Annotated in this window: 37 protein-coding genes and 1 pseudogene; 16 read left to right on the forward strand and 22 right to left on the reverse strand. The window is 71.5% G+C overall.

Annotated elements, in window-relative coordinates; all coding sequences use genetic code 11:
* Positions 1–164: 164 nt before the first annotated feature.
* Positions 165–458 (reverse strand): hypothetical protein, encoded by a 294-nt coding sequence (locus ACFWEE_RS28520; RefSeq protein ID WP_386893383.1) that lies wholly within the window; start codon positions 456–458, stop codon positions 165–167.
* Positions 459–651: 193 nt separating this feature from the next.
* Between ACFWEE_RS28520 and ACFWEE_RS28525 the strand changes: the two are divergent.
* The 5 genes and pseudogenes from ACFWEE_RS28525 to ACFWEE_RS28545 all read left to right on the forward strand — a co-directional run.
* A pseudogene (locus tag ACFWEE_RS28525) lies at positions 652–1,017 on the forward strand (DUF6891 domain-containing protein); the annotation flags it as partial.
* 329 nt (positions 1,018–1,346) lie between these two features.
* Positions 1,347–2,006: a winged helix-turn-helix domain-containing protein gene (locus ACFWEE_RS28530; protein ID WP_386893385.1), complete on the forward strand. Its 660-nt coding sequence runs from the start codon at positions 1,347–1,349 to the stop codon at positions 2,004–2,006.
* Between the two features lie 198 nt (positions 2,007–2,204).
* Positions 2,205–3,146 (forward strand): metal-dependent hydrolase, encoded by a 942-nt coding sequence (locus tag ACFWEE_RS28535; protein WP_386893386.1) that lies wholly within the window; start codon positions 2,205–2,207, stop codon positions 3,144–3,146.
* Between the two features lie 15 nt (positions 3,147–3,161).
* On the forward strand, positions 3,162–4,253 hold the full coding sequence (locus ACFWEE_RS28540; protein ID WP_386893432.1) for a PDR/VanB family oxidoreductase: 1,092 nt from the start codon (positions 3,162–3,164) through the stop codon (positions 4,251–4,253).
* Between the two features lie 50 nt (positions 4,254–4,303).
* The gene (locus ACFWEE_RS28545; protein ID WP_386893387.1) at positions 4,304–5,026 is read left to right on the forward strand and encodes a TetR/AcrR family transcriptional regulator; all 723 of its coding nucleotides are present in this window, start codon (positions 4,304–4,306) and stop codon (positions 5,024–5,026) included.
* 33 nt (positions 5,027–5,059) lie between these two features.
* Here ACFWEE_RS28545 and ACFWEE_RS28550 read toward each other — a convergent pair whose 3' ends face one another.
* The 9 genes from ACFWEE_RS28550 to ACFWEE_RS28590 form a co-directional block, all read right to left on the reverse strand.
* Entirely contained in the window at positions 5,060–5,410 is a 351-nt protein-coding gene (locus tag ACFWEE_RS28550; RefSeq protein ID WP_386893388.1) for a 5-carboxymethyl-2-hydroxymuconate Delta-isomerase, read from the reverse strand.
* 172 nt (positions 5,411–5,582) lie between these two features.
* Positions 5,583–7,658 (reverse strand): ATP-binding protein, encoded by a 2,076-nt coding sequence (locus ACFWEE_RS28555; RefSeq protein ID WP_386893390.1) that lies wholly within the window; start codon positions 7,656–7,658, stop codon positions 5,583–5,585.
* 200 nt (positions 7,659–7,858) lie between these two features.
* A complete protein-coding gene (gene pulA / locus ACFWEE_RS28560) occupies positions 7,859–13,168 on the reverse strand; it encodes a pullulanase-type alpha-1,6-glucosidase (protein WP_386893391.1) in 5,310 nt (1,769 codons plus the stop codon).
* Positions 13,169–13,280: 112 nt separating this feature from the next.
* On the reverse strand, positions 13,281–15,014 hold the full coding sequence (locus ACFWEE_RS28565) for a carbohydrate-binding module family 20 domain-containing protein (protein WP_386893393.1): 1,734 nt from the start codon (positions 15,012–15,014) through the stop codon (positions 13,281–13,283).
* Positions 15,015–15,508: 494 nt separating this feature from the next.
* Positions 15,509–16,585 (reverse strand): LacI family DNA-binding transcriptional regulator, encoded by a 1,077-nt coding sequence (locus ACFWEE_RS28570; RefSeq protein ID WP_386893394.1) that lies wholly within the window; start codon positions 16,583–16,585, stop codon positions 15,509–15,511.
* A complete protein-coding gene (locus ACFWEE_RS28575; RefSeq protein WP_386893395.1) occupies positions 16,570–18,246 on the reverse strand; it encodes a glycoside hydrolase family 13 protein in 1,677 nt (558 codons plus the stop codon). The genes ACFWEE_RS28570 and ACFWEE_RS28575 overlap by 16 nt, the downstream gene beginning before the upstream one ends.
* A gap of 141 nt (positions 18,247–18,387) precedes the next feature.
* The gene (locus ACFWEE_RS28580; RefSeq protein WP_386893434.1) at positions 18,388–19,266 is read right to left on the reverse strand and encodes a sugar ABC transporter permease; all 879 of its coding nucleotides are present in this window, start codon (positions 19,264–19,266) and stop codon (positions 18,388–18,390) included.
* Positions 19,260–20,273 carry a carbohydrate ABC transporter permease gene (locus tag ACFWEE_RS28585; RefSeq protein WP_386893397.1) on the reverse strand — a complete coding sequence of 338 codons (1,014 nt, stop codon included), beginning with the start codon at positions 20,271–20,273 and terminating at the stop codon, positions 19,260–19,262. Before ACFWEE_RS28585 ends, ACFWEE_RS28580 begins: the two co-directional genes overlap by 7 nt.
* A gap of 19 nt (positions 20,274–20,292) precedes the next feature.
* Positions 20,293–21,567, reverse strand: a complete 1,275-nt coding sequence (locus ACFWEE_RS28590; protein WP_386893398.1) for an extracellular solute-binding protein — start codon at positions 21,565–21,567, stop codon at positions 20,293–20,295.
* A gap of 372 nt (positions 21,568–21,939) precedes the next feature.
* On the opposite strand from ACFWEE_RS28590, the gene ACFWEE_RS28595 reads away from it, so the two are divergent.
* Both ACFWEE_RS28595 and ACFWEE_RS28600 read left to right on the forward strand, forming a co-directional pair.
* Complete coding sequence (locus tag ACFWEE_RS28595) at positions 21,940–22,962, forward strand: LacI family DNA-binding transcriptional regulator (RefSeq protein WP_386893400.1); 1,023 nt, start codon at positions 21,940–21,942, stop codon at positions 22,960–22,962.
* 121 nt (positions 22,963–23,083) lie between these two features.
* Complete coding sequence (locus ACFWEE_RS28600; RefSeq protein ID WP_386893401.1) at positions 23,084–24,118, forward strand: phosphatase PAP2 family protein; 1,035 nt, start codon at positions 23,084–23,086, stop codon at positions 24,116–24,118.
* 76 nt (positions 24,119–24,194) lie between these two features.
* Here the strand turns inward: ACFWEE_RS28600 and ACFWEE_RS28605 are convergent, their stop codons facing one another.
* From ACFWEE_RS28605 to ACFWEE_RS28615, 3 genes are all read right to left on the reverse strand, one after another.
* Positions 24,195–27,209 carry a bifunctional [glutamine synthetase] adenylyltransferase/[glutamine synthetase]-adenylyl-L-tyrosine phosphorylase gene (locus ACFWEE_RS28605; RefSeq protein ID WP_386893402.1) on the reverse strand — a complete coding sequence of 1,005 codons (3,015 nt, stop codon included), beginning with the start codon at positions 27,207–27,209 and terminating at the stop codon, positions 24,195–24,197.
* A gap of 103 nt (positions 27,210–27,312) precedes the next feature.
* Entirely contained in the window at positions 27,313–28,143 is an 831-nt protein-coding gene (locus ACFWEE_RS28610) for a putative protein N(5)-glutamine methyltransferase (protein ID WP_386893403.1), read from the reverse strand.
* 284 nt (positions 28,144–28,427) lie between these two features.
* Positions 28,428–29,927, reverse strand: a complete 1,500-nt coding sequence (locus tag ACFWEE_RS28615; protein ID WP_386893436.1) for an MDR family MFS transporter — start codon at positions 29,925–29,927, stop codon at positions 28,428–28,430.
* Between the two features lie 319 nt (positions 29,928–30,246).
* Between ACFWEE_RS28615 and ACFWEE_RS28620 the strand changes: the two genes are divergently transcribed.
* Positions 30,247–30,837 (forward strand): TetR family transcriptional regulator, encoded by a 591-nt coding sequence (locus tag ACFWEE_RS28620; protein ID WP_386893405.1) that lies wholly within the window; start codon positions 30,247–30,249, stop codon positions 30,835–30,837.
* A 19-nt stretch (positions 30,838–30,856) separates the two neighbouring features.
* Here ACFWEE_RS28620 and ACFWEE_RS28625 read toward each other — a convergent pair whose 3' ends face one another.
* The 4 genes from ACFWEE_RS28625 to ACFWEE_RS28640 all read right to left on the reverse strand — a co-directional run bounded on the left by ACFWEE_RS28625 (position 30,857) and on the right by ACFWEE_RS28640 (position 33,967).
* Positions 30,857–31,231: a YrdB family protein gene (locus ACFWEE_RS28625; RefSeq protein WP_386893406.1), complete on the reverse strand. Its 375-nt coding sequence runs from the start codon at positions 31,229–31,231 to the stop codon at positions 30,857–30,859.
* Between the two features lie 238 nt (positions 31,232–31,469).
* Entirely contained in the window at positions 31,470–32,258 is a 789-nt protein-coding gene (locus ACFWEE_RS28630) for a hypothetical protein (protein WP_386893407.1), read from the reverse strand.
* Positions 32,259–32,562: 304 nt separating this feature from the next.
* Positions 32,563–32,820: a hypothetical protein gene (locus tag ACFWEE_RS28635; protein ID WP_386893408.1), complete on the reverse strand. Its 258-nt coding sequence runs from the start codon at positions 32,818–32,820 to the stop codon at positions 32,563–32,565.
* Positions 32,821–33,142: 322 nt separating this feature from the next.
* Entirely contained in the window at positions 33,143–33,967 is an 825-nt protein-coding gene (locus ACFWEE_RS28640; protein WP_386893410.1) for a GAF domain-containing protein, read from the reverse strand.
* A 315-nt stretch (positions 33,968–34,282) separates the two neighbouring features.
* Between ACFWEE_RS28640 and ACFWEE_RS28645 the strand changes: the two genes are divergently transcribed.
* Positions 34,283–35,062 carry a class I SAM-dependent methyltransferase gene (locus ACFWEE_RS28645; protein ID WP_386893412.1) on the forward strand — a complete coding sequence of 260 codons (780 nt, stop codon included), beginning with the start codon at positions 34,283–34,285 and terminating at the stop codon, positions 35,060–35,062.
* A 152-nt stretch (positions 35,063–35,214) separates the two neighbouring features.
* Here ACFWEE_RS28645 and glnA read toward each other — a convergent pair whose 3' ends face one another.
* The gene (gene glnA, locus ACFWEE_RS28650) at positions 35,215–36,576 is read right to left on the reverse strand and encodes a type I glutamate--ammonia ligase (protein WP_266703648.1); all 1,362 of its coding nucleotides are present in this window, start codon (positions 36,574–36,576) and stop codon (positions 35,215–35,217) included.
* A gap of 243 nt (positions 36,577–36,819) precedes the next feature.
* Between glnA and ACFWEE_RS28655 the strand changes: the two genes are divergently transcribed.
* From ACFWEE_RS28655 to ACFWEE_RS28670, 4 genes are all read left to right on the forward strand, one after another.
* Complete coding sequence (locus ACFWEE_RS28655) at positions 36,820–37,539, forward strand: DUF3105 domain-containing protein (RefSeq protein WP_386893414.1); 720 nt, start codon at positions 36,820–36,822, stop codon at positions 37,537–37,539.
* The gene (locus tag ACFWEE_RS28660) at positions 37,536–38,378 is read left to right on the forward strand and encodes a DUF305 domain-containing protein (RefSeq protein ID WP_386893416.1); all 843 of its coding nucleotides are present in this window, start codon (positions 37,536–37,538) and stop codon (positions 38,376–38,378) included. The genes ACFWEE_RS28655 and ACFWEE_RS28660 overlap by 4 nt, the downstream gene beginning before the upstream one ends.
* Before the next feature lie 206 nt (positions 38,379–38,584).
* Positions 38,585–39,010, forward strand: a complete 426-nt coding sequence (locus ACFWEE_RS28665; protein ID WP_386893417.1) for a CBS domain-containing protein — start codon at positions 38,585–38,587, stop codon at positions 39,008–39,010.
* 189 nt (positions 39,011–39,199) lie between these two features.
* Positions 39,200–40,969, forward strand: a complete 1,770-nt coding sequence (locus ACFWEE_RS28670) for an NAD+ synthase (RefSeq protein ID WP_386893418.1) — start codon at positions 39,200–39,202, stop codon at positions 40,967–40,969.
* Positions 40,970–41,077: 108 nt separating this feature from the next.
* Here the strand turns inward: ACFWEE_RS28670 and ACFWEE_RS28675 are convergent, their stop codons facing one another.
* From ACFWEE_RS28675 to ACFWEE_RS28690, 4 genes are all read right to left on the reverse strand, one after another.
* Positions 41,078–42,316 (reverse strand): MFS transporter, encoded by a 1,239-nt coding sequence (locus tag ACFWEE_RS28675; protein WP_386893420.1) that lies wholly within the window; start codon positions 42,314–42,316, stop codon positions 41,078–41,080.
* 383 nt (positions 42,317–42,699) lie between these two features.
* Entirely contained in the window at positions 42,700–43,725 is a 1,026-nt protein-coding gene (locus ACFWEE_RS28680) for an endonuclease/exonuclease/phosphatase family protein (RefSeq protein ID WP_386893422.1), read from the reverse strand.
* 243 nt (positions 43,726–43,968) lie between these two features.
* On the reverse strand, positions 43,969–44,859 hold the full coding sequence (locus ACFWEE_RS28685; protein WP_386893423.1) for a TetR/AcrR family transcriptional regulator C-terminal ligand-binding domain-containing protein: 891 nt from the start codon (positions 44,857–44,859) through the stop codon (positions 43,969–43,971).
* A gap of 166 nt (positions 44,860–45,025) precedes the next feature.
* Complete coding sequence (locus ACFWEE_RS28690; RefSeq protein WP_386893425.1) at positions 45,026–46,636, reverse strand: MFS transporter; 1,611 nt, start codon at positions 46,634–46,636, stop codon at positions 45,026–45,028.
* Positions 46,637–46,873: 237 nt separating this feature from the next.
* Here ACFWEE_RS28690 and panB point away from each other — a divergent pair, with 237 nt between their 5' ends.
* The 3 genes from panB (at position 46,874) to ACFWEE_RS28705 (ending at position 49,985) form a co-directional block, all read left to right on the forward strand.
* Entirely contained in the window at positions 46,874–47,764 is an 891-nt protein-coding gene (gene panB, locus ACFWEE_RS28695; RefSeq protein ID WP_386893427.1) for a 3-methyl-2-oxobutanoate hydroxymethyltransferase, read from the forward strand.
* Positions 47,765–48,120: 356 nt separating this feature from the next.
* Positions 48,121–49,140, forward strand: a complete 1,020-nt coding sequence (locus ACFWEE_RS28700; protein ID WP_386893429.1) for an ATP-binding cassette domain-containing protein — start codon at positions 48,121–48,123, stop codon at positions 49,138–49,140.
* Entirely contained in the window at positions 49,137–49,985 is an 849-nt protein-coding gene (locus tag ACFWEE_RS28705) for an ABC transporter permease (RefSeq protein WP_386893430.1), read from the forward strand. The genes ACFWEE_RS28700 and ACFWEE_RS28705 overlap by 4 nt, the downstream gene beginning before the upstream one ends.
* The last annotated feature ends 63 nt before the right edge of the window (positions 49,986–50,048 follow it).

Raw genomic sequence — 50,048 nt, forward strand, 5'->3', positions numbered from 1 at the left:
CATACCCGCCGGCCGCGCCTCTTGTTTTAACCACCCCGGGCGCACCCCCCCCCCCCCCCCTCCCGACGTGCGGCCCCCCCGGGTTTCCGGTGGGCGCCTCTCGTCGTACGTACGGGAGCCCGGGGCGCCGGAAGTACGGGACGTACGCGCCGTCCCCCGCGGCCTCACGCGGTCGGCAACGCGCCGTACCCGTCCAGGTGGAGCCTCAGCGCGCACTGGTCCTCGGCCACCACGTGGACCCGCTGCCCCCAGTGCTCGCCGAGCCGGTGGGCGACGTCGACGAGCCGTCGGCGTTCCTCCGGCGAGTACGCGGGGAAGCGGACCCAGCCGCGTTCGGCGATCACGGTGCCGAGTTCGTGGAAGAGCGTGGCGCGGGCGCGCCGCTCCTCGTCCTCGGTCAGGGGTGTGGGGTCGCCCTCCCGGGGCTGCGGGCGGACGTTGTACAGGTCCCGGATCACCGGTCGCGCACCCTTCGTTCGGTGGACGCGCCGTCCTCGGCCCGTTCTACGGGCAGGTTATCGGGCCGCGGGCGGGGCGCTGTCGGTGGTGCGTGCCGGAGTGGCTCCAAGCTGGAGATCAAGGTCAGGACCGAAGGCCGACAGACGTACACACGCCCCACGGCGGACGAGTTGACGGATCTGGTGCTCGGGATGGGCGGGGGTGAGCGACGCCGACCGGCTGGAGCACGCGTTCGCCGTCCTGGGGGCGGCCGGCCTGACCGCCCGGCAGAACTTCACGTGCTGCCGTTCCTGCGGGATGGGGGAGGTGTGGGCGGAGGACGAGTCGGCGCGCGGTTTCGTCTTCATCCACGCCCAGGGCACCGCGAGCGCGGCGGCGGGCCATGGACTCGCCCTGTATTACGGCGGGTTCGACGATTCCGAGGAGACCACCGGCGCGGTCGGCGGCGAGGTGGCGACGGCGCTCCGGGACGCCGGACTGACCGTGGAGTGGGACGGCGATCCGTCGAAGGCCATCGAACTGCCGCTGCCGGACTGGCGGAAGCGGCTGGTGGGCTGAGGAGTCGGACCAGGTCAGGGCGGGTGCGGGCGTGGTCCGGGGGCGGGGTGCGGGAAGCGCGACGCAAAAGGTCCGTATCGACGGGTGAGAGGAGACTGCTGCCGCGCCGCATTCTCTGCTTCAATGGGCCCATGGCCGGTCTCCAGTACACCTCATCGGGTCGCAGCGACCTTGAGCCGTTCTGGCCTTCCCGTCAGCACCACGACTTCGACCGGGTGTGTTGCCGCGCGAGGAACGCGCAGGCCCTCTAAAGCCGCTCACCCCGGTCTTCGGCCCGCGCGCACGACGTACGTCCCTCGACGACTCCTCGCGCGAAAGAGCTGACCCTCATGGCGAACGCCCGTACCCTCTCCGCCTCCGCCGCCACCGCGGCATCGGCGGCCCCCGCTGCGGCCACCACCACCGCCCGCACCCACTCCCCCAACCGCCGTCTCCGTGCCGTCGACCGTGACGACGTCGTCCGGCTCACCGACATGGCCGACTTCCTGCCGCCGGGAGCCACCTGGCTGCCCGCGCCGCAGCACTCCCTGCCCACCCTGCCGGGACGGCCGCCGATGATCGGCTACCTCGTCCTCGTACCGGCCGACCAGCAGGCCGCTCTCGCGGGCGCCTTCCCGGACGCCCGGCCCTTCACCGCGGGAGCGCTCCCGCAGGGCGCGCTCCTCCCGCAGACCGTGGTGCGCGAGGCTCCCGCCGCGCCCGCGCCGGACGGCCCGGTCCTCATCGACTCCACCCGGCGCATCGCCACCGTGGACGGTGTGGCGCTCGACCTCACGTACCTGGAGTTCGAACTCCTCGCCCACCTGGTCGCCCACCCCCACCGGGTGCACACCCGCGACCAGTTGGTGACCACCGTCTGGGGTTACGGTCACGTCGGCGACGGCCGGACCGTCGACGTCCACGTCGCCCGGCTGCGCCGCAAGCTCGGCACCCAGCACCGTCACGCGATCCAGACCGTCCGACGGGTGGGCTACAAGTACGCGCCCTGACAGGTCTGTTGCACGACCGGGCCCCGGTCCGCGCGGTTTCGCACCGCACGGGCCGGGGCCTTCTGCCGTCCACGGGCGGGCCTTTCGCCGCCCACGCCGGACCCGGACGGCAGAAGGCCCCGGCCGCGGAGCGGATCCGGCCGAGGAAGGGCCTGCACGCATCTGTTCCCGCGCCGTACCCGTCAGTACATTGACACCATGTCCAACAAGCAGCCGGCTGCGGTCACTTCGGAGCGGACCCCCCTCAAGCCCCGCAACGTCTCGTTCGACTGGGAGCGCACCCCGCTGCACTGGGTGCCCGGCGACCCCTTCGCCGCCCACACGATCAACGTCCTCCACCTGCTGCTGCCGGCCGGGGAACGCTGGTTCATCCACGTGTACCGGCAGGTGCTGCCGTACATCCGCGACGAACGGCTCCGCGCCGACGTCATCGGGTTCATCGGCCAGGAGGCCGTGCACTCGCAGGCCCACGACGACGTCCTGCCGCACCTGAAGAGGCTGGGGCTCGACCCGACGCCGTACACCGCGCAGGTGGACTGGTTCTTCGAGAAGCTGCTCGGCGACCGGACCCTGCCGCCCGGGCGGGCACGGGAGTGGTGGCTCAAGGAGCGGGTGGCGACGATCGCGGCGATCGAGCACTACACGGCGTTCCTCGGCGACTGGATACTCAACGCGGACGCCCTCGACCGGCGGGGCGCCGACCCCACGATGCTGGACCTGCTGCGCTGGCACGGCGCCGAGGAGGTCGAGCACCGCTCGGTGGCGTTCGAGGTGTTCCTGCACGTGGACGGCGGCTACCGGCGCCGGGTGCGGACCTGGGCCACCGCCTTCTCCGCGCTGGTCTTCCTCTGGCAGCGCGGGGTCCGCTTCTTCGTGGAGAACGACCCCGACCTCCCCGGCGGCCGGGCGTCGTTCCGGGAGTTCCACGCCTGCGGCAAGGAGGGCACCCTGCCCCCGGCCGCGGACATCCTGCGCTCCGTCCCCGACTACCTGAGCCGCCGTTACCACCCGTCGCGGACGGGCAGCACCGCCCAGGCCGTCGACTACCTCGCCCGCTCACCCGCGGCGCGGGGCGCTGACCAGCGGATCACGGCCGGACACCACCGGGCCGCCGAGGCCCGTACGACGGGAGACCACTGACCCATGGCCCTGCCCATCCCCCTGCCCCGTCCCCGCACCGTGCTGCTGATCGCCGGTGCGGGTGCCGCCCTGCTCGCCCGGCGGGCGCTGCGCGAGCGGGTCGCCGCCTCCCCGCTCTGGCCGATGCCCGCGCTGGAGGAACCCACCTCCGGACGGTCGGGGCGCGGCGCCACCACCACCCGGCACCTGCTGATCACCGAGCGGACCTCGCCCGCCGAGGGGGTCGTCCAGCTGCGGCTGGAGGGGCCCGGGCTGCCCCGGTGGGAGCCGGGCGCCCATCTCGACCTGGTGCTGCCCTCCGGTGCGGTCCGGCAGTACAGCCTCTGCGGCGACCCCGCGGACCCGGGGACCTACACGGTGGCGGTCCGGCTGGCCGAGGACGGGCGGGGCGGCTCCCGCGAGGTGCACGCCCAGCTGCACGAGGGCGAGGAGGTCGGCGTCCGCGCGCCCCGCAACCGCTTCCCGCTGGTGGAGGCGGACGGCTACCTCTTCGTCGCGGGCGGCATCGGGATCACCCCGGTCCTGCCCATGCTGCGGGCGGTCGCCGCGTCCGGGGCGCCGTGGCGGCTGCTGTACGGGGGCCGGTCGCGGGCCGCCATGCCCTTCCTCGACGAGATCGAGAAGCTCGGCGCGGACGGGGACCGGGTGACGGTCGTCCCGCAGGACACCGCCGGGCACCCCGACGTGGCCGGTGCGCTCGCCGCGCTCGCGCCGGGGACGGCCGTGTACGTGTGCGGCCCCGGCCCCCTGATGGACGCGGTCACCGCCGCCCTGCCGGACGGGTGCACCCTCCACCTGGAACGGTTCGCGGCCACCGGGCCGGACACGGACACCGGCGCCGGCTCCGGTGCCTTCGAGGTGGAGTTGGCGCGCTCGGGCCGGACGGTGTCCGTGGCGGCCGGGCAGTCGGTGCTGGCGGCCGTGCGCGAGGAGCTGCCCCATGTCTCGTACTCCTGCGAGCAGGGCTTCTGCGGCACCTGCCAACAGCGGGTGCTGGACGGCGAGATCGACCACCGGGACGAGCTGCTGACGGACTCCGAGCGCGCCGACTCGATGCTGATCTGCGTCTCCCGGTGCCGGGGCGGGCGGCTGGTCCTCGACCTGTAGGCCGGCCGGGCCGGTCCCGCCGCCCGCCGCGCCCCGGTTAGGCTGTTCGCATGACCACCGGGGTGCGGCGCCGTATGGGTGTCGACGAGCGCAGACAGCAGTTGATCGGCGTCGCACTGGAGTTGTTCAGCAGCCGCTCCCCCGACGAGGTGTCGATCGACGAGATCGCCGCCGCCGCGGGCATCTCCCGCCCGCTGGTGTACCACTACTTCCCCGGCAAGCAGAACCTGTACGAAGCCGCGCTGCGCCGGGCCGCCGACGAGCTGGCCGACCGGTTCGTGGAGCCGCACGAAGGGCCGCTGGGCACCCGTCTGTTGAGGGTGATGGTCCGGTTCTTCGACTTCGTGGAGGACCACGGGCCCGGCTTCTCCGCACTCATGCGGGGCGGCCCGGCGGCCGGTTCCTCCACCACCAACGCCATGATCGACGGGGTGCGGCAGGCCGCGTACGAGCAGATACTCACCCACCTTGAGGTCGAAGTCCCCTCGGCCCGACTGGAGTTGGTGGTACGCACCTGGGTGTCGCTCGCCGAGGCGACGGCGCTGCTCTGGCTGGACGGCAAGCGCGTCCCCCGCGCCGAGCTGGAACTCCAGCTGGTGCACGACTTCGCGGCTCTGGCCGCCGTGAGCGCCGCGTACGACCAGGAGTTGGCCTCCATCGTGCTGCGGGTCCTCGAACAGGAGCCCCCGGAAGGCCCGTTCGGCGAGCTGCTCACCCGGCTCGGGACACTGACCGCCGGGGCGCCCGCCGTCCCCCCGCAGCGGCAGCCGTGACGGGCGACCGCCACCGGGGGACGGGCCGGGGGATCAGTTCCTGCGGTACGAGGCGTCGAGGTCACGGGTCTCGACCGAGGCGTCGATCCGGAGGCCGTCGGCCGGCTTGAGGTGCTCGTCGAGCAGCGCGAGGACGGATTCGGTGAGCTCCGCCCGCACCTCTGGGGTACGGCCCGCCACGATGGCGATGAGGACGTGGATGACCGCCCCGTCCACCGCCCCCTCCCCGACCAGCGTCTGCTCGACCCGGCGGATCCTGGTCTTGCAGGCCGCCTCCGAGGTGCTGATCGTCCGTGCGATCAGCGGGTGCAGCTCGGCGGCGAAGCCCCGGCTGTCGAAGGCGTCCTCGAGTCCGGCGGAGTAGTCGATGGTGATGTGAGGCATTCGGGCTCTCCCGTTGCGGGTGGGGCGGGCATCTGTCGTTGCCCACCTTGACCGGGTGCGCCCCGGCCGCACAAGCGCGTCTCACCGGGTGCGACCACCCGGGACACGTGTGTCCCACCGGGCGCGAGCGCGCCGCCCGCGTGCGTCCCACCCGCCGGCCCCGCTCCCCCGCTCAGATGCGGGACTCGTCCCACAGCGCCGCGGCGAGCCCCGCCTCGGCGCTCTCGGTACGGCCGCTCTCGAAGGCGCGCTGATAGGCGGCGTCTCCGACGGCCTCCCGGGCCCGGCGCTCGCAGGTCTCGCGCACCGGGGCGACGTCGGGGGTGCCGCGCTGGGGGTGGCCGACCATCCGCCAGTACACCTGCCCGGTGCCGTACACCCGGGCGGCGCGGGCGCCCTGGCCCTGGGCGGCGATGGCGGAGGCGAGGATGTCCAGGCCGAGGGCGATGCCGAAGCTGTCGCGCAGGCGGTGCTTGCCCTGGAGCATGGTGCGGGCGTGCGCGGCCGAGACGTCCGGGCGGCCCTGGAGCAGGGCGATCAGGGCGAGCTGGTAGTCGGCGTAGCTGCGGGTCCAGTGCTCGTCGTGCTCCTCGCAGGCGGCTCTGAGCACGGCGGCGGCCTCGGCCGCCTCGTCGAGCCGGCCGAGGCCGCTGAGGGAGAAGACCGTGATGAGGTGGCAGCGCAGGCGGTAGGCCGATTCGACCGCCCGCGCCTCGGTCAGGCGCAGGGCCCGGTCGGCGGCTTCGAGGGCGGTCCGCGGCTCGCCCCTCATGATGTGGGTGAGCCCGGCCAGGTAGGTGGAGTTGAGGATGCCCTCGTCGTCGCCGTCGGTCTCCGCGTGGGCCGTGCACTGGGCGCCGAGGCGTTCGGCGGCCTCGAAGTCGCCCTGGAGCAGGGCCGCGACGCCCATGACCCAGAGCAGCCGGGTGCGGTCGGGGCCGTCGACGGGGCCGCTCTCCAGGGCGCGCCGGGCATAGCTCCGGGCGGCGGTGAGGTGGCCGCAGCAGCCCCAGAAGAAGCCGACGCGTCCGGCCATCTCCTGGGCGGCGCGGACGTCGTGGACCAGCAGGTGGTCGAGGGCGGCGCAGAGGTCGAGGTGGCTTTCGGAGACCTTGTGGTACCAGGCGACCTGGTCGCGGCCGGTCCATCCGGTGTGGGCGCGGCGGGCCAGGCTCAGGAAGCGGGCGGCGTGCCTGCGGGCGGCTCCGGCCACTTCCTCCTCGCCGAGTTCGCCGAGCCACATGCGGCCGTACTCGCGCAGGGTGTCGAGCATGTGGTGGCGTTCGCCGTCGCGTTTGACGACGGACTTGGTGACGAGGCCGCGCAGCGCTTCGGTGACCCCGTCGGGGGTGAGCGGCCCGCCGGCGCAGACCTCCCGGGCGGCCTCTTCGTCGAAGTCGCCGCGGAGCGGGGTGAGGCGGGCCCACAGGAGGCGTTCGAGCGGGGTGCAGAGCTCGTGGCTCCAGCCGATGGTGGTGATGAGGGCGCGGTGGCGGCGGGGGCGCGGGGAGTCGTCGCTGAGGACGTCCAGGCGGGAGCCGAGGCGGTCGGCGATCTGGCTCAGGGTGTGGCGGCGGGCGGAGGCGGCGGCCAGTTCCAGGGCGAGCGGGAGTCCTTCGAGGCGGCGGCAGATCTCGTCGGCGGCCCTGGTGTCGGCGGGGCGCCGGAAGGTGATGCCGGGGGCCGCGACGCGGACCCGGTCGCGGAAGAGGGTGAGTGCGTCGCTCTCGCCCTCGTAGGGCAGCGGGGGGACGTCGACGACGTTCTCGCCGCGGACGCCGAGGGGCTGTCTGCTGGTGGCGACGACGGTCAGGCCGGGTGCGATGGTGAGGAGTTCGCCGAGGAGGTGGGCGGTGGGGGCGCGCAGGTGTTCGCAGGAGTCGAGGACGAGCAGCATGTTCTTGTCCGCGAGCCATTCGCAGAGCGCGTCGACGGGCATCCGCAGGGCGTGGTCGGCGAGGCCGACGGCGTCGGAGACGGTGGGCAGCAGCAGGTCGTCGTCGTAGAGGGGGGAGAGGTCGGCCCAGCGGACGCCGTCCTGGTAGCGGTGGCCGACGAGGCGGGTGGCGCGGCCGGCGAGGCGGGACTTGCCGACGCCGCCGGGGCCGACGAGCGTGGTCATGCGGTGCGGGGTGAGCCGGTGGCCGACGAGGTAATAGGGCGTCAGGGCCGATTCCAGCCGCAGGAGTTCGACGCCCCGGCCGATGAAACTGCTCGTCTCCTCGGGCAGGTTTCCCACGATCTTCATCATCACCGTCCGGCGTGCTCGGGCCTGGTGCGCCGACGGCTGGACGGTGTCCGCCACCCGGCCGGACCGGCCGGCCCCGGCGCCCTCCCGTGCGGGAGCGGCGCCGTGACCGGCCGGTTTTCCGCGGAGTTACGGTGCTCGCCGCCGGGCCGCTGCGGCTCCGTCGCCGACGCGTGCGGTCACACCGTAGCCCGTCGGTGTCAGCGATGTGAAAAGACGGCGACGGTCCGTCCGGGGACGGTGAAGCTGCCGGATTCCGCTTCGTACCGGGACTGCTTGACGGTAGGGTCGGCGCCCGCCGCCTGCACCGGGTGCAGGGCGTACGTCCGGCCCGCCGCGGTGTCCACCTTCTGGGTGGTGGTGGAGGGGGTGGCGTTGATGACGACGACCAGGTCGCCCAGGGTCATGGTGATGACGCCGGGGGTCTCGTCCTTGCCCGAGAGCGGGAAGGCGAGGGTGGACTGGACCTGGGAGGCGGTGGTGAGGGCGAACGCCTTCTCGGTGGTCCGGATCTTCAGCAGGTCCTGGTAGGCGGCGGACGCGCCGTCGATCTGCGCGCAGCCGGGGGTGAGGGTGGGGTTGGTCAGCAGCGGTGCGGCGTACGGCCACTTGTCCTGGTTGTCCGTGGCGGGCGGCAGGCCCCGGCCGAAGCCGTTGCCGTCCTGGCAGTTCCAGTGGATGGCGTTGTACCAGTCGCCGCTGTCGAAGGAGTTGCGGTCCAGGGACTTGGAGCGCAGCTGGTCGGTGCCCGCCTGGGAGAGCGAGGGCCCCTGGGAGAGGGTGGAGACGCCCATGGCGAGGACCTGCATCCTGGCCCGGTCGGCGGCCGAGGTGTCCGCGGGAAGCTTGAACGCGAGGGCGTCGTAGAGGCTTTCGTTGTCGTGGGCGTCGGAGTAGGCGAGGGCGTCGCCGGGCGCGGCGGCGTATCCGGCGGGCTGGCCGTTGTAGTCGACGCCCGCGCCGGTGACCTTGTTGCCGGAGGTGTCGGTGAAGGTGTAGCCGGCGAGGCTGCCGGAGAGGCCGACCTTGATCAGGTCCTGGTAGTGCAGGAGGCGGGCCTTCTGCTCGGCCTCGGTGCCGTTGGAGGTGGAGTCGTTGGGGTCGGTGTAAAGGCCGGAGGCGAAGCCCTGGACGCCGGGGTCGCTGTCGAAGGGTCCGCCTCCGCGCACGGCGTCGCGGGCGCGGTCGTCGAAGGTGGCGATGCCGGTGCCGGCCATGTTCTTCTGGGTGGCCTGGACGAAGCGGGCGTCGTCGGCGATCTCGCCGAAGTTCCAGCCCTCGCCGTAGAGGATGATCTTCTTTCCGTCGACGCCGTCCTTGGCGGGCGTCAGGCCGTCCAGGGCCTTGCGCACGGCGAGGATGTTCGCCTTGGGGTGGTGGCCCATCAGGTCGAAGCGGAACCCGTCGACCTTGTACTGCTTGGCCCAGGTGACGATCGAGTCCACGACGAGCTTGCCCATCATGGCGTTCTCGGGCGCGGTGTTGGCGCAGCAGCTGGAGTTGGCGACGGAGCCGTCGTCCATGAGCCGCTGGTAGTAGCCGGGCACGATCCGGTCGAGGACGGACTTGTCGTCCTGGCCGGAGGCGACGGTGTGGTTGTAGACGACGTCCATGACGGTACGCAGTCCGGCGTCGTTGAGGCCCTGGACCATCCGGCGGAACTCGACGGTGCGCTTGGTGCCGTTCGGGTCGGAGGCGTAGGAGCCCTCCGGGACGGTGTAGTGCAGCGGGTCGTAGCCCCAGTTGAAGCCGTCCTTGGCGGCGGCGGCCGTGACGCAGGCCTGCTGCTGGTCGGAGTCGGGGGCGTAGACCTTCAGGTCACAGGCGGGCTGCTGCTGGTCGGACTTCTTCTCGGAGATGGTGCCGATGTCGAAGGCGGGCAGCAGGTGCACGTAGGAGGTGCCGGAGTCGGCGAGCTCCTTGAGGTGCTTCATGCCGTCGGAGCCGGTGTCCGTGAAGGCGAGGTATTCGCCCGGGTGCTTCGAGGTGGGGTCCGCGATGGAGAAGTCGCGGATCTGGAGTTCCTGGATCTGCGCGTCGCTGATCGGGACGGCGGCGGGCTTCTTCTGGGTGGACCAGCCGGCGGGCGCGAGCTTCGGGTCGGCGAGGTCGACGACGAGGCTGCGGGCGGAGTCGGTGGTCAGGGCGGTGGAGTAGGGGTCGGTGACCTTGTTGGTGACGAGCTTCTGGACGGTGGGTGCCCAGACCTGGACGACGTAGCGGTAGGGCTTGCCGTTCCATGCCTTGGTGCCCTTGACGGACCAGACACCGGTGGCGTCGTCGCGGCGCATCGGGACGGTCCTGCCGTCCAGTTCGAGCGCGACGGTGCGGGCGGTGGGGGCCCAGACGGAGAGCGTGGGCGTGCCCTTGTCGAAGACGGGGCCGAGGGCGGCGCCGGTGGCCTTCGGGTACAGGCTGTCGAGCACGCCGGGGATCTGTACGCCGGTGGCGGCGAGGAGGGCGCCGTTGGCGGCGCGCTGGGTGGCGATCAGCTGGCCGCGCAGGGACGCACGGACGCGGTCGCGGTCGCGGACGTCGACCTGGAAGGCCGGGTAGTCCTTGAGGTGCGGGTACTTCGCCTTCTGCGCGTCGGTCAGGGCGGTCGGGGCGAGCCGCAGCCACTGGCCCTCGTCGGAGAGCGCCCCGTCGACGACGGAGATCCCGCCGTCCTCGGAGTAGACGAGCTGCTCGCTGGTGGCGGCGGTGGCCTTGACCTTCCAGACGACGGTGTCGGCGTCGATCCACTGCGCCTCGGCCTTGGTCAGGTCGGGGGCGGGGACCCCGGCGGCTGCCGGGAGGAGGTAGTTCGCGGTGGAGCCGAGCATCCAGACCTCGTGGCCCTTGGCGGCGAAGTCGAGGGACTGGTCGCTGGGGAGGTCCTTCTCGTCACCCTTGTGGAGGATGTAGCTGAGCGAGGTGGCGCCCTCGGCGAGCGGGACCTCGAAGGTGACCCCGTAGGCGTCCTTCTTCACCGGCTGGAGCGGCTTGGCCCAGTCGGTCGGGTCCTTGGCGCCGGTCCAGGTGTGCAGGCCCCAGCCGTCGTAGTTCCCGTCCTCGCGGTGGTAGTGCAGGACGGCCTTGGTGGTGTCCGTGGAGGGGCCGGCGCCGTCGGGGACCTCGGTGACCTGGCCGTCGTCGCCCTGGGCGACCCAGACCTGGCCGGTGGTGGCGAGGTCGACGGTGCGCTCGGGGCCGTCGGCGGTGCCGTCCTTCTCGATGGTGTACGGGACGGTGGAGGTGCCTTCGGCGAGCTTCAGCCAGGCGAACGCGCCGTACGCGTCGCGGCCGGTGAAGTCGGCGGTGGTGTCGCCGGACTTCAGCTGCCAGCCGGTGTAGTCGCCGTCCGCGCGCCGGTAGTGGACGACGGCGTAGTCGCGCTCGACGGCGACGGGCTTGGCGGCGGGCGGTGCCTGACCGGCGGTGGTGGAGGCGAGCGCACTGGAGGTGCGGCCGGTGCGGTCCACGACGACGGCTTTGTACCGCAGGGGTGTTCCGGCGGCGACGGTGTCGTCGACGACCTGGGTGACCTTGTACGGGGCGTGGTCGGCGGTGCCGAGGGTGCGCCACTTTCCGTTGCCGGTCTGGGCGGCGAAGACCACGCGGTCGAGCTGGCCGCCGGTGACCTCGGCGGAGATCTCGACGGTGCCGGTCGCGCCCGCCGCCGGGGCCTTCAGGGTGAGCGAGGGCTTGGTGGCGGGGGCGGCGAGGGTCTGGTCGGCGCGGAGCACGATGCTGGACAGGGCGGGCACGGTGACCGTGACGTGTCTGTCCGAGCCGCTGCGCACGGTGGCGGAACCGCCGTAGATGGTGCGGAAGTTCATCCGGGCGGACTCGGTGGTGAGCTCGACGGTCCGGGGTTCGGTGCCGTTGTTGACGGCGACGAGGTACTCGTTGGAGTGCTGGGCGTCGATGCGGGAGTACGCGTAGACGGAGCCTTCGGCGTAGCGCTCGGTCTGGACGCCGTCCCGCAGGGCCGGGTTGTCCTTGGTGAGCTTGGAGAGCGCGGCGATCGACCGGTACAGCGGGTGCGTGGTGTCGTACGCGTCAAAGGCGTGCGTACGGTCGGTGCCGAGCTGGTCGTCGTCGAGGTAGTCGGCGACCTTCGTGGCGAAGAGCGGCTGGCGGGCGTCCTTGTCGCCGCCGGCGCCGGTGTAGCCCTGCTCGTCACCGGAGTAGACGACGGGGTTGCCGCGGCCGAGGAACATCAGCTCGTTGGCGAGCTTGTCGCGCTGGACGAGTTCGGCGTCGGAGGCGTTCGGGTTGTCCTGCTTCAGGAAGGTCCCGATGCGGCCCATGTCGTGGTTGCCGAGGAAGGTGACCTGCTCGTAGGCGTTCGCCTTGTCGGTGGTGTACCGGTAGTCGTCGGCGTAGAGCGCGGCGAGCTTGGCGGCCGGGGCGCCCTGGGAGGCGTACTGGCGGGCTGCTTCCTGGAAGGGGAAGTCCAGCGTCGCGTCGAGCCGCCCCTGGGTCACGTAGGGCGAGGTGATCGCGGTGTCGGCGGAGTAGACCTCGCCGAACATGAAGAAGTCGTCGCGGCCGTGCTTCGCGGCGTACGTGTCGAGGGCGGTCGCCCACTGGGTCCAGAAGTCCAGGTCGACGTGTTTGACGGTGTCGATGCGGAACCCGTCGATGTCGAAGTCGCGGACCCACTTCTCGTAGATCTTCTCCATGCCGGAGACGACCTCGGGACGCTCGGTCCACAGGTCGTCGAGCCCGGAGAAGTCGCCGTAGGTGGTGGACTCGCCGGCGTAGGTGGAGTCGCCCCGGTTGTGGTACATCGTCGGGTCGTTGAGCCAGGACGGGACCTTCTTGCCCGTCACCACCGGGGTGTACGGGAACGAGTCCGCGTCCACCTTCGCCATGCCGTCGCCGTCGTCGAAGGGGCGGCCCTCGGTGTCGAGGTAGGGGTAGGCGCCCTTGGGCTGGTAGCCGTAGGTCTTCTCGGTGTAGTCGACGGTGTCGGCCGTGTGGTTGGTGATGACGTCGAAGAAGACCTTCATGCCCTTGCCGTGGGCCTTGTCGATCAGCTTCTCCAGGTCGGCGTTGGTGCCGAAGTGGGGGTCGACCTGGGTGAAGTCGGTGATCCAGTAGCCGTGGTAGCCGGCCGAGGCGTCGGCTCCGGTGCCCTGCACGGGGCGGTTCTTGAAGATCGGGGCGAGCCAGATCGCGGTGGTGCCGAGGCCCTTGATGTAGTCGAGGCGGTTGGTGAGCCCCTTGAGGTCGCCGCCCTGGTAGAAGCCCTTGTCCGTGGGGTCGTACCCGGTCTCCAGGCGGGAGCCGGTCAGGCCGCCCCGGTCGTTGGAGGTGTCGCCGTTGGCGAACCGGTCGGGCATGACGAAGTAGAACTGCTCGCGGGTGAGGTCCTGGCGGGACGACTCCTTGGCGAGGGACGCGTCCGAGGGCGGGGAGGGCGGTCTGGTCGCGGCGGACGCGGACGCCGCCGGTACGACGGGGAGCAGCGCGGCGCACAGCGCGGCGACGGCTCCCCGGCGGAGGGTGGTTCGGGACACGGAGGGTTCTCCTCGGACGGTGGGTGGGGCGGTACGGCCGGCCCGGCGGGGGCGGCACGGAAAGGGGCGGGCCGGGAGGCGTCGAGCGCTCTCCCGGCCCGCCCCTGGTCGTTCAGCTGCGCCAGACGTCGCTGGTCAGCGAGATCTTTCCGGTGGCGGGCACGGTGGCGGTGCGGTTGGCGCCGCTCTCCCAGGTGACGTTCCCCGCGGCGTCCTTGCGGAGGTACTTGTACTCGAAGGAGGTGCCCGCGGGCAGGGCCACGTCGAGCTTCCAGACGGGGTACGTGGCCGGGTCGAGCTTCAGGGCGCTGTTCGGGTCCCAGTTGCCGAGGGCCGACTGGTTGCCGGTGACGTAGATGTTCTGGCCGACACTGGTGGTGGCGTTGACGCCGAAGGTCGCCCCGGAGGCGGTGGTGCCGGTACCGGTGTCCGTGCCGTTCCCGGTGCCCGTACCGGTGCAGGTGCGGGCGTTGACGTGCAGGGCGAGGGCGGTGTCGGCGCCGAGGGTGGCGGTGAACTGCCCGGAGGAGTTGACCGTCACGGCGTTTCCGGTCTGCACGTCGCAGTAGGAGCCGGCGGGCAGGCCGGTCTGGAAGGTCCGGGTCAGCGAGGAGGACTCGTGGTTGATGGCGACGTACGCCTTGGCACCGCGGCCGAAGGCGATCTGGTCGGCGCCGTTGTCCCACCAGTTGGTGACGGCCTCGCCGCGCGCGGTGTTGCGGAAGGCGACCATGGAGGAGATCTGCGGCCAGGCGTGCTGGCACTTCCAGCCGTCGGTGTAACAGGCGTTGACCTGGCCGCCGTTGGGCGGTCCGGCGTCGACGTCGCTGAACTCGTAGCCGGAGTGCACGTCCGGGGAGCCGTACGGATAGGCGAGCATGAAGACGTTGGCCAGCGTGTAGGAGGCGCCCGCCTTGTAGTTGAGGGTGTCGCCGCCGCGCTCGGTGTCGTGGTTGTCGACGAAGACCGCCGACTGGGCGGAGGGCATGAAGCCCCAGCCCTCGCCGTAGTTCTTCAGGTAGGCGAGGTTCTCGCTGAGGAAGACCTGCTTGAGGCCGCGGGCGTAGCGGAACTCCTGGACGTCGCCGTTGCCGGTGTACTCGGAGGGCTGGACGGCCTCGCCCGCGCCGTAGATGGCCTCCTGCTTCCAGTACGCGTTCGGGTTGGTCAGCCGGGACTTGATGTTGGCGAGGTCGGCGGCCGGCATGTGCTTGGCCGCGTCGATCCGGAACCCGTCGACGCCGAGGGAGAGCAGGTCGTTCATGTACCCGGCTATCTTGCCGCGTACGTACTCCTCACCGGTGTCCAGGTCCGCGAGGCCCACGAGTTCGCAGTTCTGGACGTTGGCACGGTCGCCGTAGTTGCTGATCTGCGACTGGCAGTCGTTCATGTCGTTGACCGAGTAGACGCCCGGGTAGTCGTACTTCGTGTACGAGGACCCGCCGGTGCCGGTGCCCGAGCCCGCGGACATGTGGTTGATGACGGTGTCGGCGACGACCTTCACCCCGGCGTTGTGGCAGGTGGTGACCATGTTCTGGAAGGCGGTGCGGTCGCCGAGCCGGCCGGCGATCTTGTAGCTGACCGGCTGGTAGGAGGTCCACCACTGGCTGCCCTGGATGTGCTCCATGGGCGGGGAGACCTGGACGAAGCCGTAGCCCGCCGGGCCGAGGGTGCTGGTGCACGCCTGCGCCACGGAGGCGAACTTCCACTCGAACAGGACGGCGGTGACGTCCTTGGTGCCCGGGGCCGCGGCCTGGGCCGTACCGGCCCCGACGCCCGCGGGGACGACCAGCGCGGCGACTCCGGCCGCGAGGGCGAGAGCGGCGGACAGCGGTCTGCGTGCCATGTTCTTCCTCCTGCTGTGGGGGAAACGCGGGTGACCGAGCAGCCTCACGTGACAACGCGCCGTGCCGGAAGGCTTTGAATGTTCTTGCAGCAAGACTGGAAACCCAGTCGCAGCGCAGACCGTACGAGCCCGTCAGGCCGGGGTCAACCCTTTGGACATGACCCGCTCACATCCGTGAAACGCTGCATTTTTCTGCCTGCAAGGCCTTACGCAAGATATTGCGAGCCTGTTACGTTCTGGGTGACTCCGGTCCGGCCGGCCGGGGGTCCGCGCTCCGGCGCAGGGCCCCACGCGCCCGGCCGGCCGGGCCGGTCGACGCTGTCGAGGGGCGCCGGGAGTCACACTCCCCGCCGGCCCAATCCTGGGCCGATTCCCGGCGCCTCTCCTCCGCGTTCGCAGGACCCGCACCGGGTCCGCACCGCGTCGCACCTTCCTGCCGGGGGCACAGGGCCCCCGTGCGGCACGCGACCCCCCTCCGGCCGCGCGCCGCCCGTTCACATCCCCCGTACCGCCCGCGCCGCGCGCAGCGCCGCGGTCGAACCGCGGACGACCAGCTCCGGCTGGAACACGTACTCCGTGCGCTGTACGGGACTTCCGGCGATCTCCTCCAGCAGCGCCCCCACCGCGGCGGCGGCCATCGCCTGCACCGGCTGGCGCACGGTGGTCAGCGGCGGGTCGGTGAAGGCGATCAGCTGCGAGTCGTCGAAGCCGACCACGGAGACGTCGCGCGGGACCTCCAGGCCCCTCCCCCGGGCCGCGCGCACCACGCCCAGCGCCATCAGGTCGCTGCCGCAGACGATGCCCGTGCACCCCTGGTCGAGCAGCGCACCGGCCGCCACCTGGCCGCCCTCCACGCCGAACAGCGTGGAGCAGACCAGGAGTTCGGCCTCGTCGCGGGTCATCCCCAGCGTGCGGACCGCCACGTCGAGGAACCCGTCCCGCTTGCGGCGGGAGGGCACGTAACGCTGCGGCCCGACCGCCAGGCCGATCCTGCGGTGCCCCAGGGCGGCGAGGTGGCCGACGGCCATCCGCACCGCGGCGGCGTCGTCCGGCGAGACGAACGGGGCGCTGATGCGCTCGTTGTACCCGTTGATCAGGACGAACGGGACGCCGCGCTCGGAGAGTTCGGCGTACCGCGACGGGTCGGCCGAGAGGTCGGCGTGCAGCCCGGACAGGAACACGATGCCGCCGACGCCCCGCTCGACGAGCTGTTCGACGAGCTCGTCCTCGGTGGCGCCGCCCGGCAGCTGGGTGCAGAGCACCGGGGTGTAGCCGTGTCCCGCCAGGACCTGCTCGACGGACTGCGCGAAGGCCGGGAAGATCGGGTTGACGAGTTCAGGTGTCACCAACCCGATCAGCCCGGCGCTGCGCCGGCGCAGCCGCACGGGACGTTCGTAGCCGAGGATGTCCAGCGCCGCCAGCACCCGCTGCCGGGTGCTGTCGGCGACGCCCGGCTTGCCGTTGAGCACCCGGCTGACGGTGGCCTCGCTGACCGCGGCCTGGCCGGCGATGTCGGAGAGCCGCAGCGCCGAGCCCGTCCGGGGTGCGGGGACGGTCACACCGTCCACCACACCGTGGTGTCGGCGGGAACCTCGGCCGAGCCGCCCTCGACGGTGACCGGGGCGCTGGAGACCAGCACCGTGCCGGGCGCGGGGACCCGCACCGGGGCGCCGGTCGTGTTGACGGTGCAGACGAAGCCGGGGCGGGCGAAGGAGAGCACGCCCTCGGGGCCGTCCAGCCACTCCACGTCGCTGCCGGCGCCGAGGCCCGGCAGGTCGCGGCGGGCCGCGATGGCGGAGCGGTACAGCTCCAGCGTGGAGCCCTCCACGCCGGTCTGCGCCTCGATGGACAGCTCGCCCCAGCCCTCGGGCTGCGGGAGCCAGCTGCCGCCGTCGCCGAAGCCGTAGCTGCTGCCCTCGCGGGTCCACGGGATCGGGACGCGGCAGCCGTCGCGGTAGCCGTCCTGGCCGTCGGCGCGGAAGAACGACGGGTCTTGGCGGGCCTCGTCGGGCAGGTCGGTGACGTCCGGCAGGCCGAGCTCCTCGCCCTGGTAGACATAGGCGGAGCCGGGCAGCGCCAGCATCAGCAGGGTCGCGGCGCGGGCGCGGCGCAGGCCCATCTCCCGGTCGCCGGCGGTACGGATCTGGGTGCCCAGGCCCGGCTCGTTGGCGAAGCGGGTGGCGTGCCGGGTGACGTCGTGGTTGGAGAGCACCCAGGTGGTGGGGGCGCCGACCGGACGCATCGCGGCGAGCGAGGAGTCGATGACGTTACGCAGCGCGTCGGCGTCCCAGTCGGTCGACAGGTACTGGAAGTTGAACGCCTGGTGCATCTCGTCGGGGCGCACGTAGTTGGCGGTGCGCTCGACGGTCGGGGTCCACGCCTCGGCGACGGCGATGCGCTCGCCCGGGTACTCGTCGAGGATGGTGCGCCAGCTGCGGTAGATGGCGTGCACGCCGTCCTGGTCGAAGAACGGCATGACGTCGTTGCCGAGCAGCTTGAGCTGGTCGTGCGAGCCGAGGTCGGGCAGGCCCTCGGCCTTGACCAGGCCGTGCGCGACGTCGACGCGGAAGCCGTCGACGCCCATGTCGAGCCAGAACCGCAGGATCGAGCGGAACTCGTCGGCGACGGCCGGGTGCTCCCAGTTGAAGTCGGGCTGCTCGGGCGCGAAGAGGTGGAGGTACCACTCGCCGGGGGTGCCGTCCGCGTTCGTGGTCCGGGTCCACGCCGGGCCGCCGAAGATGGACTCCCAGTCGTTCGGAGGGAGTTCGCCGTTCTCGCCCTTGCCAGCGCGGAAGTGGTAGCGCTCGCGCAGGGCGGAGCCGGGGCCCTCGGCCAGCGCGCGCTTGAACCACTCGTGCTGGTCGGAGGAGTGGTTGGGGACCAGGTCGACGATGATGCGCAGACCCAGGGCGTGGGCCTCGCGGATGAGGGCGTCGGCGTCCAGGAGGTTGCCGAACATCGGGTCGATGGCCCGGTAGTCGGCGACGTCGTAACCGGCGTCCGCCTGGGGGGAGGCGTAGAAGGGGCTCAGCCAGACGGCGTCGACACCGAGGTCCCGGAGGTACGGGAGCCGTGCGGTGACGCCCGCGAGATCGCCCATGCCGTCGCCGTTGCCGTCGGCGAAGCTCCGTGGATAGACCTGGTAGATCACCGCATCCTGCCACCAGCCGGTGCGGTTGCCCGGGGCGTCGTCGGACGTGCCGGTGGAGGGGGCAGCGAGGTGCTGGGTCATGTCGTCCCTGGGGTGTCTGGGTGGGGAGCGGCGCCGGGTCCCGGTCGGGGGGGCCGGCGCCGCCGTGACGAATGCGGTGACGCGTGGGGGTGGGTGACGGTTCGGCGGTGTCCGCGGGTCAGGGTCGAACGCCGCCTCCGGTCAGCCCTTGACTGCTCCGGCCGACATTCCGGTGACCAGGTGCTTCTGCGCGAACAGGAAGACCAGGGCCGCCGGGATGGCGATGAGGACCGACGCGGCGGTCATGGGGCCCCACTGGGCTCCGTACTGGTTGACGAACTTCTGCAGTCCGCCGGCGAGCGTGAGGTTCTCGTCACCGACCATGAACGCGGAGGCGTACGCGACCTCGCCCCAGGCGGTGATGAAGGAGTAGAACGCGGTGACCGCGAGGCCGGGCTTGGCCAGCGGCAGGACGAGCCGCCAGAACGTGCCGAACGGGGTGAGCCCGTCGACCTGTCCGGACTCGTCGATCTCGCGCGGGATCGTGTCGAAGAAGCCCTTCATCATCCAGGCGCAGAACGGCACCGAGATGGTGAGGTAGGTGATCACGAGGCCGGCGGGCTGGTTGAGCAGTCCGAGGCTCGCCATGATGTTGTAGATCGGCACGATCAGCACGGCGACCGGGAACATCTGCGTGACGAGCAGGGTCCACATCAGACCGCGCTTGCCGGGGAAGCGGAACCGGCTGACGGCGTATCCGGTGGTCGCGGAGACGAAGACGCCGAGGAGCGTGGAGAGCCCCGCGACGAGCACCGAGTTGCCGAACCAGGTCAGGAACTCGGTGTCCTTGATCAGGTTGGTGTAGTTGACGAACGTCGTCTCCTTGAAGAAGTCCGTCGTCGTCGCGTACTTGGCCGGCTTCAGCGAGGTCAGCAGGACCCAGAGCACCGGGAAGACCGCGATCACCGAGGCGATGATCAGCGTGACGTGCAGCGCCACGGAGGCGATCGGCGAGCGCTCGCCACGCAGGCGCGGCTTGCGTGCGGACCGCCCGTGGGTGGGGGTGAGGGTGGTCACCAGGCATCTCCCTGCTTGCGGAGCACTCGCCGGTAGACCGCGGCGAAGATCATGAGGAGGACGAGGATCAGCACGCCCCACGTGGAGGACTGCGCGTAGTCGCGCGGGCTGATCTCGAAGGAGAACTTGTACGCCTGGGTGACGAGGATCTGCGTCGACTCACCGGGACCGCCCCGCGTGAGCAGGAAGATCACCGGGAACATGTTGAAGGTCCAGATGGTGGAGAGCAGGACCACCGTCGTGGAGACCGGGGCGAGCCCGGGCACGGTGATGTGCCGGAAGCGCTGCCAGGCGGTGGCGCCGTCCATCTCGGCGGCCTCGTACTGCTCCGCGGGTATGGACTGCAGACCGCCGAGCAGGGCGACCATCATGAAGGGGACGCCGAGCCAGACGTTGACGGCGATCACGGAGAACTTCGCCCAGGTGGGGTCGTTCAGCCACGGGATGCCGTCGATGCCGACACCGCCGAGCATCGCGTTGAGGATGCCGCGGTCCTCGTTGTAGAGGAAGCGCCAGGCGAAGACGGAGACGAAGCCCGGCACGGCCCAGGGAAGGATCAGGGCCATGCGGTAGGCGGAGCGGCCGACGATGCGCCGGTTCAGGATGTTGGCGAGCGCCATGCCGAGGCAGAACGTGATGCTCACGCAGGCGATCGTCCACACCAGGGTCCAGCCGAGCGTGGAGACGAACTCGCCGCCGGTGAGCGCGTCCTTGTAGTTGTCGAGGCCGACGAACTTGTAGGTCGCGGGGATCTCGTTGACACCGATGGAACGCGCCACGTTGCGCTCATTGGCGTCGGTCAGCGACATCCAGATGCCGCGGACCAGCGGGTAGCCGATGATCACGCCGATGACGAGCACCACCGGGGCCACCATGACCCAGGCGTACCAGTGCGTGGACAGGGAGCGCCGGAGCTTGCTCGGCGAGGGGGTACCAGTAGCGCGGCTCCGGCCGCGGGCGACGTCGTCGCCCGCGGCCTTCGCCACCGACTGGCTGGTGTGGACAGCCATCAGTCGGCCAACCTTCCTGTTACTTCCAGCCCTTGAGGAGCTTGCGGTAGGCGTCGCCGCTCGCCGCGGCGGCCTTCTCCGGCGTGGTCTGGCCGGTGAGGACCTCGGTGTACTGGGTCACCAGCGGGGCGAAGAGGCTGCCGCCCTCGGGGATCCACGGGCGCTCGACCGAGGTCTCGACGACCGGCTTGAAGAAGTTGACGATCTCGCTGTCGACGGCTTCCTTGCGGGCGTACGCCGAGGTGCGGGTCGGGAGCAGGTTCAGCTCACCGGCGACCGTGGCCTGGGACTCCACCGACGTCATGTAGTCGACGAAGGCGTAGGAGGCGTCGAGGTTCTTCGAACCGGCGTACACGGCGAGGTTGTGACCGCCCTGCGGCGCGCCCTGGGCGACGGAGCCCGCCGGGACGTTGGCGATGCCGAGGTTGGAGGAGTCCTTGAACTGGTCGCCGGTCAGCGTGTCGGCCACGGCCCACGGGCCGTTGATCATCATGGCGACATCGCCGCTCTTGAACGACTGCATCATGTTCTCCCAGCCGTCCGTGGCGTCCGTCTTCGCGGCACCGGAGTCGACCAGGTCCTTGACGACCTTGAACGCCTTGACGGCCTCGGGGTCGTCGATCTTCACGGTCTTGCTGCCGGCGTCGACCAGGTCGCCGCCCTCGCCGTACAGGAAGGAGAGGAAGTAGTACGCGTCGTCGCCGCGGAGGTAGAGGCCGGTCTTGCCGGTCTTCTTCTTGATGGCGGCGGAGGCGGTCTTCAGCTCGTCGACCGTGGTCGGGACCTTGACACCGGCCTTCGCGAACATGGCCTTGTTGTAGAAGATGCCCATGGAGTCGATGACCTGCGGCACGGCGTACGTCTTGCCGTCGTACTTGGTCGACGCGACGGCCTGCTTGAGGAAGTCGTCCTGGTCCTTGAGGGCCGGGGTGCCGTCCAGCGGGGCGAGGTAGCCGAGGTTCGCGAAGTCCGGGGTCCAGGCGACCTCGGAGCGGATCACGTCGGGGGCGCCGTCGCCGGCCTGGGCCGCGTTCTTGAACTTGTTCTGCGCGTCACCGAAGGGCACGTTGACGTACTTGACGTCGACCTTGGGGTGCAGCTTCTCGAAGCCTTCGGCCAGCTTCTTGAAGACCTTGTCCTCACTGCCGACGCTGGAGGTGTCCCACCAGGTGACGGTGCCGGAGAGCTCGCCCGAGCTCTTGCTGCTGCTGCCGGACTTGTCGTCGCTGCCGCACGCGGTCGCCGCGAGCGCCAGGGCCGCGACCAGGACGGTGGCCGTTATGCCACGTCGCATGTGAACTCCTTCAACTGCCGTACCGCTCCGTCGCGGCGCCGGGTCGTCCAGGAACGTAACAAGGATGAAAGAAGTCCGAAAGACCTTGCGGAACTTTTCTGCAAGACGCGGCGATCGTTACATGCGCGTGTCCTCAAGGTTGCCGTCGTGATGCTTGACGCGGACTGCATACCCCTGCTGCCGCAGGTCACACACGGGTTCCTATTGGTGTGACGATCCGACTGCAAGGTGCGCAGGGGTGACCGCAAGGCCTTGCAAGATGTTGCCGCGACCGCCCCGCGGCGGCGCCGGAACGCGCGCCGCGAGCGCCGGAAGCGGCTGGAACCCGGGCCCTGTGGGCAATCCGGGGGGCGCCCGGTACAGTCCCCTTTCATGACCGCACGGCTTGCCGATATCGCAACTCAGGCGGGGGTCAGCGAAGCGACGGTCAGCCGGGTCCTGAACGGCAAGCCCGGTGTAGCGGCGGCCACCCGCGAATCCGTCCTGGCGGCACTCGACGTCCTCGGGTACGAACGCCCCGTCCGGCTGCGCCGGCGCAGCGCCGGGCTGGTCGGCCTGATCACGCCGGAGCTGGAGAACCCGATCTTCCCGGCGCTGGCCCAGGTGATCGGCCAGGCCCTGACCCGCCAGGGGTACACGCCGGTGCTGGCGACCCAGACCCCCGGCGGCTCCACCGAGGACGAGCTCACCGAGATGCTCGTCGACCGGGGCGTCTCCGGCATCATCTTCGTCTCCGGCCTGCACGCCGACACCTCGGCCGACATGGGCCGGTACGAGCAGCTGCGGGCGCAGGGCGTCCCGTTCGTGCTCGTCAACGGGTTCTCCTCGAAGGTCCAGGCGCCGTTCATCTCGCCGGACGACCGGGCGGCGATGCGGCTGGCGGTCACGCATCTGGTGTCGCTCGGCCACACCAGGATCGGCCTGGCGGTCGGCCCCAAGCGCTTCGTCCCGGTGCTCCGCAAGATCGAGGGCTTCCACGCGACGATGCGGGAGCAGCTGGGTCTGAGCGAGGAGCGGACCGAGGAGCTGGTGCAGCACTCCCTGTACACCCTGGAGGGCGGCCAGGCGGCGGCCACGGCGCTGATGGAGCGCGGCTGCACCGCGGTCGTCTGCGCGAGCGACATGATGGCGCTGGGCGCGATCCGGGCGGCCCGCCGCCTCTCGCGGCAGGTGCCGCGCGACCTCTCGGTGGTCGGTTACGACGATTCGCCGCTCATAGCCTTCACGGATCCGCCGCTGACCACCATCCGGCAGCCGGTGACCGCCATGGGCCAGGCCGCCGTACGGACGTTGCTGGAGGAGATCGGCGGTACGCCCGCCCCGCACAGCGAGTTCGTCTTCATGCCCGAGCTCGTCGTCCGCGGTTCGACCGCGGCGGGGCCGGGACCCTCCTGACGCCTCCCCCGGTGCCTCTCCCGATGATGGCATCCTCCTCCGCGAGACGCAGGACGTGCGACCGGAACCCGACCGGAGGATGATCGGGCGGTGGGGGGCGTATCTGGCAGACTCTGTGCCCATGGGTGATTCTCAGGTGAGTACACAGGAAGGCCCGTCGGTGGCCTGTCCGTCACCCACCAAGGACAAGACGGACAGCACGGACGAAAACGGCAGGAAAGGCCTGACGGCGCGACTGCGGACGACGCGGTCACCGCGCCGGCCACGCCTGTGGTTCGAAATCCTTCTGATCGGGGTCAGTTACTGGCTCTACTCGCTCGTGCGCAACGCCGTCCCGGAACAGCGGACGGCCGCGCTGCGGAACGCCGACTGGGTCTGGTCCTTCGAGAACTCGATCGGCGCGGGCTTCGAACACAGCGTCAACCACGCGGTCAACTCGGTGACATGGCTCATCGTGTCGATGAACTACTACTACGCGACACTCCACTTCATCGTCACCATCGCGGTCCTGGTGTGGCTGTTCCGCCGTCATCCGGGCCGTTACGCGGCGACCAGACTGGTCCTCTTCGCGACCACGGGCGTCGCGCTGCTCGGCTACTACCTGGTCCCGCTGGCGCCACCGCGCCTCATGAACGGCGGCTCCTTCGTCGACACGGTGCTGGTGCACCACACCTGGGGCTCGATGGCCTCGGGCAACCTCAAGAACATGTCGAACCAGTACGCGGCGATGCCGTCGATGCACATCGGCTGGTCGCTCTGGTGCGGGCTGACGATCTTCGCCCTCGCCTCGGTGCCGTGGGTCCGCGTGCTGGGCCTGCTCTACCCGCTCGTCACCCTCACGGTGATCGTGTCGACCGCCAACCACTTCTGGCTGGACGCGGTGGGCGGCGTGGTCTGCCTGGGCTTCGGTTTCGCCGTCGCGTCCCTCGTGTACGGCACGCTCCCGTACCGCCTGCCGCGCCGCGTCGAGCCGCCCCGTACGCCGTTGCGGACCCGGCTCGTGGGGCTCGGTACGGACCGGGGCGCGGGCGCGGTGGGCCGGGCCGCGCGGTGGTCCTCCCACCGCGCCGGGAACACCACCGCCGTGCCGCCCGTGCCCGGACCGTCCGCGGCTCCTTCCGCCGTGCCCGAGGCCTCCCCGCGCTCGGGCTCGTGACGACGGCCGGGCGCCCGCGCTCCCCTTTCCGGGACGTGCGGACGCCCGCGCTCCCCGGGTGTGGCGACGCCCGCGCTCACGCTCCGTAGAACCGCTCGTCCACCACCGCGCGCGCCCGGCGGGTGATGCGCCGGTAGTCGTCGAGCATGGTTCCCGCGGTCCCCGGTTCGTAGCCGAGGTAGCGGCCGACCGCGGCGAGCTCGCGGGGGCTGGACGGGAAGGTGTCCCCGGGGCGCCCGCGGACCAGCATCACGGCGTTGCGGACCCGGGTGGCCAGCACCCACGCCTCGTCGAGGATGCTCACCTCGTCGGCCGGGATCAGCCCGGCCGCGCCGGCCGCGGCCAGCGCCTCGCGGGTCCTGGTCGTACGGAGGCCGGGCTCCGCCCAGCCGTGCTGCATCTGCATCAGCTGCACGGTCCACTCCACGTCGCTGAGGCCGCCCCGGCCCAGCTTGGTGTGGAGGGTCGGGTCGGCGCCGCGCGGCAGGCGTTCGGACTCCATGCGGGCCTTGAGCCGGCGGATCTCGCGCACCGCGTCGTCACCGAGCCCCTCCGCCGGGTAGCGGAGCGGGTCGATCACGTCGATGAAGGCGCGTCCGAGATCCTCGTCGCCCGCCACCGGTTCGGCGCGCAGCAGGGCCTGGCTCTCCCAGACGAGCGACCAGCGGCGGTAGTACGCCTCGTACGACTTCAGGGAGCGGACCATCGGGCCGCTCTTGCCCTCGGGCCGCAGGTCGGCGTCGATCAGCAGCGGCGGGTCGGCGGTGGGCAGCTGGAGGAGCCTGCGCATCTCGGCGATCACCGTGTTGGCGGCGCGGGTGGCCTCCTCGTCGCTCACCCCCTCGCGGGGGGCGTGCACGAAGAGCACGTCGGCGTCGGAGCCGTAACCGAGCTCGTGCCCGCCGAAGCGGCCCATGCCGATGACGGCGAACCGGGTCGGCAGGGTGTCGCCCCACTGGGCGCGGACGGCGGCGCGCAGGGCGCCGGCCAGGGTGGCGGCGTTGAGGTCGGTGACGGCGGAGCCGATCCGGTCGGCGAGGGCTCCGTGGTCGGGCTCGGCCGGGTTCTCCTCGGTGCCGTAACTGCCGATGAGGTCCGCTGCCGTCGTACGGAAGAGCTCGCGCCGGCGCACGCCGCGTACGACGGCGACCGCCGACTCCGCGTCGGGCGCCCGGCCGACGGCGGCCAGCACCTCCTGGTCCAGGTGCTCACGGCTGCGCGGGGCGAGGCCCCCCGGGTCGCCGAGGATGGCGACGGCCTCCGGCGCCCGCATCAGCAGGTCCGGGGCGAGCCGCCCGGCGGAGAGCACCCGGGCGAGGTTCTCGGCCGCCGCGCCCTCGTCGCGGAGCAGCCGCAGGTACCAGGGGGTGCGGCCCAGCGCGTCGGAGACCTGGCGGAAGCCGAGGAGCCCGGCGTCCGGGTCGGCGGAGTCGGCGAACCAGCCGAGCAGCACCGGCAGCAGCGTCCGCTGGATCGCCGCCTTGCGGGAGACCCCGGACGACAGGGCCTCCAGGTGCCGGAGCGCGGCGGCCGGGTCGGCGTACCCGAGGGCTTCCAGGCGGGTCCCCGCCGCCTTGGCGGAGAGCCGGCTCTCGCCGGGCGCGAGCTGGGCGACGGCGTCCAGCAGCGGCCGGTAGAAAAGCTTCTCGTGCAGCTTGCGGACGACCGAGGCGTGCCGTTTCCACGCCCGGTTCAGCTCGGTCACCGGGTCGGTGCGCAGCCCCAGCGAGCGGCCGAGCCGCCGCAGATCGGCCTCGGCCTCGGGGACGAGGTGGGTGCGGCGCAGCCGGTAGAGCTGGATGCGGTGCTCCATGAGACGCAGGAAGCGGTAGGCGTCGTCGAGCTGGGCGGCGTCCGCGCGGCCCACGTAACCGCCCTCGGCGAGCGCCCGCAGCGCCTCCAGGGTGGTGCCGCTGTGCAGGGAGGCGTCGCTGCGGCCGTGCACCAACTGGAGCAGCTGCACGGCGAACTCGACGTCGCGCAGTCCGCCGGGGCCGAGCTTCAGCTCCCGGTCGACGCGGTCGGCGGGGATGTTGTCGACGACCCGGCGGCGCATCTTCTGCACGTCCGGGACGAAGTTCTCCCGGTCGGCGGCGTGCCACACCAGGGGGGCGACGGCGTCCACGTACGCGGCCCCGAGCTCCGGATCGCCGGCCACCGGGCGGGCCTTGAGCAGCGCCTGGAACTCCCAGGTCTTCGCCCATCGCTGGTAGTAGGCGAGGTGGGAGGAGAGGGTGCGCACCAGGGGGCCGTTGCGGCCTTCGGGGCGGAGGTTGGCGTCGACGGGCCAGATGGTGCCCTCGACGGTGGTGTCGGAGCAGATCCGCATCATGTGGGAGGCGAGCCGGCCGGCCGCCCGCATGGCCGCCGTCTCGCTCTCCGCGGTGGCGTCCGCGCCGACGGGTTCGCCGACGAAGATGACGTCGACGTCGGAGACGTAGTTCAGCTCGTGGCCGCCGCACTTGCCCATCGCGACGACGGCGAGGCGGCAGACCGCCGCGTCCTGCGGGTTCGCGGTACGGGCGATGGCGAGCGCCGCCCGCAGGGTGGCCGTCGCGAGGTCGGCCAGCTCGGCGGCGGTCTGGGCGAGGTCGGTGGTGCCGCAGACGTCCCTGGCCGCTATGGCCAGCAGGCACCGGCGATAGCCGACGCGCAGCGAGTCGGGGTCCGTGGCCTCTTTGAGGCAGCGCTCGAACTCGGGCACCCCGGGGTGCAGGTCGGCCGCCTCGTAGGTGACCAGCTCCTTCCAGTCGTCCGGGTGGCGGGCGAGATGGTCGCCGAGGGCCTCGGAGGCGCCGAGGACACCGAGCAGCCGGTCCCGCAGCGGCTTCGCGGTCACCACGGTGTCGAGCAGCAGCCGCTGCTCGTCCTCCGGCTGCGCCTCGACGATCCGTACGAGGCCCCGCAGCGCCAGGTCCGGGTCGGCGGAGGCACCGAGCGCCTCCACGAGGACCGGGTCCGACCGTACGGCCGTGAGCGCGGGCAGCTGCAGCAGCCGTTCCGCGCCCGAGGGGTCCGTGAAGCCGTGGCGCAGCAGCCTGGTGAAGGTGCTGCTCCTGCGCCCCGGATTCGGTACCGGCACCGTCGTCATACCGTGCTCTCCTGCCCCGCGAACCCCGCGTGTGGTGGGGGTTCGAGCGTAGCCCCGTGCCGGTGGGTTCGTCCCGGGGGCGGGGGGCCGGGAGCCGTCACGGTCACGGTCGCCGGGGCCGGGTGCCGATGACGACGGTGGCCCAGAGCTCGTCGGAGGTCGCCGTACGGGCGTCGAGACCGCCGCCCCGGACGGTGGCGAGCGCGCTCTCCGCCTGGCGTTCGCTCGTCTCCATGAGGAGGCTGCCGCCGGGCGCGAGCCACCCCGGGGCGGCGGCGACCACGCGGCGCATCACGTCCAGCCCGTCGTCGCCGCCGTCGAGGGCGACCAGCGGTTCGTGGTCGCGGGCCTCGGACGGCAGCAGGGCCACGTCGCCGGTCGGTACGTACGGGACGTTGGCGAGGAGTACGTCGATCCGGCCCCGCAACCCGGCGGGCAGCGCGGTGAAGAGGTCTCCCTCGTGGACCTGGCCGACGCCGTCGAGGTTGCGCCGGGCGCACCGTACGGCAGCCGGTTCCACGTCGCAGGCGTGCAGCTCCACCCGCCCGAGGACCCGGGCGAGCGCGGCGCCGAGGGCGCCGGAGCCGCAGCAGAGGTCGACGACGACGGGGGTGCGCGCGGTGCGGCTCCCGGCGCCGTGACCGGTGGTGCCGCCGACGGTGGCGGCGGCCTGGTCGACGAGGAACTCGCTGCGGCGGCGGGGCACGAAGACCCCCGGGTCGACGGCGACCCGCAGCCCGTGGAACCCGGCCCAGCCCAGGACGTGTTCGAGGGGCAGCCCCTCGGCGCGGCGCCGGACCATGGCGGCGGTCTCGGCCGGTGAGCCGGCGGTGGAGAGGATCAGTTCCGCTTCGTCCTCGGCGAAGACACAGCCGGCGGTACGGAGCGCGGTGACGATCGTGGAGCGGGAGAGCGGAGGAGGAAGAACCGACATGACGGAGCCTTTCGGAAGCCGATGGGCGCTCCGCGTTCGCTCACGTCCGGTGGACGTCGCGACCGTACGGGGTGAGCACCCAGCCTGACGCAGCGGTAATGGGAGCTCACCTCCTCGGTCCTGGTCCCCGTGCGGGGACGGTGCCCCTGTGTCGGGGCGGTTCCCCTGTGCGGGGGTGCCGGTCACACTACCGCAGTCCCACGGGGGCCGGACGCGCCCGTGCCCGCACCGGACCGGATCAGATCGGGGTGCGGGCACGGGTCTTGAGGGATCCGGGCTGTCCGTCAGAGGTCCACGCTGTCGCGGAGCTTCGTCGGGGTCAGGAAGGACGCCGCCAGCACACCGACGACGGCGATGCACGCGGCGATGAGGAAGATGTGGCCGGTCGCGTCCCCGTAGGCGGCGCGGACCACCTCCTGGATCTGCGGCGGCATCGCCTTCAGGTTGAGCGTGGACCCGCCGGAGGAGGAGGCGGCCGGGTCGATGCCGAGCTTCTTCAGCCCCTCGGTGATCTTCGTGGTGACCTGGGCGGCGAGCACCGCGCCGAGCACGGAGACGCCCATGGTGCCGCCGAGCGACCGGAAGAAGGTGATCGCCCCGCTGGCCGCGCCGAGTTCCCTGAGCGGCACGGTGTTCTGGAGGACCAGCACGAGGTTCTGCATCGACATGCCGACACCGGCGCCGACCGCGAACATGCCCGCCCCCACGAAGACCAGGTTCGTGGTGTGGTCGATGGTCGACAGGGCGAGGAAGCCGAGGGTGAGGACGATGACACCGGTGAGGATGAACGGCTTGACCTTGCCCGTACGGGAGACGAGCCGGCCCGCGATCGTGGAGGAGAGCAGCACGCCGAACATCAGCGGGATGGTGAGCAGGCCGGACTGGATCGGCGAGTAGCCGCGGCCGGTCTGGAAGTACTGGCCGAGGAAGACGGCGCCGCCGAACATGGCCATGCCGACGGAGAGGCTCGCGACGATGGCGAGCGCGGGGTCCCGGCGGCGGACGACGTGGAGCGGTACGACGGGCTCCTTGACCCGCGCCTCCACGAAGACGGCCGCACCGAGGATCAGCAGGCTGCCGGCGACCATCGCGGCGGACTGCCAGGAGATCCAGTCGAAGTCGTCGCCGACGAAGGTGACCCAGAGCAGCAGGAGGCTGACGCCGGCGGCTATCAGGGAGGCGCCGAGGTAGTCGACCTTGGCGTCCGGGCGGCGCTTCTCCACCAGGTGCAGGGTGCGGGCCAGCATCACGAAGGCGACCACGGTGAACGGCACGGTGATGAAGAAGCACCAACGCCAGCCGAGCCACGAGGTGTCGGTGATGAACCCGCCCAGCAGCGGGCCGCCGACGGTGGCGACGGCCATGACGCCGCCGAGGTAACCGTTGTACCGGCCGCGCTCCTTGGGGCTGATCATCGCCCCGATGATCACCTGGACGAGCACCTGCACCGCGCCCATGCCGAGGCCCTGGATGACCCGGAAGGCGATCAGCTGGCCGGTGGACTGGGCGAATCCGCAGGCGACGGAGGAGACGACGAAGAGGCAGATGGCCGTCTGCAGCAGCAGCTTCTTGCTGAAGAGGTCGGCGAGCTTGCCCCAGATCGGGGTGGAGGCGGTGGACGCCAGCAGGGTGGCGGTGACCACCCAGGTGTACTGGGACTGCGTGCCGTTGAGCGCCCCGATGATCTGCGGGAGCGCCACGGAGACGACGGTGCTGCTGGTCAGGGCGACGAAGAGCACGAGAAGCAGACCGCTCAGCGCCCGCAGCACCTCGCGGTGCGTCATCGGCACGGCTTCGGTCGGCGTGGCCGTTTCTGCGCTCACGCGCAACCTCCGGATTTTCGTAGGGAGATGGACGAACGTCGACGGGCGCACCCCGGTCGGGGGCGCCCCGGACGGGCGCTTCCCGTGAACTCACGGGTCAGGCCCCGGAGTTCATGACTCAGGCCGAGGGGCATTTCCCGCGGGGCGGAGCGAGGCACCCAACACCCCGGCCTGGCGCGCGGAACGACAGGAACAAGATGACAGGAACACTTCACCATACATGCACCATGGGCAATCTTGCCGCGTGCGCAATAATCAACGGCCAAGGGACAATGGCCCGATGGAGAACTCTGTGGGACTGCGGGAGCGCAAGAAGGAAGCCACCCGTCAGGCGGTGCACGAGGCCACACTGAGGCTGACCGTCGAGCACGGCTTCGACCACGTCACGGTGGAAGCGGTCGCGGACGCGGCCGGCATCTCGCGCAGAACCTTCTCCAACTACTTCACCAACAAGGAGGACGCCCTCCTCTACGGGGAGGAACGGCAGATCAGAGCGCTGGTCCGCCTGGTGCACGACCGCCCCGCCACCGAGCCCGCCTGGACCGCCCTGCGCGCCGCGATGCTCCAGTTCACGGACCGGCGACCGCCCCTGAACCGCGAATGGGCCGTCCACACCCGACTCGCCCTGCGCCATCCCTCCCTGCTGGCACGCCAGTTGGCCAACCACGCGGCACTCGAACGCGACCTCGCCGAAGCCGTCGCCGACCGCCCCGGCCCCACGGCCCGCCCGGTACGCCCCCTGATCCTGGCGGCGGGCTTCCTCTCGTCCCTGCGGATCGCGATGCGCACCTGGATCGAAGAGGCCCCGGACCGCGAGCCGTCCGAGCTGATCGCGGAGATCCTGGAGGAGATGGGGCGCAGCTTCGAGTGAGGGCCGGACCGCGGCCCGGTCAGGCGGCCTGTCCGGCACGCGCGCGGGCGCGCCGGTCCATGGTCAGCAGCGTGGTGTTGGCCGCCACCACGGCGGCGTACGACAGGGCCGACACGGTGCCGCCCCGGTCGTACAGGGCGGCCACCGCGCACACGAAGACGAGCACCTTGACCGCTACGACCCCCGCGACCGGCAGGGTGTACCGCGCCTTGGGCGAGGCGAACATCCCCCAGACGACCGCCGCCACCACCGGAAGCCCCACGGCGAGAACGATCCGCAGCACCGCGTTCCCGGAGGCGTGCCACCCCCAGCGGGCGAACGCGACGAGCGCGACGACCTCCACGAAGAACGCCAGCAGCTCGTTGACCGTGCGCACGGGGGTGGGGAGTCTCATCGGGGGCCTTCCGGCGGAGAACGGAGAGGGGCGGGTGTCGGGAGTAGGACTCCTCGGGCGGGTGCGGGGTTGCCCTGGCGGGGGCCTGGCATCCCACAGACGTACGCCGTCTTCGCTCCGAAGGGACGGCCCTCGATGTCGAGCCCCACGCGGAACGGCTCCCACTCGACCCGGCGTTCCGGATGGAGGGGAGGCGCACGGACGCTCCAACAGTCACTCCTGCCCGTTCACGGACGGATCAGTAGTGCCAGCGGTTCCTGCCGGACGAGAAGCCGCACGTGATCGCCCGCCCGGCCTCGTCCGTGGTGGTCGCACCCACGTCGGCGTTCCGGCAGAACTGACCGGCGCGGTAGCAGTTGCCCGCGTTGGAGCGGATGCTGCACACCTGCGTCGTGGTCGCGCTGCCGCCGGTCGCCGTACTGCCGCCCGAACTGCCGCTGCTCCCACCGCTCTTCGACGTACCGCCGCCGGAGCTGCCGCTGCCGCCGGACGAGGAGGACCCGCCACCGGTCGCCGTACTGCCGGACGAACCACTGGACGATCCACTGGACGACGAGGCGGTCGGCGGGTTCGAGCAGGACTCGCTCACGCCCACGATCGTGAAGGCGACCTTCGTGGACGTGCTGTACGTGCCCGGGGACGGACTCTGCGCGCACACCTTCCAGTTGGAGGTGTGCACCACGGAGCGGTGCAGTTCGCTCGCGTCGGAGTACGTCACCGAGGCGACGTGGTGGGCGCGGGCGTCCGCCACGGCCTTGGCGAGGTTCCATCCGCCGTAACTGCCCACCGCCGCCTCGACGACCGGCTTCTCGGAGGGAGTCGCGGACGGCGAAGCCGTGGCCGTCGGTGACTCCGAAGCGGACGTGCTCGGGGACGCCGTGGCCGAAGCCGTGGGCCGCGTGCTCACCGACGTCGCACCGGTGTCCTGGTCCCCGTCCGAGCACCCCGCGAGACCGACGGCGAGGGCCACCAGCCCGGCCACCAGGCCGCCGTAGGTCCGGCGGCCCTTCCTCATGTTGTTCCTCATGCCCCGGGCACCGTTCGATCCTGACGATCTCGGCGCATACCGAAGAGACATGCCACCCCCCTGGGTTCTCGTTCTCGGCAGGTGGCGCGACCGGGCCATCGGCGTGTGCCGCGCCGGATGCGCGTCGGAACCCGACGCGACGCCACTGCGGAGGCCAGACTAGAGGAGATCTAGATGATTTTATGAGGATCTTGTGAAGTTTATTTCGCTGCCGTACGACCGCGCCTCCGAGAAGCCGTCCTCCGCTTGCTCCACGCCCCTCGACCACGCGGCGCGGTCCGGGCCTCTCGCGTCCGGCCGCTCCTCACCGGGACGTGCGGGTCCGACGCCGGTGCAGATACCAGCGAAGGGGCAACCAGCAGGCGCACACGCCCGAAAGCGCGTACACATAGACGCTTTGCGACGTGTATCCGGCGCGATGGACCAGGACGGCGGAGCTTGCGACCCCCAGGACGACCACGAGGATGCAGAGGTTCTCCCATCCGCGCGTTCCGCTCTCCGCCGCCACGCGCGCCTCGAAGTCCTGGCGGCCCAGGTGCTCGTACCGACGAGCGGTTTCCATGGCCGCGGAGGTTTCCCGGGGGTGGCGTTCGGGCGAGGGCTCGGATCGTCGGCGCTCCCGCCGGGGCAGCCGGGGCAGCCGGACTTGAGCGAGCAGTTCCGCGACGACGTAGAGGACTGCGGCTGCCGCGGAAAGCAGGCGCCGCCACCGGGATATCGGTTCCGGCGGGACCTGCTCCTCGGAGAGCGGGTCCGGGGAGGCTTGGTCCGGAGGAACCTGGTCCGGAGGAACCTGGTTTCCCCGGTCCGGAGAACCCCGGTCCGGGGGCACCGGGTCCGGGGGTGTCGAAGCCGGGGGGCTGCCTGCCATGGGTCGGGTCCCTTCACTTCGTGAGGGCGAAGGTCGCGGCGAGCAGCCCGGCCACCGACTGCATCAGCACGACGTGCTCGGCGGTCAGATCGGTTTCCAGGGGGGCGTCGACTATGAGGACGCCGTATTCCTCGCTGCCCGCGGCGACGGCCACGGCGATGACGGACTTGTAGGTCGGACTGAACGGATCGATGCGGCTCACGTATCCGGTGGCCGCCCCCACGTGGAAGGGGGTTCTGCTCTCCAGGATGTCGTGCAGCAGATGAGATCCCGCAGCCCCGTCGATGGTCGTCCGAGGGCCGGGGGACGCACCGGCCCAGTCGTCGAGCGTGAACTCGTGTCTGGTTCTGGGCGTCTCCAGCCGGTAGTAGGAGCAGCGCGCCCTGGGGAGCCCCGAGCTGGGATCGGGATCGGCCGTGAGCACGGCCGCACCGGTGAGTACCGAGGTCCTCACCGTCGTCCACTGCGCGGTCTGAGCGGTGGCCAGCGCGGGGGGCGCGGCGGCGCCGCCGAAGGCAGCGGCGTACTGCTGCGCCAGCTCACCGAGCGCTGTCGACAGCGGCTGGAGCGTGCTGTTGTAGGTGACACCCAGCGTGCGCGCGGCGCGGGCCACCTGCTGGCGGGCCTTCGCCTTCTCCCGCTCGTTGAGCGCCGCGTCGGCGGCGGTCACGAGGACGACGACGAAGGCCGCGACACTGCCGAGTTGCAGCATGAGTTCTCTGTCTTTGAAGTTCTCTTCGCCGGCCTTCACCGACGTGGCGAACACGACGGCACCGAGGAAGCTGGAGAAGAGGAGGAGCAGCGCCTTGGTCGCGTACCTGGCCAGCCATGTCTTCATCGACCCTCCGTACACCATGCGGTCCCACCAGTCGCCCGCTGACCGGTGGAGCGCGGAGAGGGCTGAACCGTGCAGAGCCAGGACATTCAACAGCGCATCCTAGCTTGCCGGTTGGGACCGTGATGGGCAGAAACCCACCCACTTCTGCCGTCCTGGCGCGGTGGCCCACGGGCGGCCCGGAGCGTCGCTGCTTGCACCTCACTTGAGCGCGCACGCGTCCGCAGCGAGAAGGGCATCCGCTGGGGAGGCCGGAGTCTGGCCACCGCAGACCAAAATCGCGCGCCCGCCTGGCAGTCACGCCCTATGGTGGCGCACATGTCCGAATCCTCGACCAGGGACTTCTACGACGAGCTGGCCCGCGACTACCACCTGATCTTCCGGGACTGGGATGCGAGCATGGCGCATCAAGCTCAGGTGCTGGACGAGCTCCTGCACGCGCGTCTGGGGCCGGGACCGCACAGCATCCTGGACTGCTCGTGCGGGATCGGGACCCAAGCGATCGGACTGGCCCTGGGCCGGCACGAAGTCATCGGCAGCGACCTGAGCCCTCTCGCAGCCGCACGAGCCGCAGCCGAAGCGGCAGCCCGTGGCGTCAGCCTTCCGGCAACCGCCGCGGACATGCGTCAACTGCCCTTCACGTCGTCGGCCTTCGACGTCGTCCTGTGCGCCGACAATTCGCTCCCGCACCTGCTGTCCGCGCGGGACCTCCGGGCGGCGCTCATCGGCATGCGCCGCGTGCTCCGGGACGACGGACTGCTGGTGATCACCCTCCGGGACTACGACGACGCCCGCCTGGCCAAACCCACGGCGACACCACCCCAGGTCTCCGAGACCCCCGACGGCCCGGTGATCAACTTCCAGCTCTGGCACTGGCACGAGGACGGCGAGCGCTACGACCTTGAGCACTTCCAACTCACCCAGGCGCAGAACACCTGGAATGTTCGAGTCCGCCGCACCACCTACTGGGCACTGACCCGCCGACAGCTGACGGAGTTCGTCACCGATGCCGGCTTCACCAGCCTGACCTGGCACACCCCGGCCTCCAGCGGGTACTACCAGCCGGTACTCACCGCTCAGCGTGCTTCATCCCCGTAGTGGAGCAGGCGCGCATCCGGTCCGGCTCGCGGCGACCGCCACGGCAACCGGTGAACGTTGTCGGTCACGGCACTGGAACGACTTCGGGCCGACGGCGGGAGACCGTCGGCCCGAAGCCACGCGCAAGCGCCGTACCAGCGCTGACCAGCCCTTTACAGCACCGGCAGCAGCGCCTTCCGCTCGAACGCGGTGACCTCGCTGCGGTACTCCTCCCACTCGCGCTTCTTGTTGCGGAGGAAGAAGTCGAAGACGTGCTCGCCGAGCGTCTCCGCGACGAGTTCGCTCTTCTCCATCAGGGAGATGGCCTCGCCGAGGTTCTGCGGGAGGGGCTCGATGCCCATCGCGCGGCGCTCGGAGTCGGAGAGGGCCCAGACGTCGTCGTCGGCGCCGGCCGGGAGTTCGTAGCCCTCCTCGATGCCCTTGAGGCCCGCCGCGAGGAGGACCGCGTAGGTGAGGTAGGGGTTGGCACCGGAGTCGATGGAGCGGACCTCGACGCGCGCGGAGCCGTTCTTGCCGGGCTTGTACATGGGGACGCGGATGAGCGCGGAGCGGTTGTTGTGGCCCCAGCAGATGTACGAGGGGGCTTCGCCGCCGGCTCCGGCGCTGCGGGCGGAGCCGCCCCAGATGCGCTTGTAGGAGTTGACCCACTGGTTGGTGACGGCGGAGATCTCGGCGGCGTGGCGGAGCAGGCCCGCGATGAAGGAGCGGCCGACCTTGGAGAGCTGGTACTCGGCACCGGACTCGTAGAAGGCGTTGCGGTCGCCCTCGAAGAGGGAGAGGTGGGTGTGCATGCCCGAACCCGGGTACTCCGAGAACGGCTTCGGCATGAAGGTGGCCTGCACGCCCTGCTCCAGCGCGACCTGCTTCATGACGAGGCGGAACGTCATGATGTTGTCGGCGGTGGAGAGCGCGTCGGCGTACCGCAGGTCGATCTCCTGCTGGCCGGGGGCGCCCTCGTGGTGGCTGAACTCGACGGAGATGCCCATCGATTCGAGCATGGTGATCGCCTGGCGGCGGAAGTCCATGCCGACGTTCTGCGGGGTGTGGTCGAAGTAGCCGGAGCTGTCGGCCGGGGTGGGCCGGGTGCCGTCGACCGGCTTGTCCTTCAGCAGGAAGAACTCGATCTCGGGGTGGGTGTAGAAGGTGAACCCGAGGTCGGACGTCTTGGCGAGGATGCGCTTGAGGACGAAACGGGGGTCCGCGAAGGACGGCGATCCGTCCGGCATCAGGATGTCGCAGAACATGCGGGCGGTGCCGGGGGCCTCCGCGCGCCAGGGCAGGATCTGGAAGGTTCCCGGGTCCGGCTTGGCGATCATGTCCGATTCGTACACCCGGGCAAAGCCCTCGATCGCCGAGCCGTCGAAGCCGATGCCCTCGTCGAAGGCCTGTTCCAGCTCGGCCGGAGCGACGGCGACGGACTTGAGGAACCCGAGGACATCGGTGAACCACAGTCGTACGAACCGGATGTCACGTTCCTCAAGCGTCCTGAGGACGAATTCCTGCTGCTTGTCCATAGCCACATCCTTGCAGTTCAGACGGTCCGCGCACCACCGCCCGGGATAGGGGAGTCACTCCAGTATCACGACCCGGGATTTCACCCAGATTACGCACACGGTGTGAGAGAGAGCACGCGGCCACCCACTACGATCGGCGGCCCCCATGTGCTGGGGCACGGGCGTACGCGCAACCGGCTCTCGCACAGGGGTCCATGCGACTCGTTCGCTCCCTCCCGGCTCCTCGCAGAAGGACTCGACACCATGAGCCTTTCCCCGCCGCCTCCCCAGGTTCCGACGCCCCCGGCCCCGCTCCCCCAGCGGCGCCGCACGGTGGGCGGCAGGGTCCTGGCCATAGCGGCGGGCGTGGCCGTCGTCGCAGGTCTGGTGGGGTTCGGCGGCTCCGGGGTGCTGGAAGGACCGGCCTCGCGGGCCGGTCTGACGGCCGGTGCGGCCGGGAAGACCGGGCCGGCCGAGGACGCCAAGCCGGGCGGTGCGGAGCCCTCGCGGGCGGCCGGCGCGTCGGCGGTACCGGCGATCCGGGGCGTGAAGTCCTGGGACGCCACCACGCTCACCCGCAACCACGTGACCCACGAGGTGCACTATCCGATGACGCCTCCGGTGGGCGGTGACCACAACCCGACCTGGATGAACTGCGACGGCGACGTATACAAAACACCGCTCGCGGACGTGAACGCCGTCCACTCCCTGGAGCACGGCGCGGTGTGGATCACGTACAACGGCAGCGCGTCCACCGACGCCGTGCGCAAGCTCGCCGACCGGGTCGGGGAGACCCCGTTCACGCTGCTCAGCCCCTATCCGGGACAGTCCGGCGCCCTCATGCTCAGCGCCTGGGGGAAGCAGCTCACCGTGGACGGCCCGGACGACGCGCGGGTGGACCAGTTCCTCGCGGCGTACGTCCAGGGCCCGCAGACCCCGGAGCCCGGCGCGCCGTGCACGGGCGGTCTGGCGGCTCCCCGATGACCGGCGGTACGGCGCGCACGACGCGCCCGCGCTGGGTGGCGGCCGGAGTTCTGACGCTCGCGGTGCTGGTCGGAGGCGGTACGGCGGCGCTCGTGACCGCCCGCTCCGAGGGTGCGCGCGAGCAGGGCGAGGCGCGGACACCGGGGTACGCGCAGGGGTACGGGCAGGGGTCCGACCCGGGGCAGGGCCTCCCGGCGGTGGACTCGGCGGACGCCGGGTTCGCGCAGGACATGGCCGTCCACCACCAGCAGGCGGTGGAGATGTCGTTCGTGGTGCGGGACGGTACGCGCGACGAGGACGTGCGCCGCCTCGCGTACGACATCGCCCACACCCAGTCCAACCAGCGCGGGATGCTGCTCGGCTGGCTCGACCTGTGGGGACTGCCGAAGATCGCCCCGCCCGGACGGACCATGGCGTGGATGGGCGCCCAGGACGCCGCGTCCTCGTCGGACGGGACGGACCGGACGGCGGGCACGGACCACGACATGGCCGGGACGGACCACCCGGAGGGCATGGCCGCCGTGGACACCATGGACGGCATGGACGGCATGGGGCAGGGCGCGGCCCGCCCCGGGACCGGTCCGCGGATGGCCGGCATGGCCACCCGCGCCGAGCTGAAGCGGCTCGGCGCCGCGCGGGGACGGGCCGCCGAGGTGCTGTTCCTCCAGCTGATGACCGACCACCACAAGGGCGGTATCGCCATGGCCCGCAGCTGTGCGGAGCGGTGCGCGGTACCGGCCGAGCGGCGGCTCGCGCACGGCATGGTGGACGCCCAGCAGGCCGAGCTGGACCTGATGGCGCAGCTGCTCGCCGAACGGGGGGCGCGGCCCCGCGACTGAGCGCCCGCCGCACCCGCCCCTCACCGCCCCTCACCCGCCCGTACGGTTCCGCACCCACGGACGAGTGAGGGGCTTCGCACGTTCCGCACTCACTCGAATGGGTGATATCGCTCGGCGGCGGGTCGTGCCGCCGAGGACGATGGAGGATGGACTCGGGGCCGTACGGGGGTGTGCTCAGGCACGGATCGGTACGCAGGAGGAACCCCATGACCACGGCGAAGGACATCATGCATCCCGGCGCCACCTGGATTCCGGCGCACGAGACGCTCGACCGCGCCGCCCAGATGATGCGCGACCACGGGGTGGGCTCGCTGCCCGTCTCCGCCGAGGGCGCCAAGGACCGGATGGTCGGGATCATCACCGACCGGGACATCGTGGTCGCCTGCGTGGCGAGCGGTCACGATCCGGCGGAGGTGACGGCGGGCGACCTCTGCCACGGGACGCCGCGCTGGATCGACTCCGGCGCCGGGGTGGACGCGGTGCTGGAGGAGATGCAGTCGCACCGCATCCGGCGGCTCCCGGTGGTCGAGGACAAGAAGCTGGTCGGCATGATCAGCGAGGCGGACCTGGCGCAGCACCTCAGCGAGGACCAGATCGCCGACTGGGCGGGCCAGGTCTACGCACGCGGCTGACCGACCCCGGGCCGGCCGGCCCCCGAGAGCGCGACGGGCCGGACCCACGGAGCGCGGCGGGCCAACTCCGCTCAGCAGGGCCGGAATCCCCGCCCCCGGGACAGGGCCCGCCCCCGGGACAGGGCCCACCCCTTAGGACATCGCGCCACCCCCAGGACATCGCGTCAGTAAGACGATTACACTGCGGGCGTGCCTCAACTACGCCTCGCACTCAACCAGATCGACTCGACCGTCGGCGATCTCACCGGCAACGCCGAGGCGATCGTCCGCTGGACCCGGCACGCCGCCGAGCAGGGTGCCCATTTCGTGGCGTTCCCCGAGATGGTGCTGACCGGCTATCCCGTGGAGGACCTGGCCCTGCGGTCGTCCTTCGTCGAGGCCTCGCGGTCGGCGCTGCGCGCGCTCGCCGCCCGGCTCGACGCGGAGGGGTTCGGCGAACTGCCGGTGCTCGTCGGCCATCTCGACCGCTCCGAGCACCCCGCTCCCCGGTACGGACAGCCCGCCGGTTCGCCGCGCAACGCGGCGGCGGTGCTGCACCGGGGGCGGATCGCGCTGAACTTCGCCAAGCACCATCTGCCCAATTACGGGGTGTTCGACGAGTTCCGGTACTTCGTGCCGGGCGACTCGATGCCGATCGTGCGGGTGCACGGCGTCGATGTGGCGCTCGCCATCTGCGAGGACCTCTGGCAGGACGGCGGGCGCGTCCCGGCGGCCCGCGCCGCGGGGGCCGGGCTGCTGCTGTCGGTCAACGCCTCCCCCTACGAGCGGGACAAGGACGACACCCGCCTCGAACTGGTCCGCAGGCGGGCCCGGGAGGCCGGGTGCACCACCGCGTACCTGGCGATGATCGGCGGCCAGGACGAGCTGGTCTTCGACGGCGACTCCCTCGTGGTGGACGCGGAGGGCGAAGTGATCGCCCGCGCACCGCAGTTCGCGGAGGGCAGCGTGATCCTCGACCTCGAACTGCCGGCCGCGGCGGCCGAGCCGCCGTCCGGGGAGGTGGGCGACGGGCTCCGTGTCGACCACGTCGTCCTTTCCGGTGAGCCGCTCCCGGCGTACGTCCCCGAACTGGCGGGCGGGTACGCCGAGCGGCTCGACGACGACGAGGAGCTGTACTCCGCGCTGGTCGTGGGCTTGCGCGCGTACGTCGCGAAGAACGGTTTCAGCAGTGTGCTGGTGGGGCTCTCCGGGGGCATCGACTCGGCGCTCGTCGCGGCGCTCGCCTGCGACGCGCTGGGGGCGGGACACGTGTACGGCGTCTCGATGCCGTCGAAGTACTCCTCGGACCACTCCCGGGACGACGCGGCCGAGCTGGCCCGACGTACCGGGCTGAACTACCGCACCGTGCCGATCGAGCCGATGTTCGACGCGTTCATGGGGGCGCTGGAGCTCACCGGGCTCGCCGAGGAGAACCTGCAGGCGCGGCTGCGCGGCACCACGCTGATGGCGCTCTCCAACCAGGAGGGCCGGATCGTGCTCGCGCCGGGCAACAAGTCGGAGCTGGCGGTGGGCTACTCGACGCTGTACGGCGACTCGGTCGGTGCGTACGGGCCGATCAAGGACGTCTACAAGACGTCGGTCTTCCGGCTGGCGAGGTGGCGCAACCGGGCCGCCGAGGAGCGCGGGCAGATCCCGCCGATCCCGGAGGCGTCGATCACCAAACCGCCCAGCGCCGAACTGCGGCCGGGGCAGGTGGACACCGACTCGCTGCCGGACTACGAGGTGCTGGACCGGATTCTGGAGCTGTACGTCGACCGGGACCAGGGCCGGGACGCGATCGTCGCGGCGGGCTTCGACGAGAAGCTGGTGGTCCGGACGCTGCGGCTGGTCGACACCGCCGAGTACAAGCGGCGGCAGTACCCGCCGGGCACGAAGATCTCGCCCAAGGGGTTCGGCAAGGACCGGCGGCTGCCGGTCACGAACCAGTGGCGCGAGATGTCCGCGAAGGACCTTCCGTAGAGGGACGTCCCGAGGAAGGACATTGTGTGGAACGGGAGCGGGCCGGAGCACGTGAACGACGTGGTCCGGCCCCTCCCGTGCGGGACCCCGCGGGCGCGGGGCGCCGCCTCACTCCCCCGGTGCGCTCCGTACGGCCCGGCGGCTGTCCGCGTCCGCCGCCGCGCCGGTCTCCTCCGTACGCCCGGCGACGACGCGCGACGGGCCTCGGTCGCGGTCCAGGACGGTCGCGGTGACCGCGATGCCGAGGCCGGCGACGGCGAGGGCCGCGCCGACCAGGGCGGGCGAGGTCCAGCCCCAGCCCGCCGAGATGGCCGCGCCGCCGAGCCAGGCGCCGCCCGCATTGGCCAGGTTGAACGCCGAGTGGTTGGAGGCGGAGGCCAGGGTGGGGGCGTCCTTCGCCTTGCGCATCACCAGCATCTGGAGCGGGGTCGTCGTCATGAAGCCGACCGCTCCGAGCAGGACCACCATCACCAGGGCCAGCCACTGCACGTGCACGGTGAGCGGGAAGAGCAGCAGCACGACGGTGAGCGCGCCCAGGGAGCCGAAGAGCGTCGGCCGCAGCGCGCGGTCGGTGAGCGGTCCGGCGGCGAGCGCGCCGAGGGTCATGCCGATGCCGAACAGGGCCAGCACGAGGGTGACCGAGGACTCGCCGAAGCCCATCGCCTCGGTGGTCATGGACGAGAGGTACGAGTACACGGCGAACACACCGCCGAAGCCGAAGACGGCGGTGAGCAGGCCGAGGATCACCTGGCGGTTGCCGAGCGCCCGCAGTTCGTGGCGTACGTCCTGGTGCTCGGCGACCGGGATTTGCGGGATCAGCCGGGCCAGGGCGGCCAGGGAGAGCAGCCCGATCACGGCCACCACGACGAACGTCGCACGCCAGCCGAGGTGCTGGCCGAGCAGGGTCGCCGCCGGTACGCCGACGATGTTGGCCACGGTCAGCCCGAGGAACATGCGTGCGACGGCACGCGCCTGACGGCCCTCCGGGACCAGACGGGCGGCGACGACCGCGCCGACGCCGAAGAACGCGCCGTGCGGCAGGCCCGCGACCAGGCGGCCCGCGACGAGCCAGCCGAAGCCGGGAGCGAAGGCGGAGGCGGCGTTGCCGAGGACGAAGAGCGACATCAGCAGCAGGAGCATCCGCTTGCGCGGCATGCGGGAGCCGAGGGCGGTGAGGAGCGGAGCGCCGAGCACGACGCCGATCGCATAGGCGGAGACGAGGTAACCGGCGGTGGGTACCGAGGTACCCAGGTCGTCCGCGACGTTGGGCAGCAGCCCCATCATCACGAACTCGGTGGTGCCTATGCCGAAGGCGCTCACCGCCAGGGCGAGCAAGGCCAGAGGCATGGGAAAGAACCTTTCAGCAGAAGGGCGCGCGCCTGCGCCCCGGGCGGACGGTCGGACCGTACGGGGACGTGGCGCAGCGGTCGGCCGTGCGGGCGTGCGCGCGGACCGGGCGGCGAGGGGGCGGGCGGAGGTCGAAAGGACGGGCGGCGGTGCTCCGGCGACTCTGCCAGGGGCTGTCCTCAGGCATGCTCAGGTCAGCAACCTGAACAAAGTGTGGCAGACAATCCGTTCCCGGAGGTGAACGGGTCGTTTCGACGGAGTCCGCCCCCGGCGTCGGCCGGACGTCGGCCGTCCCACGGTCCCTCGCCCCTCACCCGTCGGCCTTCACCGCACCCGCTCGCGCGGCCCCGGTCGGAGTGGGACGCGGTCGGAGCTGGACGCGGTCAGAGCTGGACGCGGGCGGCGATCGGCAGGTGGTCGCTGTCGGTCGCGGGAAGCGTCCACGAGGACATCGGCTCCACGCCCCGGACCATGATCTGGTCGATGCGGGCCATCGGGAACGCGGCGGGCCAGCTGAAGCCGAAGCCGTCGCCCGCGGCGCCCTGGGTGGACCGCATCTGCGAGGTGACGGCCCGCAGGGCGCGGTCGTTCATGGTGCCGTTGAGGTCGCCGAGGAGGACGACCCGGCTCAGCGGCTCGTCCGAGATGGCCTCGCCGAGGGCGTCGGCGCTGTTGTCCCGCTGGTTGGCGGTGAACCCGGCGTGCAGCTTGACGCGGACGGACGGCAGGTGGGCGACGTAGACGGCGACCTTGCCACCGGGGGCGGTGACGGTGGAGCGCATGGCCCGGACCCACCCCATCTTGATGTCCACGGGGCGTGTGTTGCTGAGCGGGTACTTGCTCCAGAGGCCGACGGTGCCCTGGACCGAGTGGTACGGGTAGGGGGCTTCGAGTGCCTTCTCGTACGCGGCGACCTGGCCGCTCGGCAGCTCCTGGAGGGCCACCACGTCCGCGCCGGAGCCGGCGACCTGTTCGGCGGTTCCGGCCGGGTCGGGGTTGCCGGCGTTCACGTTGTGCGTGGCGACGGTGAGGTTGCCGCCGGGGCCCGACTTGTCGTCGAGCAGCAGACCACCGAAGAGATTCAGCCACACCACCAGGGGCAGCAGCAGGGCGATGAGCGCCGTGGCGGAGCGTCGCACGAGGCCGAGGACCAGCAGGACGGGGAGGAGGACCCCGATCCACGGCAGGAAGGTCTCGGTGAGGCTGCCGAGGTTGCCGAGCCGGTTGGGGATCTCGGCGTGGAAGACCATCACCAGCATCACCAGGACCGAGCAGACCGCGAGCAGGATGCCGCGCCGCCAGATGCCCCGGTCCGCCTTCAGGCGGGCCAGACCGGCCCGGAAGCGGGAGCCGGCGCGCGGCGGCTCCGCGTTGTCGTTGCCGGTGTCCGCTCCGTACGCCTGCACCATCGCGCTTCCTCACTGCGTTGCCCTGCATGTCGCCGCGGACTCGACCCTAGGGGATCGGCGACCGTTTTCCCGCCGCCGGTGTCGGCGGCACGGAGAAGAGGACGACCGGAACGGGGCCATGGGTTCCGCTTTGTGCCGGACCGTCCGGGGCTGTGACCGACCCCTCATTTCCGGCCGGGCCGGTCCGGCGCGTCGGTACGCGCGTCCGGCGGCGCCCGGGGCGGTGGCGACGGGCGGTACGGCTCAGCCTCTGCGGGGGGCGCCGGGCGCGTCGCCGGGCGAGGACGGGGCGGCGGGACCGCCCGGACCGACGGGGCCGGGTGCGTCGCCGGGTCCGGGCGATCCTGCGGGGCCGGGTGCGTCGCCCGGTCCGGACGGACCGGCGGGGCGGGGTACCGGGGCCAGGCCCTGCATCAGGGCGTCGATGACCCGGTCGACGAGGTCGTCGGGGAGCGGTGCGTCGCGGCGGTGCAGTGTCCGTACGAGCATCGCGCCGATGAGCAGGTCGTCCATCAGCTCGACGTCGAGGTCGTCCCGCAGCTCGCCCGCCTCGACGGCGCGGCGGACCGCGTCGACCATCGCGGCGCGACGCGGCGCGATGACGGTGTCCTGGTACTCGGCCCAGAGCCGGGGGTGGCTCTTCATCTGCGCGAACACGTTGTGCAGCATGACCGACGAGCGCTGCGCCAGCCCCCGGGTGCGCTGGGACTCCATGAGCAGGCGCAGGTCGGCGAGTCCGGCGGTGCCGGAGACGACGGGGTCCGGCGGTTCCATGGCGCGGAGCACGTCGAGGAAGAGCTCTTCCTTGCCGTGCCAGCGGCGGTAGATGGTGGCCTTGCCGACCTTGGCGGTCCGGGCGATGCGTTCGATGGAGAGTCCGGCGAGGGGTTCTCCGGCCTCCAGGAGGGCGATGACGGCGTCCAGGATGGCCCGCTCGGCGGCGGCGCTGCGGGGGCGGCCCGGCCCCCGGTCGTGCTCGTGCGCCCGGGTGTGCTCCGGCTCGTGCGCCGGGTCCTCCTCCGGGCTCCGGCCCGGACCGGCGTGCGGACCGGGGGACGGGTCCCGCTCCGGACCTGGTTCCCGACCGTGCCCCAGGTCGTGCTCCGAGCCCTGCTCGCGCTCCTGATGCCGCACCCGATTCCGCCTCTCCTCGCCCGTACGACCGCTCCCCCGATTCTCGCCGACCGGAACCCCGCCCTCCCGCCGGGTCGCAGCCGCACCGGGCCTCGGCACGGCGAGACCCGGTGCGGCGGCGGATTCGGCGCGGCGGCCCCGTCGTCGGGCCGACGGGCCGACGGGGCTAGCTGCCCTGTCCGGCCGGGACCGGTGCGGGCTGCTCGGGGGTCTGCGGCCGGGGACCGGCGGCGGACTTGCCGGGCAGGAACAGCGCGACGACCACGGCGCCGACCAGCGCGATGGCGGCGGAGCCGAGGGCGGCGACGTGCATGGCGCCGATGAAGGCGTCGGAGGCGGCCACCGCGAGCGGCTTGCCGGCCGGGCCGAGCTTCGCGGCGACGCCGAGGGTGGCCTCGATCGACTCTCCGGCGACGTCCCGGGCTCCGGCCGGTACGGCCGAGAGGTGGCCCTCGATGTCACCCCGGTAGACGGTGGAGAGCACCGAGCCGAGCACGGCGATGCCGAGCGCCCCGCCGACCTGGCGGAAGGTGTTGTTGATGGCGGAACCGGCACCGGCCTTCTCGCGGGGCAGCGTCTGCATGATGGCGACGGTGACCGGCGGCATGATGTGCGCCATTCCGGTGCCCTGGACGAAGAAGACCACGCACAGCACCCAGACGGGCGTGTCGGCGTCGAACGCCGCGAAGGCGGCGAGCCCGGCGGCGACCAGGATCAGGCCCACGGTGCAGACCGCGCGGACGCCGAAGCGCTGGACGACGATCCGGGCGCGCGGCGAGAAGATCATCTGTGCGGCGGCGAGCGGCAGGACCAGCAGTCCGGACTGGAGCGCGGTGTAGCCGCGCACGCTCTGGAGGTAGAAGGCGGAGAAGAAGGTGACGCCCATCAGTGCGAAGAAGACCAGCGCGATGGCGGCGACGGCGGCGGAGAACGCCGGCTTCTTGAAGTGCGAGACGTCGAGCGCGGGGTGCTGGACGCGCTTCTCGTACAGGACGAAGGCGATCAGGACGGCCACGCCGCCGACGACCGGGGCGATCACGGTGACGTCGGTGAAGTCGGCGAGTTCGCCGCCCCGGATGATGCCGTAGACGAGCAGCACGAGGCCCACGACGGAGAGGACGACGCCCACCGGGTCGAGCCGGCCGGGCTTGGGGTCGCGCGAGTCCGGTACGAGGATCACCATCGCGACGAGCGCGACGAGGCCCACGGGCACGTTGACGAGGAAGATCGAGCCCCACCAGAAGTGCTCCAGCAGGAGTCCGCCGGTGATCGGGCCGATGGCGATGCCCAGGCCGACGCCGCCGGCCCAGATGCCGATGGCCTTGGGCTGTTCGGCGGGTTCGAAGACGTTCATCAGGATGGCGAGGGTGGCCGGCATCACGAAGGCGGCGCCGAGACCCATCACCGCACGCCAGGAGATGAGCTGGCCCGGCGTGTCGGAGAAGGCGGCGAGCGCGGAGCCGACGACGAAGACGGTGATGCCGCAGAGCAGCACGCGCTTGCGGCCGAGCCGGTCGCCGAGCAGGCCGGCGGTGAAGAGCAGGCCCGCGAAGACGAGCGTGTAGGAGTTGATCGCCCACTCCAGCTCGCTCTGGGTGGCGCCGATCCCGTCCGGGGCGGGACTGGCGATCGTCTTGACCGCGACGTTCAGGATCGAGTTGTCCAGCACCACGATGAGCAGGCTGAACATGAGCACGGCGAGAATGGCCCAACGGCGACGGTGGACCGCCTCCGGGACACGGGACACGGCGGCAGGCGCGCCGGACGGTATGGACATGGCGAAGAGCCTAGCGCCATTTCGATACGAGACCGTCTCGTATTGTAAAGTCTTTACCCTTCCGTCCTCCGCGCCCGTCCCTCCGTCCCTCCTCCGCACGCCCGTCCCCCGCCTCCCGAGGATCCGGCGGAAGGCGACCCGCGGGCCCACTTCCCGCGCACCGCCGGGGGATGCCACCATGGAAGGGATCCGGGGACGCCGTCAGGGCGCCTCGAGATGACGAAGGAGCCGTTGGCCATGTCGCTCAACGCTGCGCAGAATCAGTCTGCCCACCCCCCTGCCGGGACCTCCCCCACCGACAGCAGCAAGGCGCTGTACGGAGGAAAGAGCACCCGCCGCATCACCGTCCACGACATCGCCGCCGCCACCGCGCGCGGGGAGAAGTGGCCCATGCTGACCGCCTACGACGCGATGACCGCGTCCGTCTTCGACGAGGCCGGTATCCCGGTCCTGCTCGTCGGCGACTCCATGGGGAACTGCCACCTCGGTTACGACACCACCGTGCCCGTCACGATGGACGAGATCACCATGCTGTCGGCCGCCGTCGTACGGGGCACCAGGCGTGCCCTCGTCGTCGGCGACCTGCCCTTCGGCTCGTACCAGGAGGGCCCCGTCCAGGCGCTGCGCAACGCCACCCGGCTGGTCAAGGAGGCCGGGGTCGGCGCCGTGAAGCTGGAGGGCGGCGAACGCAGCCACGAGCAGATCCGGCTGCTGGTCGAGTCCGGCATCCCGGTCATGGGCCACATCGGCCTCACCCCGCAGTCGGTCAACGCCATGGGCTACCGGGTGCAGGGGCGCGGCGAGGAGGCCGCGCAGCAGCTGCTGCGGGACGCCAAGGCCGTACAGGACGCCGGGGCGTTCGCGGTCGTCCTGGAGCTGGTCCCCGCCGAGCTGGCCGCCGAGGTCACCGCCACCCTGCACATCCCGACCGTCGGGATCGGCGCGGGCAAGGAGACCGACGCCCAGGTGCTCGTCTACACCGACATGGTCGGCCTGACGGGCGGCAAGGTGCCGCGCTTCACCAAGCAGTACGCGAACCTGCGCCAGGTCATGGGTGACGCGGCGAAGGAGTTCGCGGGCGAGGTCGTCGGCGGTACGTTCCCGGCGCCGGAGCACATCTTCCACTGACGGCAACGGGCGGGACCCGCCCCCGGTGCCGCCTCCGCGGACGGCACGGCGGGCCCCGCCCCACGCCGCCCCGTCCCACCCCCGGCCGTACGGGCACCACCCGCCGCGCCGGTCACACAGCCACCTCCGGCACCACCGTCAGCCCGCCGACTTCCCCCATCGGCGGGCTGACGCACGCCCGGCGCACGCCCTGCGCGTGATCCGGCGTACGCCCGGCGTACGGCTGCCCGTGACGGCTTGTCGACTCCCTGTCGGCGATCCGTCGGTCGCGCCGGCAGAACATCGGCACCCGGAAATCCGTTCCACACCTTCGTTGTCGGCGATATATCGGTGAGCTGTCGGCCGTGCCTGGTCCCATGGTGGACATGACGCGAAACGACATGAACCCCGGGCGCGGAATCGCCATCGAAGTACGGGGGCTGGTGAAGCACTACGGCACCACCAAGGCACTCGACGGTGTCGACCTCGATGTACGCGAGGGCACCGTGCTCGGTGTGCTCGGTCCGAACGGCGCGGGCAAGACGACGCTCGTGCGCGCCCTCTCCACGCTGATCGTGCCGGACGCGGGTCACGCGACGGTCGCCGGGTACGACGTGGTCAAGCAGCCCCGGCAGCTGCGCCGCACCATCGGCCTGACCGGGCAGTACGCCTCCGTCGACGAGAAGCTCTCCGGCTGGGAGAACCTCTACATGATCGGCCGGCTCCTCGACCTGTCCCGCAAGGAGGCCCGCAGCCGGGCCGACGAGCTCCTGGAGCGGTTCTCGCTCACCGAGGCGGCCCGCCGCCCCGCGATGGACTACTCCGGCGGCATGCGGCGCAGGCTCGACCTGGCCGCCTCCATGATCGGCCGCCCGGCCGTCCTCTACTTGGACGAGCCGACCACGGGCCTCGACCCCCGTACCCGCAACGAGGTCTGGGACGAGGTGCAGCGGATGGTCGCCGAGGGGGCGACCGTGCTGCTCACCACCCAGTACATGGAAGAGGCCGAGCAGCTCGCCAGCGAGCTGACGGTGATCGACAAGGGCCGCATCATCGCGCGCGGCGGCGTCGACGAGCTGAAGGCGAAGGTCGGCGGCCGGACCCTCCAGATCCGCCCGTCCGACCCGGCCGACCTGCAGGCGATGGCCCGCGCCCTCCACGAGACCGGCCTCGACGGGGTCTCCGGCGCGCAGGCGGTCCCGGACGAGGGCCTGCTGTACGTACCGATCCTGAGCGACGAGCAACTGACCGCCGTCATCGGCCTGCTGGGCACCCGGGGCTTCTCCCTCGCCCACGTCGCCACCGCGCTGCCCAGCCTGGACGAGGTCTTCCTCGCCATCACCGGCGGCAAGTCCACCTCCGCCACCGCCCCGACAGACGAGGAGGTCGCCGCATGAGCACGACCACGCTGACGAAGTCCCCCACCGACCGGGTGCCGGTCCGGCCCCCGGCCGACGAGGGCAGGATCGGGCTGCGCGCCAACCTGCGCCACATCGGGGCCCTGACCCGGCGCAACCTGCTCCAGATCAAGAAGGATCCGGAGTCGATGTTCGACGCGCTCCTGATGCCGGTGATCTTCACGCTGCTCTTCACGTACGTGTTCGGCGGCTCGGTCGGCGGCTCCCTCGGCGGTGGCCGGGAGGAATACCTCAACTACCTGATCCCCGGCCTGATGGCCATGATGGGGATGAACATCGCCTCCGCGGTGGGCACCGGGGTCAACGACGACTTCCGCAAGGGCGTCATGGACCGGTTCCGCACGATGCCGATCGCCCGGTCCTCGGTGCTGATCGCGAAGATCGTGGTGGAGCTGGGCCGGATGATGGTCGCCACCGTCATCCTGCTGGTGATGGGTTTCGCGCTCGGCATGGAGATCCAGACCTCGTTCCTCGGTCTGCTCGAAGCCGTCGCGCTCTCGGCGGTGTTCGGCGCCGCCATCATGTGGATCTTCATCCTGCTCGGGCTGGCCATGAAGACGGCCCAGGCGGTCCAGGCGACGGGAATGCTGGTGCTGATGCCCCTGCAGTTCGGATCCTCCATCTTCGCGCCGACCCAGACGATGCCGGGCTGGCTGCAGACGTTCACCGAGTACAACCCGCTGTCGAACCTCGCCGACGCGGCGCGCGGCCTGATGATGGGCGGCCCGATCGCCCACTCGGTCTGGGTGACCCTCGCCTGGGCCGGCATCATCACCGTCGTGATGGCGCCGCTCGCCGTCGCCAAGTTCCGCAAGGCGACCTGACGGCCGGAACCCCGCGTGTCGCGCCGTCCGCCCCGCGCGGGGCGGACGGCGCGACACGCGGGG

Origin of the sequence: Streptomyces sp. NPDC060184 (assembly GCF_042728795.1) — a bacterium.
Classification (GTDB): Bacteria; Actinomycetota; Actinomycetes; order Streptomycetales; family Streptomycetaceae; genus Streptomyces.

Coding starts and splice junctions, on each gene's coding strand:
- ACFWEE_RS28680 (WP_386893422.1), bottom strand. CDS start 43,725: ATGGTGCAGGCGTACGGAGCGGACACCGGCAACGACAACGCGGAGCCG.
- ACFWEE_RS28550 (WP_386893388.1), bottom strand. CDS start 5,410: ATGCCTCACATCACCATCGACTACTCCGCCGGACTCGAGGACGCCTTC.
- ACFWEE_RS28660 (WP_386893416.1), top strand. CDS start 37,536: ATGACCGGCGGTACGGCGCGCACGACGCGCCCGCGCTGGGTGGCGGCC.
- glnA (WP_266703648.1), bottom strand. CDS start 36,576: ATGGACAAGCAGCAGGAATTCGTCCTCAGGACGCTTGAGGAACGTGAC.
- ACFWEE_RS28645 (WP_386893412.1), top strand. CDS start 34,283: ATGTCCGAATCCTCGACCAGGGACTTCTACGACGAGCTGGCCCGCGAC.
- ACFWEE_RS28690 (WP_386893425.1), bottom strand. CDS start 46,636: ATGTCCATACCGTCCGGCGCGCCTGCCGCCGTGTCCCGTGTCCCGGAG.
- ACFWEE_RS28620 (WP_386893405.1), top strand. CDS start 30,247: ATGGAGAACTCTGTGGGACTGCGGGAGCGCAAGAAGGAAGCCACCCGT.
- ACFWEE_RS28575 (WP_386893395.1), bottom strand. CDS start 18,246: ATGACCCAGCACCTCGCTGCCCCCTCCACCGGCACGTCCGACGACGCC.
- ACFWEE_RS28610 (WP_386893403.1), bottom strand. CDS start 28,143: ATGTCGGTTCTTCCTCCTCCGCTCTCCCGCTCCACGATCGTCACCGCG.
- ACFWEE_RS28545 (WP_386893387.1), top strand. CDS start 4,304: ATGACCACCGGGGTGCGGCGCCGTATGGGTGTCGACGAGCGCAGACAG.
- ACFWEE_RS28605 (WP_386893402.1), bottom strand. CDS start 27,209: ATGACGACGGTGCCGGTACCGAATCCGGGGCGCAGGAGCAGCACCTTC.
- ACFWEE_RS28625 (WP_386893406.1), bottom strand. CDS start 31,231: ATGAGACTCCCCACCCCCGTGCGCACGGTCAACGAGCTGCTGGCGTTC.
- ACFWEE_RS28535 (WP_386893386.1), top strand. CDS start 2,205: ATGTCCAACAAGCAGCCGGCTGCGGTCACTTCGGAGCGGACCCCCCTC.
- ACFWEE_RS28705 (WP_386893430.1), top strand. CDS start 49,137: ATGAGCACGACCACGCTGACGAAGTCCCCCACCGACCGGGTGCCGGTC.
- ACFWEE_RS28655 (WP_386893414.1), top strand. CDS start 36,820: ATGAGCCTTTCCCCGCCGCCTCCCCAGGTTCCGACGCCCCCGGCCCCG.
- ACFWEE_RS28640 (WP_386893410.1), bottom strand. CDS start 33,967: ATGAAGACATGGCTGGCCAGGTACGCGACCAAGGCGCTGCTCCTCCTC.
- ACFWEE_RS28595 (WP_386893400.1), top strand. CDS start 21,940: ATGACCGCACGGCTTGCCGATATCGCAACTCAGGCGGGGGTCAGCGAA.
- ACFWEE_RS28590 (WP_386893398.1), bottom strand. CDS start 21,567: ATGCGACGTGGCATAACGGCCACCGTCCTGGTCGCGGCCCTGGCGCTC.
- panB (WP_386893427.1), top strand. CDS start 46,874: ATGTCGCTCAACGCTGCGCAGAATCAGTCTGCCCACCCCCCTGCCGGG.
- ACFWEE_RS28675 (WP_386893420.1), bottom strand. CDS start 42,316: ATGCCTCTGGCCTTGCTCGCCCTGGCGGTGAGCGCCTTCGGCATAGGC.
- ACFWEE_RS28700 (WP_386893429.1), top strand. CDS start 48,121: ATGGTGGACATGACGCGAAACGACATGAACCCCGGGCGCGGAATCGCC.
- ACFWEE_RS28600 (WP_386893401.1), top strand. CDS start 23,084: ATGGGTGATTCTCAGGTGAGTACACAGGAAGGCCCGTCGGTGGCCTGT.
- ACFWEE_RS28555 (WP_386893390.1), bottom strand. CDS start 7,658: ATGAAGATCGTGGGAAACCTGCCCGAGGAGACGAGCAGTTTCATCGGC.
- ACFWEE_RS28565 (WP_386893393.1), bottom strand. CDS start 15,014: ATGGCACGCAGACCGCTGTCCGCCGCTCTCGCCCTCGCGGCCGGAGTC.
- ACFWEE_RS28630 (WP_386893407.1), bottom strand. CDS start 32,258: ATGAGGAACAACATGAGGAAGGGCCGCCGGACCTACGGCGGCCTGGTG.
- ACFWEE_RS28665 (WP_386893417.1), top strand. CDS start 38,585: ATGACCACGGCGAAGGACATCATGCATCCCGGCGCCACCTGGATTCCG.
- ACFWEE_RS28615 (WP_386893436.1), bottom strand. CDS start 29,927: ATGACGCACCGCGAGGTGCTGCGGGCGCTGAGCGGTCTGCTTCTCGTG.
- ACFWEE_RS28530 (WP_386893385.1), top strand. CDS start 1,347: ATGGCGAACGCCCGTACCCTCTCCGCCTCCGCCGCCACCGCGGCATCG.
- ACFWEE_RS28585 (WP_386893397.1), bottom strand. CDS start 20,273: ATGGCTGTCCACACCAGCCAGTCGGTGGCGAAGGCCGCGGGCGACGAC.
- ACFWEE_RS28635 (WP_386893408.1), bottom strand. CDS start 32,820: ATGGAAACCGCTCGTCGGTACGAGCACCTGGGCCGCCAGGACTTCGAG.